The sequence below is a fragment of the Streptomyces sp. NPDC111802 genome (genome assembly GCF_055634335.1).
The window spans coordinates 183803-238553 of record NZ_JBVKCZ010000006.1; the positions used below are offsets into that span (position 1 = coordinate 183803).

Sequence of the window (54751 nt, forward strand, 5' to 3'; positions counted from 1 at the left end):
TTTCGCGCTCAGGCAGCCAGTCCCTCCCGTACGCAAGGGGCTGTTCTCGTGTTTGGCCGGATACCCTCTGGCCATGGCAGCGCGTGACCTGCAGGAGCGGATCAAGAAGCTCATCATCGACCGCCGGCTGGCCTCCGGGGCCCCGCTGCCGACGGAGCCCGAGCTGATGGCTCATCTGGGTGCCAGCCGCAACTCCGTGCGCGAGGCGCTCAAGGGGTTGCAGGCGATGGGCATCGTGGAGATCCGGCACGGCTTCGGGACCTACGTCGGCACGATGTCCCTCGCCCCGATGGTCGAGGGCCTCGCCTTCCGCACGGTCGCCGGGCACTACCGGGGCGAGGACACCCTGCTCCAGCTCCTGCAGCTGCGGGAGGCCGTGGAGACGGGGCTGGTGTCACGGCTCGCGGGGCGGCTGCCCGACGCCGACCTCGTTGAACTGGACGCGCTCGTCGGCCGTATGGAAGAGCAGGCGGCGCAGGGCGGCGACGGCATCGCCGAGACCGACCGGGCGTTTCACGCCACCCTCTACCGGGGGCTGGACAACGCGCTGCTCGGCGAGGTCATGGAGGCGTTCTGGGACGCCTTCCACCGCGTCCACACCGATCTCGGGGGCGGGCCGCAGGATCCCCTGGTCACCTGCCGGCAGCACCGGGAGATCGTGGACGCGGTGAAGTCGGGCGACGCGATACGGGCAGAGGAGGCCATACGAGAGCACTTCGGCAACATCCGCGCCCGCGTGTCCACAACGGGTACACAACACCCCCACAGCTGCCACAATGAGCGCGTATGACCGGTAAACACCTCGTTTCGCATCTTGCGATCATGTGGAACGCCGTAGAACCCTGGGGATGGGTTTACCAAGATGCTGCGGATACGCGGCAGTTGGGGGGCAAGGAGCCGGTTGCCGGTTTTTGCGGGGAGTAGGGGGCCCCGTTCATGACCGCATGCCGAGGGGGGCATGATGCAACCGGAAGGTCGCGTTTCCATGTCTAAGGTGTGGAAGATGTGGTGACTGCGGCCCACCACTGATACGCCTGTGAAGGTCGAGGGGGACCGACACAGTCGTAAAGGAACCGACAGACACGCGGATGACCTGCGTGTGGGGGGATGACTCATGACGTCGACGCCGACGGGCGCCCGGCAGAACTTCGACCCGTCTCAAACCACCCAGCTAAGGGTGCCTTCGCAAACTCGGACCGGCGCGTTCCGCCGGATCAAGAAGACGTTGCCGAAGTACGACTACGAGCACTACAGCCGGCTCGCCGGTCCCCTCACCCAGCCCGACCCGAACAAGCCGTACCGGGTCCAGTACCGCTCGCTGATCTCGCAGGAGCCGCACCGGATCAGGGTCGCCCTGATGCTGGCCGCGGCCCCGGTGCTCTCGCTCGTCCTGCTGTTCTGGCTGCTGCAGCCCGAGCACTGGACCGAACGGGACTACCCCGCCTTCGACTTCCTGCCGGCGCTCGACATCGTGATGCTCGTCTCGATCGGTCTGATCGAGTTCTTCCGCTGCATGAACGTGCTGTCCAACGCTCACGCCACCCTGGTCGCCCGCGACCCGATCCCGGTGGTGCCGGAGACCGGTACGAGAGTGGCCTTCCTCACCTCCTTCGTGCCCGGCAAGGAGCCGCTGGAGATGGTGACCAAGACCCTGGAGGCGGCCGTCAAGCTGCGCCACCGGGGCCTTATGCACGTCTGGCTGCTCGACGAGGGCGACGACCCGGCGGTGAAGGAGGTCTGCGCCCGGCTCGGCGTGCACCACTTCACGCGCAAGGGCGTCGCCAAGTGGAACCAGGCCAAGGGCCCGCACCGCGCCAAGACCAAGCACGGCAACTACAACGCCTGGCTCGACGCGCACGGCGACGACTACGACTTCTTCGCCTCGGTCGACACCGACCATGTGCCGCTGCCCAACTACCTGGAGCGGATGCTCGGCTTCTTCCGCGACCCGAACGTCGGCTTCGTCATCGGCCCGCAGGTGTACGGCAACTACGACAACTTCGTCACCAAGGCCGCCGAGTCGCAGCAGTTCCTCTTCCACGCCCTCATCCAGCGCGCCGGCAACAAGTACGGCGCCCCGATGTTCGTGGGTACGTCGAACGCCGTACGCATCAAGGCGCTCAAGCAGATCGGCGGCCTGTACGACTCGATCACCGAGGACATGGCGACCGGCTTCGAGATCCACCGCCACAAGAACCCGGCGACGGGCAAGAAGTGGCGGTCCGTGTACACGCCGGACGTCCTGGCCGTCGGTGAGGGGCCGAGCGCCTGGACGGACTTCTTCACCCAGCAGATGCGCTGGTCGCGAGGGACGTACGAGACGATCCTCAAGCAGTACTGGAAGGGCTGGTACTCGCTGCCGCCGAGCAAGCTCTTCAACTACACGATGATGATCATCTTCTACCCGATGTCCGCCCTCAACTGGATCCTGGCGGCGCTGAGCTGTGCGCTGTTCCTGGGCCTGGGCGCCTCGGGTGTGAACATCGACCCCACGATCTGGCTGATGCTCTACGGCAACGCCTCCGCGCTCCAGATCGGCCTGTACGTCTGGAACCGCCGCCACAACGTCTCGCCGCACGAGCCCGAGGGCTCCGGCGGTGTGGCCGGCATGGTGATGTCCGCGCTGTCGGCGCCGCTGTACGCGAAGGCGCTGTTCGACGCGGCGCTGCGCAAGAAGAGCAAGTTCGTGGTGACACCCAAGGGCGATTCCGCGAGCCCCGACCGGTGGTTCGGAACCTTCCGCTACCACTGGTACTTCATCGCGATCTTCGGCGCCTCGATCGCCGCCGGGTTCGTCTACGGGCACTCGCACCCCGCGATGATCATCTGGGCGATCTTTGCCATGCTGATCACGGCGACGCCGATCTTCGCCTGGCGCTACATGCTGCGACAGGAGAAGAAGAAGCCCGCCGCGACCGTGCCGGCCCAGACCGGGCCGCAGGACGCGGTGGCGGCGGGCGGCGCGACCGCGGTGCCGTACCAGCCGCAGCCGCAGCCCGCGCACGCCGCGACGCCGCACGCGCCGCACGCACCCCACGGCCAGCACAAGCCGAGCTGGGCCGCGTCGGGCAGTGGCAGTGGTGGCAATGACCAGACGATGCAGATCGCCCTTGGTGGACTTGGGGGACGTAAGGAATGAACGACCGTGCAGGCCGCCGCCGCGCCCGTCGACTCGCGATAGGTACGGCGGTGGTACTCGCGCTGGCCGGAATGAACGGGCCGTGGCTCTATCGCGTCGGCACCGAGAAATACCACCAGTACCAGATCAACAAACCCGAGTACAAAGCCGAGAACGGCAAATGGGAGATCGTCGAATTTCCCGAGGAGTACCGCCTGAACACGATTCACGCGGCGCTCCTGCACACCGGCAAGGTGCTGCTGATCGCGGGTTCGGGCAACAACCAGGACAACTTCGACGCGAAGAAGTACGACACCCGTATCTGGGACCCGGTCAAGGGCACGATCAAGAAGGTGCCGACGCCGAACGACCTGTTCTGCACCGGCCACACCCAGCTGTCCAACGGCAACCTGCTGATCGCGGGCGGTACGAAGCGGTACGAGAAGCTCAAGGGTGACGTCACCAAGGCCGGCGGCCTGATGATCGTCCACAACGAGAACCCGGACCAGCCGATCACGCTGCCCGCGGGCACCAAGTTCACCGGCAAGGAGAACGGCAAGACCTTCGTCTCCAAGGACCCGGTGCTGGTGCCGCGTGCGAAGAAGGTCTTCGACAAGGCGACCGGCGAGTTCCTGCGCAACGACCCGGGCCTCGGCCGGATCTATGTCGAGGCGCAGAAGAAGGGCGCCAAGTACGAGACCGGCACCCAGGACAACTACCGCATCCAGGGCCTGTCCGGCGCCGACGCCCGCAACACGTACGGCATCGCGCAGAAGCTCGCCCTCGACAAGAAGGACTTCCAGGGCATCCGGGACGCCTATGAGTTCGACCCGGTCGCCGAGAAGTACATCAAGGTCGACCCGATGCACGAGGCCCGCTGGTACCCGACGCTCACCACCCTGGGCGACGGGAAGATCCTCAGCGTCTCCGGCCTCGACGACATCGGCCAGCTGGTGCCGGGCAAGAACGAGGTGTACGACCCGAAGACCAAGAAGTGGACGTATCTGCAGAAGCTGCGGCAGTTCCCGACGTACCCGGCGCTGTTCCCGCTGGAGAACGGCAAGGTCTTCTACTCGGGTTCGAACGCGGGCTACGGCCCCGACAACGTGGGCCGCGAACCGGGCGTCTGGGACGTGGCCACCAACAAGTTCAGCAAGCTGCCCGGGCTCAGTGACTCCAAGCTGATGGAGACCTCGGGCACGGTGCTGCTGCCGCCGGCGCAGGACGAGAAGTACATGGTGATCGGCGGCGGTGGCGTCGGCGAGTCCAAGGAGTCCAGCGAGAAGACACGGATCATCGACCTGAAGGCGAACGACCCGAAGTTCGTGGACGGGCCTTCGCTGGAGAAGGGCACGCGCTATCCGCAGGCGTCGGTGCTGCCGGACGACAGCGTGCTGGTGTCGGGTGGTTCCGAGGACTACCGGGGCCGCGGCGACTCCAACATCCTCCAGGCGCACCTGTACCACCCGGACAGCAACGACCTCGACCGGGTCGCCGACCCGCTGGTGGGCCGTAACTACCACTCCGGTTCGATCCTGCTGCCCGACGGCCGCGTGATGTTCTTCGGCTCGGACTCGCTCTACTCCGACGCGGCCAACACCAAGCCGGGCAAGTTCGAGCAGCGCATCGAGATCTACACACCGCCGTATCTCTACCGGGACGCGCAGCCGTCGCTCTCGGGCGGCCCGCAGACCATCAAGCGGGGCGGGACGGGCACGTTCACCTCGCAGCACGCCTCGTCCATCGAGAACGTACGGCTGATGCGGCCGAGCGCGTCCACGCATGTGACGGACGTGGACCAGCGGTCTGTGGCGCTGGACTTCGAGAAGTCCGACGACAAGATCAAGGTGACCGTGCCGACGAACCGCAATCTGGTTCCGTCGGGGTGGTACATGCTGTTCGTGACGGACGACCAGGGGACACCGAGCAAGGCCCAGTGGGTCAAGGTCCCCTAGCCGGAACGCACTTGGGGGCGCCCTCCGTGACGGAGGGCGCCCCCAGTGTGTCCGCGGACTACTTGGTTGCCTTCGCGAGGTTCAGGGCGTACTGCGCCCACCACTCGCCCGCCTTCGGTCCGCCCTTGCACTCGCCGTCCGACTCGCCGGGCCGCTTGACCCACACATACGCGTCGACCAGCGGGTCCGACGTCTTGGTCGTCGGGGTCTCGCCCAGCGCGCGGCCGGGCGGGTTGCACCAGCGCTCGCCCGGATCGCCCTGGGTGTAGGGGCCGTTGCCGTTGCGGCTGGTGTCGATCACGAACGGCTTGTTGCCCACCTTGCCGGAGAGCTGCTTGCCGTACGCGATCGAGTCCTTGGTCGTGTAGAAGTTGGAGACGTTGACCGAGAAGCCGTCGGCCTGGTCGATGCCGGCCCACTTCAGGGGCTCGAAGATCTGGTCGGGATGACCCCAGCCGGCGTTGCCCGCGTCCACGTAGACCTTGGTGTTCTTCAGCGACTTCAGCTTGCCGATGGCGCCCTTGAGGAGGTCGTAGCGCTCCTCGTGGAACTCGTCCGGGGTGCAGCCGTCCACCAGGTGCAACAGCGCGTCCGGCTCCAGGATCACCGTCGCGGCGCGGTCCTCGATGCCCTTGGCCACGCCGTCGATCCAGTCCCGGTAGGCGTCGCCGTCGGCGGCGCCGCCCTGGGAGTACTGGCCGCAGTCGCGGTGCGGGATGTTGTAGAGGACCAGCAGGGCCGTACGGCCCGCCTTGTCGGCGGCCTCGGTGTAGCCGCGCGCCTCCTGCTCCGGGTTCTCCGGGCCGATCCACTCGCCCGTCGGCTGCTGCGCTATCTTGCGGATCTCCTCGGCGTCCTCCTTCTTGCCGTCCTTCACGTAGGCGGCCACCTGCTGTGCCGCGTTCCCGTCCGGGTTCACCCAGAACGGGTCGGTGTCCTTGGGCTGTTGACTGATACCGGCCCCGGCGCTGTCGTCGGGCTCGTCGCCGTCCCCGGAGGACGAACAGCCCGCGATCAGCAGTGCCGCCCCCAGCACCATCGCGGACGTCCGCGCGCGAACGCCCCTCCAGGCCCCCCTCTTCAGGTACATCCAGCTCCCCCTCGGGTGCTTCGTTCCAAGGCTCAATCCTGACATACCTGTCGTGAGGCACACGAGGTCGCCGAGCGTGGAGTCGAGCGCCGGCCGGAGTTCACCGAGCGGGCGCTCCGCGGACGACGAGAGATGCCCGTAGTGGACCGTTGCCCGTTCCACTAGGCCCCGGCCGTCTTCCGTTCTAGAGTCTTCCCCGGACGACCGCAGCCCCGGTCGGACCGTCTCCACCGCGGTCACACAGGCCTCCCGCGCCGGACGCCGGGTTACTCCCGCAACCCGTGCGCCCGCGGTTGAGGACCAGCCCGGTCGGCGGCTTCGGGGGAGCGGGTCGTCGACCGGGCCAGGTGGGCCCTGCTGGCGGCCTACGGCCCGGTGCCGGTGAGATACGCCGAGACGATCAGGTTCGCCGTGTAGCTGCCGGTCGCCCGGTCGAAGGTGCCGGCGCAGGTGATCAGGCGCAGTTCGGCGCGGCCCGTGCGGTGGGCCCCGTAGGCCTGGTGGGCGTCGAAGCGGTCGCGGGGGACGACCCGGACGTCGTCCACGGTGAACTCGGCGACTTTTCCGTCGTCGCGGAGCACCCGTACCGTCGCACCCGGCCTGAGCGTGCCGAGACGGTGGAACACGGCGGCCCTGCTCCTGGTGTCGACGTGGCCCGCCATCAGCGCCGCCCCGGGCGCTCCGGGCTTCACCCCGGCCCCGTACCAGCCGACGACACCGGCCTGCGAGTAGGGCGGCGGATCGATCGCGCCGTGCGCGTCGAGTCCCCGCGCGGCGACCGGTGCCCGCAGGTCGAGCGCCGGGATGTCGAGGCGCAGCGGCAGGGCGTCGCCCAGCGGCCGTGCGGCGGGCGGCAGTCGCGGCGCCGCCGGCCGTCCGACCGCCGCGATGTCACCGGAGACCGGCGCGGACACGCCCTGCCGTACATCGGTGATCTCCCACCCCCACAGCCACAGCCCGAGCAGCAGCACGGTCCAGGCGACACCCGTCAGGAGGCGGCCGCCGTGGGCGGGGTGTTCGTGATCGGTCATGGTCAGCGCTGCCGTCTGCTCCTGCGGGCGCTGCGCAGGGCCACGGCCGTGGCGGCGACGCCCGCCAGGATCAGGCCGGTCACGGTGTGCGCCGTGCCGGGCCCGGCCGCGCGGGCGTCCACCATGGCGAGCTGTGACGCGCCACCGCCGCCGGCCCGGACGGGGGCCACGGGAGAGGCGGGGGCGGCAGGCTCAGGCCCGTGCCGTACGGAGCGCTCCGCGCCCTTCACTGCGACGGTGACGGCGCCCGTGCGGGACGTCTCCCCGCAGGCGACCTTCACGTCGTAGGTGCCCGTCTTGGCCGTGGACCGGATGCGGCTCTCGCCGGCGAGGGTGCCGTCGGCACCGACGGTGAGGCGGGCATCGGTGACGAACGCCTCGGAGACGGCCGTGGCGGTCCGCTGCGGGCATCCGCTGACCCGCAGCGTGATGTCGCCGCCGGGGCGCGGGGACGACGGGCCGATCTCGAAGCCCCCGTCCGCCGCGTGTGTCGCCGGGGTGACGGCGACCGCGCCCAGGGCGACGATCGCGCAGAGAGTGACCCGCAGTGATCCCATCGTGAACCTCCAGTTATCTGGAGACTCCCCCCGAAGTACGGGCCGCGCATCCTCAGCGGGGCCCGTACTGCTCCGTATGGGTCGTGTTGCGGGTGTACCGGGTTTCAGACCCGGTCGACGAGGTCCGCGATCGAGTCGACGACCTTGGACGGCCGGTACGGGAAGTTCTCCACGTGCTCGGGCCGGGTCAGCCCGGTGAGCACCAGGAAGGTCTGCATCCCGGCCTCCATGCCGGCCAGCACGTCGGTGTCCATCCGGTCGCCGATCATGGCGCTGGTCTCGGAGTGGGCACCGATGGCGTTCAGGCCGGTGCGCATCATCAGCGGGTTGGGCTTGCCGGCGAAGTAGGGCTGCTTGCCGGTGGCCTTGGTGATCAGTGCGGCCACCGCACCGGTCGCCGGGAGCGGGCCCTCGGCGGAGGGGCCGGTCTCGTCGGGGTTGGTGCAGATGAAGCGGGCGCCGTCGTTGATCAGCCGGACCGCCTTGGTCATGGCCTCGAAGGAGTAGGTGCGGGTCTCGCCGAGGACGACGTAGTCCGGGTCGTGGTCGGTGAGGATGTAGCCGATGTCGTGCAGCGCGGTGGTCAGGCCCGCCTCGCCGATGACGTACGCCGAGCCGCTGGGGCGCTGGTCGCCGAGGAACTGGGCGGTGGCCAGTGCCGAGGTCCAGATGTTCTCGATCGGCACCTCCAGGCCCATGCGGTTCAGCCGGGCGTGCAGGTCGCGCGGGGTGTAGATCGAGTTGTTGGTGAGGACGAGGAAGGGCTTGCCGGACTCGCGGAGCTTCTTGATGAAGGCGTCGGCGCCGGGAATCGGTACGCCCTCGTGGATGAGCACACCGTCCATGTCGGTGAGCCAGGACTCGATGGGCTTGCGGTCTGCCATGGTGCTGTGACTCTCCTGGCCTGCGTACGAGACGAGCTGGGGCGCCGGAACCACGCCGTACCGACGCCCCCAGCGTAGTCAGGACTGGCTGATCCTGACCCCGTCGATCACCCAGTACCAGTTGTTGGACCCGGTGTAGCGAAACCGGAAGTTGACGCTGGAGGCCCCGGAGGGGACGTCGACGGCCAGCGACTGGGGCTGCGAGACGACGTCGGAGGTGTAGCTCCTGACGACGGTGGGGGTGCCGCCGTTGAAGGAGACCAGGATCTGGGCCGTCTGGGGGCCCTCGTGCCGATAGAGGGTCGTGAAGTCGAGCCGCACCCTGCTCTTGCCGGTGACGTCGTACGCGGGGGTGACCAGGGTCGAGTCGTAGGTGCCGGAGAGGCTCTTGTCGGACCACTCGTCGGAGTCGGCCACCGCGAAGACGCCGCGTGCGCGGACGTTGAGTTCACGCCACTGGTCGCGCTGGGTGCGGGACCAGAACTCGTCGGTGGCGAAGGTCCAGCCCCGCCACTCGGTCGTCCCGCCGGTGCCCATGGCGTTGTTGATGACGGACCAGCCGGTGGGGGCGGTGTGCGTGAAGCCGAGCACGCCGGTGGGGATGCCGGTCTCGTCGACCCGCCCGGTCAGGGCGGGCCGCAGGGCCTCGAAGGGGTCGGTGGACCGCTCCTGGACCGGCTTGCCGTCCAGGCCCCAGGCGGGGTCGAGGGGGATGCCGAGTTGCCCCAGGACGGTGGGTACGACGTCGACGAGCCGGGTGTCGATGGGGCGGGCGCCCGCGGCGATGCCGGGGCCGGTGGCGAGGACGAAGGTGCGCCGCTCCTCGATCGAGGACCCGCCGTGGCCGCCCGCGTCGAGGTGGCCGTGGTCGGTGGCGACGATGACGGTCCAGCGCTCGGCGGCGTAGCCGGGCCGGGCCTTGATCGCGGCGCGCAGCCGGCCGAGGTAGGTGTCCTGGACGGCGATCTGGTCGAGGTAGGCCTGGCTGCCCGCGCCCTGGTTGTGGCCGACGATGTCGGACTGGCCGAAGTAGACGAACAGGACGTCCGGGTTCTGGTCCCGGATGATCGCCTCTGCCTCGCCGGCGATGGTGGCGTCGTGCCCGGTGTAGACGTCGGCGTCGCCGTCGAGGACCAGCTTGGCGTCCGCGCCGGGGGTGACGGTGCCCTGGGTGTCCAGGGCCTTCCAGTCGACGGCCGCGTACGTGGACAGCGCCGGGCGGACCTGGGCGAGGCGGGCCAGGAAGCCGGGGTACTGGGTGTACTTCTTGCCGGCGAAGGTGTTGTCCTTGACGCCGTGTTTGTCGGGCCACACTCCGGTGGAGATGGTGGACCAGCCGGGGCCGGAGGAGGTGGCGGCCATCGGGCCGGCGTAGAGCAGCGAGGTGCCGTAGGTGCCCTCGCTCATCATGGCTTTCAGGTGCGGGGCGTCGGCCGCGTCGATGCGGTCGTGGCGCAGCCCGTCCATGCCGATGACGAGCACCTTGTCCGTGCTGGTGCCGTTCGGGAGCGTGGGGACGGCGTGGGCCTGGGAAGCGCTGGCGGTGCCGAGTGCCAGGGTGGCGGCCGTCGCCGCGGTGGTGGTGAGGACGGTGCGGCGGGACAGATGTGACGTCACGTGATCCTCCTGGGGCGGGTGGGTGCGGGCATGGCGACGCCCCCGGTGGTGGTGCCAGGGGCGTTGCGGTGATGCGGCTTTGCAGGTGTGGCCTTGGTGATATGGCCCTGCTGTGTGGCCTTGAGGAGGCGGCTCAGCTGCCGGTGGCCGACTTCCAGGCGTCGACGTACGACGTCAGGTTCTTGTCGATGTCGTCCCAGTCGGGCTCGAAGACCTCGACGCCCTCCACGATCTTGGCCAGCGCGATCGCGTTGGCGTCGGTGGCCTTGACGTCCTGGCGGGCGCTGAAGCCGCCGCCGATCTCGCTGACCTGCTGCTGGGCGTCCTGGCTCAGCATGAAGTCGAGGAGCCTCTTGCCGTTCTCGGTGTGCGGGGCGTCGGTGACGAGGCCCGCGGCGTAGGGCAGGGCGAAGGTGGTGGGCTTGCCGCCTTCCTTCGCCGGGAACCAGATGCCGAGGTTCGGCATGGTCTTGGACTGGGCGAAGTTCATCTGGACATCACCGTTGGCGACGACCAGTTCGCCCTTGTCGACCTTGGGGGCGAGCTTGCCGGTGGAGGCGGACGGGCCGACGTTGTTGGACTGGAGCTTGCCGAGGTAGTCCAGGGCGGGCTGCCGGCCGCCGAAGTCGTGCATCGCCTTGATGAGGACGGCGGTTCCGTCGCCGGCGACACCCGGGGTGGAGTACTGGAGCTTGTTCTTGTACTTGCCGTCCAGCAGCTCCTCCCACGTGGTGGGGGGCTGCTTCAGCTCCTTCTTGTTGTAGACGAACCCGAAGTAGTTGTTGACGACCGAGGTCCAGGTGGCGTCGGCTCCCTTGTCGGCGCCGTTGACCTGGTCGGAGCCCTTGGGGGCGTACTTCTGGAGCAGGCCCTTGCCGTCGGCCTGCTGGATGAAGGGCGGGAGGGTGACGAGCACGTCGGCCTGCGGGTTGCTCTTCTCGCGGGCGGCGCGCTGCACCATCTCGCCCGAGCCGCCCTCGACGTACTCGACCTTGATGCCGGTCTGCTTCTCGAAGTCCTTGAAGATCCGGTCGTACCAGCCGTCGCCGTTCTCGCCCTTGAGGCCGTCGGCGCTGTAGACGGTGACGACCTTCTCGTCGGAGGCGGCCGACTTGCCGCCGCAGGCGGTCAGCAGCGGGGTGGCGGCGAGTGACACCGCGAGGGCGATCTTGAGGGTGTTTCTGGGCATGACGAGGTGAACTCCTTGCACGGGAGGGGGGATTGATCAGCGGGTGTCGGTCAGCGGTACGAGGCTTTGGTGCGGACGCGGGAGACGGCGAACAGCGCGAGCAGGGTCGCCGTCATCAGGACCACCGCGAGGGCGGAGCCGGCGAAGAGGGCACCGCGGTCGGTGGCCGCGTAGATCAGGACCGGAAGCGGGGTCCAGTCGGGCGGGTAGAGCATCATCGTGGCGCTCAACTCGCCCATGGACAGGGCGAAGCAGAGGCCGGCGGCGGCGGTGAGGGAGGGCAGCAGCAGGGGGAGCCTGACCCGCCACAGGACATAGCCGGGCCGGGCGCCGAGGGAGGCGGCGGCCTGTTCGTACGCCGGGTCGAGGCGGGCGAGGGCGGCGGACACGGACTGGTGGGCGAAGGCGGTGACCAGGACGGTGTGGGCGAGGATCACGATCTCGCGGGTGCCGTTGAGCAGGAACGGCGGCTTGGAGAAGGCGACCAGGATCGCGAGGCCCACGACCACGGACGGCACGGCGACCGGGAGGACGAAGAGCGCGTCCATGATTCTGCGGTGCCGCCTCCTGAGTCCGGCCGCGGCGAGCGCGGCCCACGTTCCGGCGATGAGGGCGAGCAGGCTCGCGGCGGCGGCCGTGAGGAGGCTGGTGGTGAGGGCCTGGAGGGCCTCGCCGCGGGTGGCGGCCGAGTAGTGCCCGGTGGTGAAGCCGGAGGGCAGCACGCTCGACCAGTTGGTGGCGAAGGACGCGCCGAGCACGACGAGGAGCGGCAGGGCGAACAGCGGCAGGAACAGGACGAGGAACAGGAGCCATACGGCCCACTTCGCCCCGCGGCTATGCACCAGCACGGCGGCTCACCACCCGGTAGAGGCCGTACAGGCCCACGGAGATCAGGACGTTGACGACGGCGACCACACAGGCGCCCGGGTAGTCGGACTCCAGGATCGCCTTGCTGTAGACGAGCATCGGCAGGGTCGTGACGCCTTTCACGCCGGTGAACAGGACGATCCCGAACTCGTTGAGGCACAGCACCAGCACCAGGCTGCCGCCCGCGGCGAGAGCGGGCACCGCCTCGGGGAGGATCACCCGGCGGACGATGCGCAGCGGGCGCGCGCCGAGCGAACCGGCCGCCTCCAGCTGGGCGGTGTCCAGTTGGGAGAAGGCCGCGAGCAGCGGTCGTACGACGAAGGGCGTGAAGTAGGTGATCTCGGCCAGCAGCACGCCCCAGGGAGTGGTGAGGAACTGGAAGGGGCCGTCCTGGGCGCCGGTGACATCGGTCCACAGGCCGTTGGCCATGCCGACGGTGCCGTAGACGAAGAGCAGGGCCAGCGTGATCAGGAAGGACGGGAAGGACAGGAAGACGTCGATGAAGCGGGCCACCGCCCGTGCCCCGGGGAAGGGCACGAAGGCGATGACGAGCGCGATCACGAAGCCGAGGACCAGGCATCCGACGGTCGAGCCGGCCGCCAGCCAGACGGTGGTCCACAGGGCCTCGCGGAAGGAGTCGGAGGCGAAGACGTCGGCGTACGGCTGGAAGGACGTGCCGCCGGTGTCGGGCTGGAGGGACTGCTGGACGACGAGGGCGAGGGGGTAGAGGAAGACCAGCGCGAGGAGGGCGACGGGCGGGCAGGCCCACAGCAGCCTTCTAGTCATGGGTGACTCCGGCCGTCAGCAGCACCGCGTCCTCCGGCGCGAAGTGCAAGGTCACCTCGTCGCCGTGCTCCGGCGGGTCCTTGAGTTCCCGCAGGTCGGCGATGACCCGGTGGCCGTCGACCTCGACGTACAGCCGATGGGTGGACCCGCGCCACTGGATCTCCGTCACGGTCCCGGCGAGCCGGTTGGGTCCGTCGCCGAGGCCGACGAGGTGGGGCCGTACGCACAGCGTCGCCTTCGCGCCCCGCGCCGCGCCCTCCGTGTCCACCTTCAGCTCGCCGCCGCCGAAGACGACGCCGCCCGAACCGACCGTCACCGGCAGCAGGTTGGCGTTGCCGACGAAGGAGGCCGTGAACGCGTTGGCCGGCGCCCGGTACAGCTCCCGCGGGGTGCCGCAGGACTGGAGGCGGGCGCTGTCCATCACCGCGATTCGGTCGGCGAGGGTGAGCGCCTCGACCTGGTCGTGGGTTACGTACAGGATCGTCACTTCCGGCAACTTGCGGTGCAGCCGGGCCAGTTCGGCCAGCATGCCGGAGCGCAGGCGGGCGTCGAGGGCGGACAGCGGCTCGTCGAGGAGGAGGACGCCGGGGCGGATGGCGAGCGCGCGGGCGATGGCGACGCGCTGCTGCTGGCCGCCGGACAGCTCACGCGGGTAGCGGCGGGCGTAGGCGGCCATGCCTGTCATCTCCAGGGCCTCGGCGACCCGGGTGCGGATCTCGGCCTTGGAGACCTTCGGGTTCTTCTGGGCCTTCAGTCCGAAGGCGACGTTCTCCTCGACCCGCATGTGCGGGAACAGGGCGTACTGCTGGACGACCATCCCGATGCCGCGCCGGTACGGCGGCAGGTCCGTCACGTCCTGGCCGCCGAGGAACACCCGCCCGGAGGCGGGCCGTACGAACCCGGCGACCGCCCGCAGCGCGGTGGTCTTGCCGGATCCGGACGGTCCGAGCAGCGCCATGACCTCGCCGGGCTCGACGGTGAGGTCGAGGGAGTCGAGGACGACGTTGCCGTCGTAGGCGACGCTGACGGACTCGAAGCGGATGCCGCTCATGTCAGCACCCCTGGCAACTCCGCGACCGAGCCGAGGACATGGGTGGCCCCGGCCTTCCGCAGTGCGTCGGCGTCGTGCGCGCCGGTCAGGACGCCGGCGACCAGGCCCGCGCCCGCGCGGACCCCGCTGAGCATGTCGTAGGAGGTGTCGCCGACGACGGCGATCTCCCGGACGTCGTCGGCGGCCGCCGTCCGCAGCAGCGCGGTGAGGACCATGTCCGGGTACGGCCGCCCCCGGCCCCCGGCGTCGGCCGGGCACAGGGTGAGGGGGACGAGGTCCTGCCAGCCGAGCGCGTCGAGGATCGCGTCCTGGGTGACCCGGGCGAAACCGGTCGTCAGGACGACGCTGCGGCCGCCGGCCTGGAGTTCCTCGATGGTCTCGCGGGCGCCGGGGATCGGCGCGACGAGCCCGCCGTCGACGAGTGCGCCGTACGCCTTCTCGAAGGCCGCGTTGGCGCGCTGCGCCCGCTCCTCGTCGCCGAACAGGTGCCGGAAGACGGAGATCTTGGACTCGCCCATGGTGGCGCGGACGTAGGCCAGCTTGTCGGCGTGGTCCTGGGAGCCGGACTCGACGCCCAGTTCGGCGGCGGCCGCCGCGAAGGCCCGCTCGACGAGGCCGCCGTCGGCGACGGTCGTACCGGCCATGTCGAGCACGACCAGCCGGATGTCCTGATGGAGCGTCATGTCTGTCACCAACCCAGTTCGTTCGCGGTCGTCTCGGCTATCGCGGGCGAGCAGGTCATCCCGCGCCCGCCGGGCCCGGTCACCAGCCACACCCCGTCGCGCACCTGCTGCCGGTGCACCACCCGCCCCGGGTCGGTGCACTGGGCGTACACCCCCGCCCAGCGGCGCCGGACCTTCGGCAGCGGGCGGCCGAGGAAGGACTCGACGACTTCGGTGAGGTGGTCGTAGGGGTCCTCGACGGTGTCGAAGGCGAAGGGGTGCTCGTACTCGTGGGTGTCGCCGATGGTCAGGCCGCCGTCGGCGCGCTGCACCATCAGCAGTTGCATACGGTGGGCCGCGGCGGTCTCCGTCTGCGGCCGACCGGCGCTCAGCGCGTCCAGGGCGGCGGAGGCGTACGCCGGGTAGTAGCGGAAGCTGGCGGCGTCGGCGACCGAGGTGGTCAGCGGTTCGCCGAGCGGGTCGGTCTGCATCATCTGCAGACGTACGCGGCGCACGGGCAGGTCGGGTCCGGCCAGCTCGCGGACCAGGCCGCCGAGCCAGGCGCCCGTGCACAGGACGACGACATCGCCGCTGTGCACGTCCCCGTGGTCGTCGCGGACAGCGCTGCCGCCGATGCCCTCGCGGACCTCCCGGCCGGGCTTGAAGGTGTAGTTCGGGGACTTCAGCAGCTCCGCGCGCAGGGCGAGCTGTGCGGTGCGCGGCTCGACGGCCGCGTCCCGCTCGCAGTACAGGGCGGCGGTGAACTCACCGCGCAGGGCGGGGTTCAGGGCGCGCGCCTCGTCGGGGGTCAGCAGCTTGTGACCGCGGGCGGCGGCGTCCTCGCGGGCCACGGCGGCCTCGGCGACGGCGAGTTCGAGGTCGCCGCGGACGGGGGTCAGGGAGCCGTTGGGCCGGAAGCCGAGGCCCGGCACACGGCCCCCGATCTCCTCCCACAACTCCCGGGCCCGCAGGGCGGTTTCGAGCTCCTCACCGCCCGCGCGTCCGCTCACCCAGATCTGGCCGAAGTTGCGCAACGACGCGCCGCGAGCCTCCGCCTCGCGCTCGATCTGTACGACCTCATGGCCGCGTTCCACTGCTTGCCAGGCGTGCATGGTGCCCACCACGCCGGCTCCGACGACTATCACTCTCACGACGGCCACGCTCCTCGGGATCGGGGAACCGGAAAGGTCCGGCTGCCAACGAGAGCGTGAACTGGCTATCACGTTTGGACTAGACCCGTTATCTGTTCGTGATATTCGAGAGGTCGCGGAACAGGGTCATTTCCGGACGTTTCAGCCGCGCAGATGTGCCGAGAAGGAGAAGCGGTCCCCCCGGTACAGCGTCCGCACCCGCTCCAGCGGCAGGCCATCGGTGTCCCGTGAGACGCGGTGGATCAGCAGCATCGGGAGGGCCGGCGGCGTGCCGATGAGCAGCGCCTCGCGCGGGGTGGCCAGCACGGTCTCGATGCGCTCGTCGGCGTCGCCGAAGCCGATGCCCTGCCGGTCGAGGAAGGCGTAGAAGGAGGAGTCGGGGTCGAAGTCGGCGTCGAGGCGCGGCACCCGGGCCACGGCGACGTAGGTGCTCTCCAGGCCGACCCGCTCGTCGTCGGCGAGCAGGACACGCTCCAGGTGCCAGACGGGCTCGCCGCGTTCGAGGCCGGTCTCGGCGGCGAGGGCGGCGGGGCAGGGGAAGCGGTCGAGGGTGACGAGGGTACGGCCGGGGGTGCGGCCCTGGCGCCGTACGCCCTCGGTGTAGCTGGCGAGGGAGAGGGGCTGTTCCAGCTTGGGGCCGGCGACGACGGTGCCCCGCCCCTGCCGCCGCAGCTTCCCTTCCAGCACCAGCTCGCGGATCGCCTGCCGGACGGTCTCGCGGGCGACCTCGTAACTCTCGGAGAGGTCGCGTTCGGTGGGCAGCGGGTCGCCCTCGCCGAGTTCGCCGATGAGCCGGTCGAGCCGGGCCTTCACCGCGTAGTACTTCGGGATGCGGCCGTGCTCCGGGATGCCGTGGCGCACGGGGGCGCCGGGGGCCTGGTCGTTCGGGTAGTCCACGCAGGGATCGTCGCAGACGGGGCGGGCCGCTTCGGCGGCGGCCTCAGCGGCGCTTTCGGGCCAGGAGGAACCCGACGCCGATCAGGAGGAGGGCGGCCGCGGCGGCGACGGTGGCCCGCGGGTTCGAGGTGAGGCCGGTGCGGGCCAGTTCGTCGGCGAGGGTGAGCTCGCGGCGGGTCGAGTCGGTGCCGGGGGGCGGTGAGGCGTCCGGGTCGGACGGGTGGGCCGGGTTCGCCGAGGCGTCACGGTCGGCGGGGTCGGTCGGGGCGGCCGTACCGGACGGGTCGTCCGCCGCGCCGGCAGGGTTGGCCTTGATCCTGAAGCGGTACTCGTTGGACTGCCCCACCCAGTCGCCGTCGCCCTCGTGGCGCTGTACGACGGCCGCGTTGGCGGTGACGACGTTCGCCACGGCGTCCGCGGTGACCGCCATCCGGACCTTCACGGTGAGGGTCTTGCGGGGGCCGACGGTGAAACCGGGGAAGCCGTCGAAGGCGCCGACGAGTTCGTCCTCGTCGGTGGTCTCGAAGCGGACGGGGTGGGGGCGGGTGCCGTCCGGGGTTCCGTCCGGGGCACCATCCCGGGCTCCGTCCGGGGTGCCGTAGAACTCCAGGCGGGGCTGGGACGGCTTGAGGGCGCGTTTGGCGTCGACCAGGACGACTACGGGGTGGATGCCGGTGCAGGTCCGGCCGGTGGTGTTGGTGAGGTCCAGGTACCAGGTACCGAATCCGCCGCCGGCCGGGTAGGAGGCGGGGCCGCCGTGGAGGCGGGTGGTGAGGGGGAAGGCGCCGTCGTCGGTGGCACAACCGGGCAGTTCGGGAGACTCCGCGCGCACCGGCGGCGCTGCGGCCAGGAGGGCGGCTGCTGCGAGGCAGAAGGGGACAGATGTGTGCAGTCGCATGGTCACATGATCATGCCGGGCGGGAGCGGCTACGGGTGGAGCCATTCCGTACGACGCCGCAAGTCCCCTCGTTCAGCGCACCCCGATCAGCTCACACGCCCGCCCTCACCCCTCCGCCCGCCCGAACAACGGCGCCAGCAGCAGCTGCGCCGCGCCCTCGGCGACCCCCCGCCCCCCGTCGGAGGCGACCCGTACCGGTACCGCGTCCTCACCCGCGCGCCCGGCGCGTTCCTCCAGGACGGCGGTGACCCCGCGCCGGAAGGTCTCGGGCGCCGCGGCGATCGTGCGGCCGCCCAGCAGGACGAGGTCGACGTCGAGCAGGGCGACCAGGTTGCCGGCCGCGGTGCCGAGCACCCGCGCCGCCTCCGCCAGGTCGCCCCGCGCCACCGCGGCCAGGCACAGCGCCTCCACACAGCCGCGGTTGCCGCACCCGCAGGGCGGCCCGTCCAGCTGGACGACCTGGTGCCCGAACTCCCCGGCCCCGGTACGGGCGCCCCGGTGCACCGCTCCGCCGATCACGAGCCCCCCGCCGAGCCCCGCCCCGAAGTGCAGATACGCGAACGACGCGAAGGCCCCGGCCGCTCCCCCGACCGCGAGCCCGAGGGCGGCGGCGTTGGTGTCCTTGTCGACGACGACTGGCAGCGACAGCCGCCGCGCGAGGACGTCCCGCAGCGGGAAGCCGTTCCACTCCGGGAACCCGGTGACCCGGTGCAGCACCCCGCGCCGATGGTCCAGCGGTCCGGGCAGCGCCACACCGACCCCGAGCACCGGCGCCGGTCGCGCGATTCCCTGCGCGCCGTCAGAGCGACGGTCGCTCAAACCTGCTGGGTGCGCGGCCGGCCCCCCACCCCCGGCACCCGGTCGGCCGCCGTCGCCCGCCAGTGCCGCCACTTCGCGCACCGTCCGCTCGACGACCGTCTCCGCACCGGCCCCCAGATCCAGTGCGGCGCTGCGCCGGGCCACCACGGTGCCCGTCAGATCACAGAGCACGGCCGTCAGCTCGTCCCGGTCCAGATGCACCCCCACCGCATGCCCGGCCTCCGGCACCAGCCGCAGCACCGTGCGCGGCTTGCCCCCGGTCGACGCCCGCCGCCCCGCCTCCGCCGCGAGCCCCTCCTCGCGCAGCCGGGCGGTGATCTTGCTGACCGCCTGCGGGGTGAGCCCGGTCCGCTCGGCGAGTTCGAGCCGGCTGATGCCCTCGGGGCCGGCCGTGCGCAGCAGATCGAGCACGAGCGCGGCGTTGTGACTGCGCAGGGCGCCCAGATTCACGCCCACGACGCCACCGGCCGGCGCCCCCACGACAGCGCCGCCCGGGCCGCTCACCCCGCCCCCGGTCACAGCGCCCGCCGGCCCGCCGCCGCCCGCGGCACCGGCATCAGCACCGCCGCCCCCGTCCTTCGCCCTCTCCAAGCCACCCGTCACCCGACCATTCTCCCCCGCGCTTGCACTTTGGCAACAGCGTTGCGAAAGTAGACGGCATGACTGGCACTCCCGGCACGACCGCTACTCCCCTGCGCGTGGGCCTCGTCGGCTACGGCCTGGCCGGCTCCGTCTTCCACGCTCCGCTGATCGCCACCACCGAGGGGCTCGCCCTGGACACGGTGGTCACCTCGAACCCCGAGCGGCAGAAGCAGGCCCGCACCGAGCACCCGGACGTACGCGTCGCCGCCACGCCCGACGAGCTGCTCGCCCACGCCACCGACCTCGACCTGCTCGTCGTCGCGTCTCCCAACAAGACGCACGTCCCGCTCGCGACCGCCGCCCTCAAGGCGGGCCTCCCGGTCGTCGTCGACAAGCCGATCGCCGGCACCGCGGCCGAGGCACGCGAGCTCGCGGCGCTCGCCGGGGAACGCGGCCTGCTGCTCTCCGTCTTCCAGAACCGCCGCTGGGACAACGACTTCCTCACCCTCCGCCGTCTCCTGGCCGAGGGCGAGCTGGGCGACGTATGGCGCTTCGAGTCCCGCTTCGAACGCTGGCGTCCACAACTGAAGGGCGGCTGGCGGGAGTCCGGCGACCCAGCAGAGATCGGAGGTCTGCTGTACGACCTCGGCAGCCATGTCGTCGACCAGGCGCTGGTCCTCTTCGGCCCCGTCACGCACGTGTACGCCGAGGCCGCCGTCCGCCGCCCCGGCGCCGAGACGGACGACGACACCTTCATCGCGCTCACGCACGCCAACGGCGTCCGCTCCCATCTGTACGCCTCCGCCACCACGGCCCAACTCGGCCCGCGTTTCCGGGTGCTGGGCTCCAAGGCGGGCTACGTCAAGTACGGCCTGGACCCCCAGGAGGCGGCGCTGCGCGAGGGCCTGCGCCCCGGCGCCGGTACGGACTGGGGCGTCGAACCCGAGTCGCTGTGGGGCCGCGTGGGCGCCGGCGACTCCCCCCTGACCGGCGGCGGCCGCGCCGAACCCACCCTCCCCGGCGACTACCCCGCCTACTATGCGGCCGTGGCCCACGCCCTGCGCGACGGCGGCCCCAACCCGGTGACCGCCCTGGAGGCGGCCGCCACCCTGGACGTACTGGAGGCGGCGAGCCGCTCGGCCCGCGACGGAGTGACGGTGACGCTGTGACACACAAGACGCACAACCCGGAGATCACCCCGAAGTTCCACCCGGAGATCACCCCGCCCCTGGAGGAGCTGGAGGCCCAGGAACGGCGCCTGGTCTTCCGGCAGTTCACCCACGACGACGCCTGGGCGCTGGGCTCCCTGCTGGTCGAGCTGGCCCGGGAGCGCCAGGCCCCGGTCGCCATCGACATCCACCGGGCCGGCCAGCAGCTCTTCCACGCCGCCCTGCCCGGCTCCACCCCGGACAACGACGCCTGGATCGCCCGCAAGCGCCGGGTGGTGGAACGCTACGGCACCTCCTCCTACATCGTCGGCGCCCGCTTCCGCGCCAAGGGCACGACGTTCGAGGACTCCTCCCGCCTGGACCCCGACACCTACGCGGCCCACGGCGGCTCGGTCCCGATCAACGTCGAGGGCGTGGGCGTGATCGGCTCGGTGACGGTGAGCGGGCTGCCGCAGCTGGAGGACCACCGGATGGTGATGGAGGCGCTGGAGCGGTTCCTGGACCTGTAGCCGTCACACCAGGTCGGACGTGTCCAAGTCGAACCCGAAGGGCTCGGGCAGCCGGAGCTTCGCTCCGAAGACCGCCTTCTCCGAGTGCTGGTAGCGGCCGCCCTCAGGACCCCAGTGCACGACCACCTCGCCGCGGTGCCGGTCGACCAGCAGGTAGACCGGCAGCACGGCCTGGGCGTAGGCGTCACGCTTGTCGACACGGTCGACGTCTGCGTCCCTCTCGCTGCCTGACGTCACCTCGACGACAAGGAGGACTCCGACAGGGTCTGCCCAGGACGGCTGTCCACGGAAGTAGCCGAGCGGGGCGACCGCACCGTCGACCCGGGCACGCCCTGCCCGGTACGCGGGAACGGCCAGCCCGCGCTCGTGGTACAGGACGAGTTCCGGATCATGAGACTCGAACTGCTTCCTGAGGAACACCACGTTCTCGTCGTGGTCACCGTCCGGAGCCGGAGTCACGAGGACCCTCCCGTTGATCAGCTCGACGTGGAGGCCTTCCGGTGCCGCGGCATCGAACGCCTCGAACTCCTCGAGCGTCACCTCGGTCTGCGCGATGGTCATAGGGTCCTCCTTTCTCACATCAGGCTACGCACCTTTCAGCTCCTGACGCTGCCTACCCAAGCCTTCGATCTCCAGTTCTACGACATCCCCAGCCCTGAGGAAAGGCTTGGGCTCGGGCGCCCCCATGGCCACCCCCGCCGGCGTCCCCGTGTTGATGACGTCACCGGGATACAGCGTCATGAACTGGCTGACGTACCGCACGACCTCCCCCACCGGGAAGATCTGCTCGGCCGTCGTCCCGTCCTGCTTCAGCTCACCGTTGACCCACAGCCTGAGCGACAGCTTCTGCGGATCCGGCACGTCGTCCGTCGTCACCAGCCACGGCCCCAGCGGATTGAACGTCTCGCAGTTCTTCCCCTTGTCCCATGTACCGCCGCGCTCGATCTGGAACTCCCGCTCGGACACGTCATGCGCGACCGCATACCCGGCGACATGCGAGAGCGCCTGCTCGGCGGACTCCACATAGCGAGCCGTACGGCCGATGACGACCGCGAGCTCGACCTCCCAGTCGGTCTTGGTCGACCCCCTCGGGACCAGCACCGTGTCGTTCGGACCCACGACCGTGTCCGCGGCCTTGAAGAAGATGACCGGCTCGGCGGGCGGCTCCGCGCCGGTCTCCCGGGCGTGGTCGTGGTAGTTCAGCCCGATGCACACGATCTTGCCGATGCGCGCGAGCGGCGGTCCCACGCGCAGGCCGGTGGCGTCCAGCGCGGGCAGCTCCCCGGCGTCCGCGGCCGTGCGGATCCGTCCCAGAGCCGCGTCATCGCCGAGCAACGCTCCGTCGATGTCCGGGACGACCCCGGAGAGGTCCCGCAGAACCCCCTCGGCGTCGAGCAGCGCAGGCGTCTCCGCACCCGCCGTACCGACTCGCAGCAGCTTCATGATCACAATCTCCCTCGATCGCGGGCGCCCGCCGATGGGTGCAGCCATCGGAGGACTGGTCGATCCTCCAAGGTCCACGGCCAGTCCGCAATACCCGGTTCACGTACTGGACCGTAGGCCTCCGCGGTTCACCGGAGCTCAGCGATAGAGCACGGCCCGCTCCACCGCGCTCCACGCCGTACTGGTCACCACGTACAGAGCGGCGGCCAGCGGTACGACCGCCACGGTGACCAGGGTGAAGAAGGACATGAACGGCATGACCTTGGTCACCGCCCCCATCCCCGGCACCGGCGCACCATCGGCCACCGGCACCGCCGGATTGGCGGCCATCATCCGCTTCGTACGGCGGTAGTTGAACGCGGCGACGCAGGCGACGACCACGAACAGCCCGACGTACACGAGCCCCGCGCCGCCGAACGGTCCACCGCCGTCGAGCGCGTCCGCCCATCGGTCGCCGAGGGGCGCGGCGAACAGCTGGTGGGTGAGCAGTTCGTTCGCCCCGCCGCCGATCGTGGTGTTCGAGAACAGGTGGTACAGCAGGAAGAACGCGGGCAGCTGGCACAGGCTGGGCAGGATCCCGGACAGCGGCGACACCTTCTCCTCGGCGTGCAGTTCCAGTACGGCCCGCTGGAGCTTCTCGGGGTTCTTGCCGTGCTTCTTCCGCAACTCGGCGATCTTCGGCTGAAGCTCGGCCCGCGCCTTCTGCCCGCGCGCGGCGGCCCGGGACAGCGGATGCACCAGCAGCCGTACGAACGCGGTGAACAGGACGATCGCGGCGGCGGCCGCGGAGGCGCCGAACAGCGGCGCGAGCAGATCGGCCAGCTGCTGAACAAGGTCGGCGAAAACGGACATGGGTGAGCCCTCCGTGGGTCTCGTCGTGCCGGGGTGATCGGGGATGCCGGAATTCGGCATGGCGGCATGACGACCCGCGTCGGGTCACACTTCTGGGATCAGAGGTCGGTGCGTGCCCTACGCGACGGTCGCCGGGAGGGCGTGTCCGGGCGCCCTGGGCCGTGGCCGGCCCGAGGCGTCGGGGTCGCGTTGGGGCAGAAAGGCCGTACGGCGGGCCCGGTCACGGATGGCCGTACGCACCCGGGTGGGCGCCACGGTGGGCGCGGCGCGCGAGGCGAGCAGGGAGCAGACGGCGAACGCGGAGCTCGCGGCGGCGGTGGCCGCGAGCGCGACGGTCGCGGAGAGGCTGCCGGTGTCGAGCAGCGCGATCTCCAGGAAGAGCAGCACCAGCGCGGCGGCGGGACGCGGATTGACCCAGCTGCGGATCATCACCGGCCCCTCCCCTCGCGCGTGTGTGGCGTACGCCGTTTGTCCTGACGTTCGTTATACAGGATCCGTCACGTCGACTCGGCCTCGATGGGCCGCAACAGCCGCCGGGGCTCAAGCAGCGCCCGGCTGACCGGATCCGCCGGGTCCGGATCGAGTCCGGGTCCCGGCTCCATAAGGACGTCCTCGACCGGTACGACGGTTGCGCAGGCCGGGCATTCGCCGTACGGCCCGAGTTCCGTGCCGCACTGCGCGTGCCGGAAGTAGCGCAGCCGGACCTCGTCGAAGTGCTCGCGCCCCCACAGGCCGAGCGAGCGCAGGGTGGGCCACAGGGCGATGCCGCGCTCGGTGAGGACGTACTCGTCCCTCGGCGGCGACTGCTGGTACCGGCGCTTTTCGAGGATCCCCTGCGCGGTGAGCGTCTGGAGGCGGGAGGCCAGGACGGCGCGCGGGATGCCGAGGTGGACGAGGAAGTCGTTGTAGCGCCGGACGCCGTAGAGGGCGTCGCGGATGACGAGCAGCGTCCACCGCTCGCCGACGATCTCGAGCGCCCGGGCGATCGAGCACTGCTGTGTCGCGTAGTCCTTGCCCAGTGCCATGCCGTCCACTGTAACCGTTTTTCACCTTCATGGTTCAGTGAATGAACCTTGGATGCTACGGTGGGGCGCATGTCAAGGTTCAATGACCGAACTCTCGCCGAGGCCGCCGCCGCGCCGACCGCTCCCCAGCCCGCCCCGCCCGTCGCGGAGCACCCCCCGAACCGGCGCGCCACCCTCGCCCTGACCAGCGCCGCCACCGTCGTGGCGCTGATGACGTACACGGCACCGATCGCCACGCTCCCCCAGACCGCCGCCGCCCTGCACACCCCGCTCTCCACCCAGGCCTGGCTCCTCAACGGCACCCCGCTCGGCCTCGCCGCCCTCCTCCTGGTGGCCGGCAGCCTCGCCGACGACTACGGCCGCCGCCGGATCTTCGTCGCCGGCACCTTCGCCCTGGGCCTCACCACGGCGCTGGGCGCGCTGACGACCACCACCTGGCTCTTCACGCTCGCCCGCATCGCCCAGGGCGCGGCGAGCGCGGCGATCCTCGCCAGCAGCCTCGGCCTGATCGTCCACGCCTTTCCCGACCCACGCGGCCGGCTGCACGCGACCGGCGTATGGGGTGCCTTCGTCAGCGGCGGCATCGCACTGGGCCCGGTCCTCGCCGGCGCGATACCGAGCTGGCGGATCTCCTACGCCGTCCTCGGCGCCGCCGCGCTGATCGTGGCGACCCTCTCCACGCGCGCGCTGTCGGAGTCCCGCGCCCCACGCGGTGGCCGCCCCGACCTGGCCGGCGCGCTGACCTTCGGACTGGCCCTGGTCTCCCTGGTGGCGGCGCTGACCCTGGGCCGGGACGGCTGGCTGAGAGCGCCCGTGGGCCTGCTGCTCCTGGCCGCCGTGGCCCTGCTGGGGCTCTTCGCCGCGGTGGAGCGCCGCACGCCGACACCGATGATCGACCTGTCCCTGCTCCGCCACCGCCGCTTCCTCGCGTCCTCCGCGGGCGGCCTGTTCACGGGCCTCGCGGTGATCGGCCTGTTCAGCTTCCTGCCCGCACTGCTCCAGCGGACGCTCGGCCTGTCCGCGATGGAAACCGCGTGGCTGTTCCTGCTGTGGTCCGGCCTGTCCTTCGCGGTGGCCCTCCAGGCCCGCAGACTGTCGGGCCGGGTGTCGCCGCGCATCCAGCTCGCCCTCGGCTTCGTCCTCCACGCGGGCGGCGCCCTGGCGATGCTGGGCGCGCTCGACGCGGGCTCCTGGCCCCGGCTGCTGCCCGGCCTGCTGCTGGCCGGCATCGGCAGCGGCCTGCTCAACGCCGCGCTGCCCCTGCTCGCGGTGGAGTCGGTACCGGCCCAGCGAGCCGCGATGGGCTCCGGCGCCCAGCAGACCCTCCGTTACATCGGCTCCTGCGCCGGGGTGGCCCTGACCATCGCCCTCGCCACGTCCTTCGGGGACGGTCTCGCACGGGGCGCGGACCTCGCGATGACGGTCTCGGCCGGGCTGGCGCTGCTGGCGGCGGTGAGCGTGGTCGCGCTGCGGGAACGGGCGGCCTGAGGCTCGCCTCAGCGCGGACGCATCGAGACGAGCTTGCCCCACACCACCAGCCGGTACTTCGACGTGTACTCGGGTGTGCAGGTGGTGAGGGTGAGGTAGTAGCCGGGTTCCGTGTACCCGTGGCCCGGCTTGACGGTGGAGCGCGGGATCGGCCGGATGACGCTGCCGTCGTGGGCGGCGGTCCGCGACAGGATCCGGTCGACCGCGTACGTGTAGGTCGCGCTCCGCGTCTCGACCCGAACGGTGTCCTCGGGCACCAGCCGGTTGATGTACCGGAAGGGCTCGCCGTGGGTGTTGCGGTGCCCGGCGAGAGCGAAGTTGCCCGCCTGGCCCGGCTGTTGGGTGCCGGGGTAGTGGCCGACGTAGCCCTTGTTGAGGACGTCGCCCTTGCTGACGCCCTCGGCAACCGGGACGCGCAGGTGGAGGCGGGGGATGGTGAGGATGGCGTAGGCCTGGGACCAGTCCGGCACGGGCGCGGCGGCCGTCCGGCGCCGGGTGCCGGCGGACCGCTCGGTCGAGCCGCCGGGGGCCCCGGGCGAGGGCACCGGCTCGGCCGTCGGCGCCGGTACGGCCGTACGGGAGTCGCCGCTTCCGTCGTCCCAGGCCCGCTCCAGCGCCAGGACCTCCCGCTCGGCCCCCTCCCTCGCCTCCCGGTTGGTCCACCACATCTGATGGACGACCAGCAGCAGAAGCACCACCCCGACGGTGACGAGCGCCTCCCCGCCGCCCCACAGCACCCGCCGCCGCAGGGCACGCCGCCGAAGCCCGCTGTGCTGCACGACGCGAACCCGCACCATCCGTGGGCCTCCTTCACCGTGGCCGCCCGCACGATAGGGGCCGGGGCGCGAGGTCTCCAGACCCGTGCGTGTCCGACCGCCCGAACACCCCCTCCCCCCCTTCCTCCACCGGTTTGAGAAAGGGCCGTCAGAACCCTCGACAACCCCACACGCCACACCCGATGCTTCCTGTCGGCATCAACGGGACAGGCCACGACGCCGGTTCGACGACGACCGGCCGTTGAACGAAGCGGAGAAGTCATGATCCGACGCAGAACTCTGCTGGCGGCGACAGGCGGCGCCCTCCTCGGCAGCGCCGTGGCGACGGGCACCGCACACGCGGACGCCACCATCGCCGTCAACCCCGGCACGTCGTACGGCACCTGGGAGGGCTGGGGCACCTCGCTGGCCTGGTGGGCGAACGTCTTCGGCAACCGGAACGACTTCGCCGACCTCTTCTTCACCACCAACTCGGTGACCTACAACGGCACGACGCTGCCGGGCCTCGGCCTGAACATCGCCCGCTACAACCTCGGCGCGTGCAGCTGGAACACCGTGAACGGCGAGACGATGGCCGAGTCGCCGAACATCCCCGCCTTCAAGCAGATCGAGGGCTTCTGGCAGGACTGGAACAACGAGGACCCCACCTCCTCGGCCTGGCGCTGGACGGCGGACGCGACCCAGCGCGCGATGCTGCTGAAAGCGACGGCACGCGGCGCCACCACCGAGCTCTTCGCCAACTCCCCCATGTGGTGGATGTGTTCCAACCACAACCCGTCCGGCGCGGCGGACGGCGGCAACAACCTCCAGACCTGGAACTACCGCCAGCACGCATCGCACTTGGCGGCGACGGCGTTGTACGCCAGGAACAACTGGGGCGTGAACTTCGCGACGGTCGACCCCTTCAACGAGCCGGCGTCGAACTGGTGGACCGCCACCGGGACCCAGGAGGGCTGCCACCTGGATCCGGCGGTCCAGGCGGCCGTACTCCCGTACATGCGCAGCGAGTTGGACAAGCGAGGCCTGACGTCCGTACGCATCGCGGCGTCGGACGAGACGAACTACGACACGGCCCGCTCGACCTGGGGATCCTTCGGTGCGGCGACGAAGGCCCTGGTGTCACAGGTCAACGTGCACGGCTACCAGGGCTCGGGCGGCCGCAGGGACCTCCTCTACACGGACGTGGTGACGACGTCCGGCAAGAAGCTGTGGAACTCGGAGACCGGCGACGGCGACGGCACCGGCCTCACCCTGGCCTCCAACCTCTGCTACGACTTCCGCTGGCTGCACCCGACGGCTTGGTGCTACTGGCAGGTGATGGACCCGACGACGGGCTGGGCGATGATCGCGTACGACGCGAACACGCTCCAGCCCACCACAGTCCAGACGAAGTACTACGTAATGGCACAGTTCAGCCGCCACATCCGCCCGGGGATGAGAATCCTCGACACGGGCGTGAGCTACGCCGCAGCGGCCTACGACGCCTCGGCCCGCCGCCTGGTGATCGTCGCGGTGAACACATCGACATCGCCCCAGACCCTCACCTTCGACCTTTCCCGCTTCACGACGGTCACGGGCGGCTCGGGCGGCGTGGTCCCGCGCTGGAACACCGTGACGACGGGCGGCGACCAGTACCGGGCGTACTCGAACACGACGCTGAGCGGAAAGTCGGTGGCGGTGCCGTTCGCGGCGAAGGCGGTGCAGACGTTGCAGATCGACGGAGTGGTGATCTGACGTAGGGCTTCCGGAGCGCCGTACGGCACGTGACGGAACCAGATGAACGCGGGCGCCGACCGCCCGGGCACCGCCCGCCCTCGGGGTGCCCGCGATCATCCCCCTTCCCACCCCCTTCCCACCCTCTTCCCCCCTCTCTTCTCCGCTCCGCCATCCGTGGGCAGTACGGTGTCCCCCATGCGCCCCGACACGCCTGCCGAAAACGTCGACCACACCGCCGAAGCGGCACGCCTGGAGCGAACCGCCGGCCTCTACCCCGAGGACACCGAGGCCCTGCTGCTGCGGGCCGCGGCCCACCTGGAACTGTCCGGCGACCGCCCCGCCGCGACCGCGCTCTACGACCGCCTGCTGGCGTCGTCGGCGCCCCTGGACCACCCCCACCTGGTACGGGCCCTGAAGGCTTCGAACCTCTGGGAGTACGGCCACGAGGCAGAGGCCCGAGCGATCATCGACGGCGTCAGGGCAGCCTCCCCCCGGGACCCGGCCCCCTGGGTGATCATCGCGGAGGCGCTGGAGTCCCACGACGAGCTGGAGCAGGCGCAGGAGACGTTCACGGAGGGAGTACGCCTCCTCCTGACAGACGTACCGGAGCCCCCGTACTCCACCCACCCGCTCCTCTTCGGCCGCCACAGGGTCCGCAGGATGCTGGGCGCCCCCCACGACGAGTGGGACACCTTCGCGGACACCCTCCACTCGATGCCGATCTCCCTGGACGAACTCCACGACCCGAAGCGCGTGTGGTCCCTGGGCTCGGAAAACCCGGCGGAACTGGAGGCGGAGATCTCACGCCTGCGCGCGGAACTGGGCGCGTACAGGGAGGCCCTGTCCCGCCCGTTCCCGGTGGCGGTCCTCCACTGGACGGCGGACGAGCTGGCGGAACTGGTATCGGCGTATCCGTCCCTCGCCGTGGAGTACCCCTCCCACGAGGAACACCTGGCGACAATAGAGGCCTCCCTGAGAGAACTGTCGACCTCCGGCACCCCGAACCTGGGCATCGTGACAGGCACAGTCCCGTCCTACGAGGCCTTCGCCGCCTCAGAACTCTCGTCCCCGGACGACACGACCCTGCTACCCCAGTACGCGACAACGCTGGCGGCCCGGGGGCGGGCGGTGGCTTGGCCGCCACAGCGGGGGGCGGTTTGCTGGTGCGGGTCGGGGCGGGTCTATGGGGAGTGCCACGGGGCGCAGGCACCGGCCTGACGACCGCCCCCTCGACTAGCCACTCTCGGGCCACTCCACGCCCCACCGACCGCACGCCGCTCAGCTGACCCGGCGTGCCCCGAGCCGCCGATGCGCCCTCAACCCCGCCCAACCACCCAGCCGACCCCACGGCCCACCAACCTGGGCCACCCGCCTCTCCGGGCCGCCCGCTCGCTTCTCCCCCGTGCTGGAGCGGGCCGGGTCAAGGGTGGCCCGCAGGGCCATCGGCGCAGCCGACGCGGAACGCAGCGCAGCGGAGTGAAGCGCCCTTGACGCGGCCCGCGGAAGCACGACACTGCCAATGAAGCGGGCGGCCCCACGGCACCTATAGAGAAACCCAAGTCATCCCTGGGACTGACAGTGGCACCTGCTACAACAGTGCCCTTGCTGTGCGTGGGGATTGGGGAATCAGCGTGGCTCAGCCGAAGGATCTGTCACAGCCTGTCGCGGGTGTATACGAGGAACTCGTCACCCAACGCATGCAGGAGCAGATGGAGCAGTTGAAGGCAGCGGGCTGGAAAGCCATCGATGACGAGGTCAGCGAAGAATCGTCACCCCATGTACTCGCCCGACACATCAGTCAGGCCGTAAGCCGACGCCTCAGTCAGCTGCCGCATGACAAGCGCGTCGCGGTAGCCAACCAGATCATCGAGTCACTTGCATCCGACCCTGCGGACTTCGGAAACCCAGATGTTGTCGAGCGCATCGCCGATGGGCCTCGCCAACTCCTTGCCCTGGCCGAGAAGGAGGCCCCGGGCGTCTACGCAGTACGCCCGCTCACGCCCCTATCGGAGAGCGCGCTCATCACCAACTCTCCCGAGGATCCGAGCCTCGGGAGCGAGTTGCGCGCTGAGCTAGCAACAGCTGATCGCATTGATCTCCTCTGCGCCTTCGTGAAGTGGTACGGACTGCGCGTACTCGAAGACTCTCTCCGTGCCGCAGCGGAACGCGGCGTCCCTATCCGAGTCATCACAACCACGTACATCGGCGCTACCGACCGCCACGCACTCGACCGGCTCGTCCGCGACTTCGGCGCTCAGGTGAAGGTCAACTACGAGATACGCTCAACACGCCTCCACGCAAAGGCCTGGCTCTTTCGCCGCAGGAGCGGCTTCGACACGGCGTACGTCGGCAGCTCCAACCTCTCTAAGGCCGCGCTCCTCGACGGGCTCGAGTGGAACGTGCGTCTTTCCTCAGTGGCCACCCCGGCAGTGCTCAACAAGTTCGAGGCCACCTTCGACGCGTACTGGAACGACATCGCTTTTGAGTCCTACGACCCAGATCGCGACGCTCGCAAGCTGGACGAGGCCCTGCTTATGGCGGGCGGACCACCATCCAGCCAAGACTCCAAGATCAGCCTCTCCGGCCTCGAAGTTCGGCCGCACCCCCACCAGGCCGACATGCTGGAGCGGCTCCGCGTCGCGCGTGAGGTCCACGGTCACCAGCACAACCTGCTGGTTGCCGCCACCGGTACGGGCAAGACGGTCATGGCCGCCCTTGACTACCGCAACCTGCACAAGCAGTGGGGCGGCAAGCAGTACCCGCGGCTGCTTTTCGTGGCGCATCGAAAAGAGATCCTGAAGCAGTCGCTGCGCAAGTACCGCGAGGTACTCGATGACGCATCCTTCGGCGAAGCGCTCTTCACCAGCGAGCTACCCCGCGACTGGCGACAGGTCTTCGCGAGCGTCCAGTCACTCACCGACCAACGACTCGACCAGTTCGACCCGGAACACTTCGACATCATCGTCATCGACGAGTTCCATCACGCCACGGCTACGACATATCGCCGCGTTCTCAACCACTTCAAGCCGAAGCAACTACTCGGCCTGACTGCCACTCCCGAACGTGCCGACGGCCTGAACGTCCAGGACGAATTCTTCGAAGGACGGATCGCCGCCGAGATGCGGCTGTGGGAGGCCCTCGACAACGACCTACTCTGCCCATTCCACTACTTCGGTGTGCCCGACGGCACCGACCTCACTCGCCTCAACTGGCGTTCCGGGACATACGACCAGAGCCAACTCGGCGATCTATTCTCCGCCGACCACGCCCGGGCCCGCATCGTCATCAAGCAAGTGCGGGACAAAGTGTCCGACCCGATGAGCATGCGGGCGCTCGGCTTCTGTGTCAGTAGGAAGCACGCTCACTTCATGGCGAAGTGCTTCCGAGAGGCGGGCTTCAAGGCTGAGGCCCTGGACAGCGTGTCGAGGTCCGAAGTCCGTGACCAGGTTCTTTCTCAGCTCAAGGCCGGCGGCATCCAAGTCATCTTCTCCGTAGACCTCTTCAATGAGGGCTTGGACATCCCGGACGTCGATACGCTGCTCCTCCTGCGCCCCACGAGCAGCGCCACCGTCTTCCTTCAGCAGCTCGGTCGAGGTCTGCGCCGCACACCGGACAAGCCCGTGCTCACTGTGCTCGACTTCATTGGACAGCATCGTGCCGAGTTCCGCTTCGAGGAGCAGTTCCGCGCGATGACCAACCTGTCGCGTAACCGGCTTCTTGAGCACGCTGAGCACGACTTCCCTCTGCTTCCGTCCGGCTGTCAGATCATCCTTGAAGGCAAGTCCAAGGAACTCGTGCTGGACAACATCCGCACCCAGATCAAGGCGACCGTCCAGACCCTCGCCAAGGAAGTCAGAGCCTTCGATACGCCGCTCCTCGCCGACTATCTCAGGGAGAGTCGCCGCGAGATCAGGGAGTTGTACAAGTCAAGCAACTCGTGGACGTCGGTCCTGCGTCGAGCCGGCCTAGCCGACCTACCTGAACGGTCAGGCGAGGAAGACCTGTTGAAGCGCGTGCACGCATTTCTGCACGTCGACGACCTTGAACGTGCCGAGGCGTACACCCGCCTGGTCAGCGATGACGCACCGACGTACGAGTCGCTGAGCCCAAGGGGCAAAGCGTATGCGCGCATGCTCTTCTTTAACCTTTGGGACAAGGCCGGTGGGTTCAGCTCCTACACACAGGGGCTTGAATCACTCCGTGAGCAGCGAGCCTTCCGCGGCGAACTGCGGCAGGTACTCCACCATGCGATGGGCCAAGCCGACCACTTCCCCATCCCCTTGGAGGGCCCGCACGCACACATCCCCTTGAAAATCCACAGCGCATACAACCGCTCGGAGATCCTGGCCGCACTTGGCGTGGCTCGCTTCGGCGGCCAGATGCCCGGATCCTTTGCGCAGGGCGTCCTGTGGGACGAGCCGAACCAGACGGATGCGCTGCTGATCACCCTCGAGAAGAACGAGAAGGACTTCTCCCCGACCGTCCGGTACAAGGACTACGCATTGAGCCCTGCCCTCTTCCACTGGGAGTCACAGAGCACAACCGCAGACACCTCGCCCACAGGCCTGCGCTACCAGCAGCACGTCCAACGCGGGAGCCACGTGTTGCTGTTCATGCGGCGCTACAAGGACACCGACATCGGCAAGGCCCAACCCTGGATGCTGCTCGGCCCAGCGACCTACGTCGGGCACGAGGGCAGCAGGCCGATGGCCATCACCTGGCGACTGCATCATGAACTGCCTGCGGACGTGTGGTCGTACTCGGCCATCACAGCGGGCTGACCGGTCACCTTCACTGTCAGAGTGATCGACTAACGTCAGAGTATGGACATAGCTTCGATCAAGCCCGGTCAGCTGACCACACGCGCCGAGATGAAGGAGTTATTCGGCGGAGGGACGCAAGGGGGGATCATCCCTTCGGATACCACTCCAAACATCCTGATCTACGTCGATCACGACAGCGGCAAGAAGTTCGGCTACGAAGACGGTTGGCTAGTCGAAGAGGACGACCAGGGGCCTGTGTTCGAGTACACAGGCCAAGGCACCCAAGGTGATCAAACGTTTCTCGGGCAGAACGGTTCCCGCAATGCGGCAGTCCTGCGCCACGCTCAGATGGGAAGGACGCTTCGCGTCTTCATGGCAGCGGGCAAGGTCCCTAATAGCAAGTCTGCCGCCAAGCAGCAACGTTACGTCGGCGAATTCGAATTAGACTCAGAACAGCCCTACACTGTTCGCGAGGCAAACGACGAGAAGAATGAGCGACGCCGCATCATTGTCTTCCGAATGCGCCCCAAAGGCAAGTTCGAGCGCCTCGACAAGGACGCTATCACCCGCGCGGAGACCACCGATGCGCAGCAAATCTCAGTGAGCGTAGTCGCAATCGCGCCCGAAGAGCCCAAGGTAGTTGAACCAAAGAGGAAACGAACCTCAGAGAGCAGGCGTGCCGCTCAACCGAGCCTCATAGCCGACCTCCGTCAGTCCAACCTGCGGGCTCAGTACCTCAAGGAGCTCGGAGGAAAAGGACACAGAGTCTCTGCGTACCAAATCAAGATCGCAGGAACGACAACGATCCTGACTACCGACCTATACGACACCACCGAGCACGAATTGTATTCGGTGCGAGGCGAGAGCACGCGCGATGAAATACGCACGGCGATAGGGCAACTCAAGGACTACGTACGGCATGTCAGGCCGCGTAATCCAAAGTTGTCGGTGCTCCTGCCCGAGAGGCCGCAAGATGACTTGATAGACCTCCTTCACACAGAGGGTATTGACCTCGTATATCAGGACGGCGTCGGATACACGAGAAAAGTGGCCAAGTAGCGCTTCTCATACCCTCTTGGAGTCACCATGGCATCATCGCAAGAGCACGACTTCCTCTCAGATGCAGCTCTTCGCATCATGGAGAGCGCTTCGCGATCAAGGCTCTTCGGCTACACAGAAGGTCAGCGCAAACTCTTTGACTTCTCCTGCGATCTAAAGAGGGGCTGGTCGAAGGCAGTTGTCGGGCAGACCCTGTGGAAACATGGCGGGGACGGCATCGACAAGGACCTCCGGACGCTGCTCAACGAGCACGACGTCCATGCCGCCGTATACATCGCGCGCCACGAAAGCCGGCTCCGATCTCGATTCGCAGAAGTGACCCAATCCTATCTGGATGGTCCGTACCGGGATCGGCTTTCTCGCCTGCGCGTCTTCTGGGTTCCCGCAGACTTCGACGCGAAGAACAAGAAGGAAAAGGAAGCGGTCTACAACACGCTTCGGGACGAGCTAACTAAGGATCTCCTTCTGCACGTCGTTCTCGGAGGACTCACTCCTCAGGATGTACTCCGCTTCTCGTCCTCAAAGCGCCCAGGCCTCCCGATCTCCATCCTTTCGCACGTCAAAAAGTACGGGTACAGGAACCATAGACATACAGCTAAGGAGTTGAACGTCCCGCTAGACGCCATCCGGTTCGAGAGCGAGCGACTCTTCATCATCGGGTTTCTGGAGAGCGAAAGCCTGCAAGGCGGCTTGTATCAACTGACAGACAGCGGAAACGCCATGCTCGACATCTGCTCACGTCTCCGAGATTACCTCTGTGGAAACCTGGGCGAGGGAAACACAAATAAGGAGTTCGAGCACATAACCAGGCTGCTAGGAATCGACTATCCCTCGATACCTATCTCAACTCGCCTGACGATTGAGGATGCTGAGATAGATATACAAAACCCCACAGCGCTCCTGTTGCAGCACGTGACACAAGCCGATGCTGATGGTTCTGTAGAGTGGCCTGATCCTTACTTCGAGCTACCTTCAGCCTCGGAGATCTCCGCCTCAAAGTGAGTCTGCGCGAGGTCGAGTGCAGTATCGGCGTCGCAGCCATGCGCACTCAGCCAGTGGAGCAAGTCGGTGATGATGTCGATCGCCACCTCCTCTGCGAGTGCCACGCCTAGCGCGCCGGCTCGTGCTTGACGTGGTAGCTGAGCCCAGTCTTGCCTGTACAGGCTCATCAGAGCCTCGGCTCGATTCACTCTCCCACCTCCCAAGTGCTCATCAGTTGAGGGCAGCCCCGTCACCAGCTCACACCAAGTGGCCTTCTTCTCTGCGTGGAGTTGAACGCCCCATCTGTCAGCCACGGCATCAACGAGGGCCATGCCGCGCCCTGCTTCGGCGTCGTCCTCTGCGTTAACCAGACTGGGTAGAGCCCGCGTATCGGGGTCATGGACCTCGATACGCAGGCGGGTCCCCCTCATGGACACTGCGAGAGTCGCCGGAGTGCCGACTCCAACGTGGGTGATGACGTTCGCCACGAGTTCGCTGACGCAGAGCTGTGCGTCGGCGACGACCTCATGGAGACCCCACAGCTCCAAGTGCCTCCGCATGCTGCGGCGGAGACCCGCCACTCCCGCAGGCTCTGCTGCGAAGCGAAGGGTCCACGGCTTCCTCGACAGACCTGCGATGCAGCCCATCGCCCAACTCCTCTCATGCCAGGGCAAGTCGCCCTGCGCAGTTGATCACACACCCAGGGTTGCAGTGAGAGTCTCAAAATGGAACTCTCACGCCTGAGTAACAGGTGCACAGCCGCCTCATGCACGCCCCCAGCGCACACCACCTTGCAGCTATCTGGCGAAAGCACCACGATCTGACAGATCGACATGGAGGGCCTAGAAACATGGCAGTCGGACCCACTACTCGTAGGCGCCAGCTAGGCGCCGACCTGCGCCGTCTCCGGGAACGCAAAGGCTTGACCCTTGAGGAAGCAGGTGCACGAGTTGGTATCTCGAAGGCGACACTCAGTCGCTATGAGACGAAGGAAGGTACGGTCAAGTGGCCGGCTGTCGATGCCCTCTGCCGGGAGTACAGCGCTTCCGATGAAGAGCGTCTCGCCCTGGTAGAACTCGCGAAGGGCGCCAAGATCCAAGGCTGGTGGCGATCACTCGCCGACCCCATCCCTGAGTCCATGAACCTCATGCTCACCCTTGAGGACGAGGTCGTACGCGAAGACCACTACGCGAGCATGTATGTACCTGGGCTGCTTCAGACCCGCGCTTACGCCGAGGCGGTGCACCGAGCCTCCGAGGTGCAGTGCCCGGAGCGCGAAGTCCAACACATGGTGGACATCCGCATGAAGCGGCAAGAGCTCCTCGATCGCGACGAACCACCTCACATCTGGTGTGTGATCGATGAAGCGGCGCTCCGCCGCCAGGTAGGCGGCCGCGACGTCATGCAGGACCAGCTCCGGCATCTACACACCATCGCTCAACTGCCCCACATCACCGTCCAGGTGCTGCCGTTCTCAACAGGCGCCCATGCAGCCGCCGTTGGCAGCTTCGCGGTTCTGCGCGGCCCTACGCCCGAACTAGATGTGGTGTACGTGGACTTGCTCGGCGGTGGACTCTTCATGGAGAAGCCGCGAGAACTGGAGCGTTATAGGTTGGCGTTCGAATACCTCAGCGCACAGGCACTCGATCTTGAGTCTTCGGCAGACACCATCCACCGCATACATCAGGAGCTCTGATGACGGCACCCTCGATGCACCAATGGTTCAAGTCGTCCTACAGCGGTGGGAGCGGAACCGAGTGCGTGGAGTGCGCGCGTGCCGACGACGGCATAGTCGTACGCGATTCGAAACATGCCGATGGGCTGATGGTGGCGGTCCAAGGGCGAGCTTGGCGAGTATTCATAGATGCCTTGAGCCAGCAACGCTGGGGCAGACGTTCGTGAGCGACACTGTGCCCGCGGCGCTGCCGTTGAAGAACATCGGCGAAATTCGAGCCGCTCTTCGGTCTGGACACGGCTTTCCGGGCGACCGGGAGTTCTTGGAAGCAGATCTTCAGCGTGCGTTGGAGGCGTCGTCGGAGACGGACCTCAACGCTGTCGCCGCGGTGATCGTCGACTACCGGGGCAGGGTCCGGCTCTACCAGGACCCCGACTTTGACATCGCCGTGCAGGAGGGCATTGACCTCGCGGCGCGGCTGAAGCATGAGGGCGAGAGCCGGTGAGAGGCGTGATCGCGGCCGTGACCGCGCGTGCGGCCGATCGGGCGAAGGCTCTCGGAGCCGGGCAGGCGCTGGAGACACTTCGACAGGAACTGGACCAGGTCCCCAGGCTCAGGGTCCTGCTCGGGGGCCCGTCAGGACGCCACCGAAGTCCGCAAGACGAAGATCGAACCCCGGGCCGAAGTGCCAGGGGTTGCAGTGGCGTACGTGTACACGCCGGCACCGCAACCTCCCACTGTGGCCATCGTCGCGGTGACCCCGGACGATGGCGTTCTCGCCGAGTAGTTCTTCGCCGTGTCTCCCAAGAGCCTCGTACTCGACGTCGCGGGACCGTCACGCGGGACGACAACTAGTGTCACTCGTTGGCGGATGACTCGACATCCACCACCACAGCCTCTCCACCTTCGTCTGAGCCGCATCGCTCAGAGCCGCGGCAACCCCGACGCCGAACACCTCACTCACTCCGGCATCAACGTGGCGGCTAGAGACTCAGTGGACTCCCCGATCTCAGCCGTGCGTTGGGCTGGCGCGTCGCTGTCCGGATCGAGGATCAGCACGCGCAGACCGTGACCAGTAGTTACGGGATGACCACTTAACGTGAGGGCGTGGGATAGAGCCACAGTCGCAGCAGTCGGCTGAGGCGCGGCATCAGCACATAGGTCAGCGTGGGCAGCAGTACCGCCGGGAAGACGACCGCGCGCAGCGGTAGCGGCCAGCCGGTCGTGTGGGGCACGAGCAGCCACTGGACCAGCAGAACGAGCGGATACGCCGCGAGGAACGTGGTCAGCACCATCTTCCAGCGGGGCGGGGACTGCACCGTCGTACCGGGCAGGCTGAACCAGGTCTCCATCCCGGTGGTCGACTGCCGCTCGCCGCTGACCTCGGTGGCGATGTCCTCGATCCGTGCGTGCCAGTCCGCCCGCTCCCGGGACGTCAGCCACTGCGACAGCCGCTCCGGGTCGGAGAAGTGCACCACCGCGTGGAAGCGATGCCCGTCCTCGGGGCGCAGCCAGGCGACCCCCTGGTTGCCGGGGAACCGCGACGCGCTACGGGTGATGCCATGCGTCCACCGCTCGAACTCGGCTTCCTTACCGGGGCGGACCTTCCAGGTGAAGACGGCTGTAACCGGTTCGGTGCACTGGGTGCTGTGGTCCGTACGGAGTGCTCTGTGGTTCATACGGAACCGCGTGCCACGGACCGCGCCACTCATGCCCCGCGCAGGGCACAGTAAGGCTCCCGCGGGTCTGTGTAAGCGGCCCGGCCCGGACGCGGTCGTGACAATTGGGGATTTCTCCACTGGTCGCGCTGGCTGCGTCACCGCAGGGCCTCGATAGCCTGGAGGATGAGGGCCCGTGCCTCCGCCCCGTACACAGCCATACTGCGAAGTCGCTCAAAGGCCTTGATGTACAAGGCGATCTCGGTCGGCTGGGTGATGTTCACCTCGGCGGAGATCAGCTCTACGGACACGAGCGTGTCGTCGTGCACGTCGAACGTCTCCTGTGGCCACAGTGCACGCTCACGCGTCGCCATCGGGATGATGCCGAACGACACGGCTGGCAGTGCTCCCGCGGTGAGCAGGTAGCCCAGCTGTGCGGCCATCGCCTCCGAGTCGCCGAGTTGGTAGTAGAGCACTGCCTCCTCGACGACCATCACGAATCGGTGCCCTGGTTCGTGGATGACCTGTGAGCGCTGCAGGCGTGCTGCGGCGGCATCGGCTGCATCATCGGGGACACCGAGGAAGCGGGCGTTGGTGCTGAGCAAGGCCTGTGCATATCCCTCGGTCTGCAGCAGCCCGGGGACCAGGACCGGGGAGTACACCCGTAGCAGGCTCGTCGACTTGTACAGCTCCACGTAGCTGTCCTGCAGCTTCCGCAGGCCTGTACGAACACGCTGGCGCCACTCCCTGTAGAGGGATTCCGCATGCTGGGACGCTGCGATCAGGTCGGGGGCCTGGTCAGGGGTGCCAGTGGCTCGGCACCATAGGCGGATATCCGTGGGCGATGGCGGTGTCCTTGCGTTCTCGATGCGGGAAGTCTTGGCATGATGCCAGCCGCATTGAGAGGCCAGCTCAGTGACCGTCAGGCCGGCGTCTTTCCTCAGATCACGTAGCTGCCGCGCCACCTTCTCGCGCGCGGTCTGGGCTGAAGAAGACGGGGAGATGGGCATGAGCTGGCCAATAGTGCTTTCTGTCAGTGGATCTCGTAGCTGTCATGCGGGACAGCGCGTTCCCATACTGCCTCGAACGCATCCGAGCACTGCTTGACGATGCTGGGCTCCGTTCGTAGTTCCATGGGCGGATCGCCCCAGTTGCCGTCCCCTGTGAAGTGGTTGAAGAGGACCTGAGTGCCATCGAAGATCCACAGGTCGGCGCCCGGCAGCATTAGGTCGGCTGCCCGATGACGGGGCAGCCACCGCACCCGTTCGCCTGCGTGCACGTTGACGGCTGTTCCGGCGTGCTCGTATCGGATGTAGTCGGTGACGGGTTCGGACACGATGCGAGCACGCCGTACGGCGACGCCACGGGCAACCGCGCGGGAGATCATGTCAACCCAGGGCGCCCAGTACTCGGAGTTCGGGTCGGCGTCGCGCTGCCCGTTGCGGAGCCAGGTGTTGAAGTCGTCCGCCTCGTCGCCGACTGCGTACTGGTCACGCATTTCGAGGTGCACGGCCGAGCACTGCGCGGCCTCCATGAGCTCGTCAAAGCTGGGTACGTTCTGCGACATCGCAGGCCTCCCTGAGTACAGGCACCAGGCGGGCGGGGATGCGGATCACCGTTTCGTGGGCGGGGATGTCCTTGGTGTGCCCTGGTGCCGTGTTCTCCACGCACTGGGTCTGTGTCTCTTTGTCGGCCGTGTAGCTCTGGATCACGATGTCCGCGTTCTCCAGGTCCACCCACGCGGTTGGTGACCCGTTCTTGCCTGTATCCGGGTCGATCCCGATGAACTGCAGGTCCATGGCTGCCTTCCGTTCGGTGCGCCGATGTGCAACAAACTCAGGCCAAATCCACTTGTGGTCAAGAGCATGAAGTAGCCAATCAGCTCTTCAGTGAGTTGTGCGCACATTGGTGCACATCGCTGGCCGCGCTGCATCTCACGCTCATAGCGTCGCGCTTGCACAAGGGCCCGGTGAGGCCGTGCGACCTCCCGAGGCATGGCCGACGTCAAGGAGCGCCAACATGAGACAAACTGCAGCACGTCCCCCAAGCAGCGAGGGCCAGGATCAGTTGCCGCCTGATCTTGAAGTGATGCGGGATAGCGCCCGTCAGTTACTCGACCTGGATTCCGCGCCGGACGTCCTCCCCCAGAGCCCTCCCGAATTGGACACGTTCATCCTCAAGGTCCGCGGGCACGTGGAGCTCCTCGCCCTCGACGTCGAGGAGGCCGCCCGGAGACTCCCCAAGCACGAGGTGCTGCGCTACTGCGCCCTTGCCTGCATCGGCGAGGCGCGGGGGATTCTGCGCATCAGCCCACGTGCCAGGCTCAGCTCTGACGTCGCCTACGCACGCCGCATCGCCCGTGTCCTGAACGCCCTGTGCGATCACTACGAAAACCTGACCAGTCACGACAAGCGATGACGACCTTGCGGGTCTCTCGCTGCTGCGACCGCCTGGCCATCCGCTCTCCGCCTGCTACTGCCGTCTCTCTCTACAGGCAGCCACGGCGTACGCCCTGATGAAACCCGCGCTGTCGGCCCGCAGGTCCATGCAGCGGGATGGAGAGTCCCTCTCCCGGCCACCCACGGCCGGCATTCGGCACTCCGGGAGAGAGCTACCCGAAAGTCCTCTCACTGTGAGGTGAATCTGTGCTCAGCACCACCGACAGGCCGTCCGTGCCAGTCCCTCCCAGCGGCAACGCGAGCGTGAAGGAGGGCGAGCGATGACTACCCCAGTCGCCGCCAAACCGCGCACCGGCCGATCCCTCGTCACCAATGGCGACTTCGACATGCTCGCCGCCTTCTGCGCCGACGAATACGGCCTGGAACGCAGCGGCGCCGACCGCGTCATCGACCAAGCCCTCGCCCTCGTCTTCGTCATGGGCTCCACCGGCGCAGGCGCCACCATGGCTCCCTCCCAGCTGGTCGACCCCGGCTGGCACACGCTCATCCTGCACACCGGGTGGTACGCCGACTGGTGTCAGCGGCAGTTCGGCTACTTCCTGCATCACCAGCCCAACTCCAAGGTCCGCACGCGCGGGCTGATGGCGGACGTCGTCACCAGGATCCGGGCTGCCGGCTTCGAGGTCGACGAGCGGCTGTGGGGCACGGCTGCCGACTGCAACCCGCCTGCCTGTTGTGGCGACGGCCCTTGCTGCTGAGCCAGCCCTGCGACCCGCCCTTCCGCGAGAGGGCGGACCTGTCCGGCACCGGCCCCAAGGTCCGCCCATCTCGTCATCCCAGAAGGATCCGTCCGTGTCCCTCACCACTCTGACCGCGGCCAGCCGCGTGACCGTCTTCCCTCTCGAAGACCTCTCCGTCGCCTACACCACCCAGTCCAGCGATCAGCGCAGCCTGGGCGACATCGGCCTTGTCGCCATCGTGGATGAAGGCAGCGACGGGGAGGAACTGTGGCGGCTGGCCCGTGACGTGGGTGGGCGTACCACTGAGGGGGACCAAGCCCGCTGGATCCTCACCCAGGCCAGTCGGGCGCGCATGATCGGCACGTACGGCAACCTGCCCGATGCGAGATGGACGGCGTACATCCGTCGTCGTCTTGAGCTCGACGCACTTTTCGCCAATCACGACGTACTGATGACGGGCCGGATTGCCCTGTACGGCCCGCGGGCAGTGACGGCCGAGAAGAAGCCGGCTTGGAGGGGGAGAGCGTGACCAGTCTGATTCCATGGCAACAGCGACTGTCCACCGGTACCGAAGACATCCAGAGTGAAGTCATCGACTGGTATCGCCGGACCCCGCACGGCAAGGCATACGTCCCCACCATGATCTGGGGCACGCTCCAGACCGAGGCGTACGCGACAGTGATCCTTCGTCGGGTCGTCGAGTTTCTCGGTGTTCCTGATGACGTTCCCGCGGGCGTGGCCAAGCGGATGGAACGTCAGCAGGTGCTGTACGACGGTGAGCATCACTACGACGTGATCCTCGGCGAACAGGCCCTGTACACGAACGTCGGCGGGCCCCATGTCATGCGCCAGCAGATGGAACGCCTCCTGCGCGACATCGACTTGCCCTCTCTCACTCTCGGAGTGCTTCCCACCACCGCCGAGGTGAGCGTGGTCCCCTTGCCCGGCTTCAACATGCACGGCGATGACCGGGCGCACTACGAGCTCGTCTCCACGGGGGTGGACATCACCGACCCGGACGAACTCGCCCTTCACGACAAGGCGTTCAACGCCCTCAGCGCTGCCGCTGGTTATGGGGATCCCGCCAAGGAACTGATCGGCAAGGCCCTGCACTTCTGGAGCAGGAGAGCGGCATGAGGACGATCAACGGTGAAGTCGCGGTCGGGTTCGAAGCCGTGCGAGAGGCCTTCGCGGCGAACTTCGAGCAGCGTGGGGACATCGGCGCGGTCGTCTGCGTGTATCGGGATGGACGGGCGGTTGTGGATCTGTGGGGTGGGGTGGGGGGTGGCCGACACGTGGGCCGCCGGGCGGGCGTGGGGGGGCGGGATACGTTGCAGTTCGTAGTTCGGCGCCCCGGTGCCGCGTAGCTGATGGGGCCTCATGGGCTCCCTCTCCACCTGATGGGACCTCAGTGCTCCGCCAAGCTGACTGCCCCTCATGGCCGTGGCCCGTATGGCAGTCCCGATGAGCGTCTCCAGGCATATCGGATTAGCCTCCCAAATGAGCGCTAAGTGGATCTTTAATGACGCGCTCCACTCGAACCAAGGAGGAGACATGCGCAAGCTTCAGAAGGCCGCTGTTGCGGCCGCGATGGTCGGGACCCTCTGCCTCATAGCCACCGGCACTGCCACCGCTCAGCCCGCGTACGACGGGCATGGCCACAAGAGTTGCAAGTCGCACGACCTGAACATCGACATTCTTGGTCAGGTCGGGGTGCTCCCCGGTCTTGCGGGCAACTTGGGCAACGGTGAGGGCAACCCGGGCGCGATGTACACCGACGTCGGCTCCGACTGCTGAGTGGGAGCGACTCCCTCACCTGGTTCGCTGAAAGGGGCCCTGGCGCCCGGGCACAAGCCCGGCGCCGGGCCCCTGCGTCACGTCCTGCTCGTGCGACGGTCGCTCACACCGTCCAGTGATCCCGCTCCGGCAGCTCCACCCACCTGTCCGGCGGGCCCGTCACAGCTCGTGCGTCCGTCAGGCGCAGGCCCGCCCAGGCGCACGAATACGCCACCGCGTTGTGGCGGTAGAGGTAGGACGCCAGGACCTCCTCGGGTGTGGCGTCCGGGTCGGGGGCGCCGGCCGGGTGGAGGTCCGAGGCCTCCAGCACCCCGTTCCGGGTGATGCTGCCCTGGTTGCCGCTCTTGGGGTTGGCGTAGAGGCCGTAGCTGATGGTGCCGGTGGACAGGCGGGTCAGTACGCCGGGCATGGACGGTGCGTATCCCCAGGGCTGGGTGACGACGCAGCCGCCCGGGACCGTCGTCACGCCGACGATGCGCAGGGTCTCGTCCAGGTCGTAGGCGTACGGGTCGTCCAGGATCTCGGCCGCCTCCGAGGCGTCCGCCGGTGTCGCCTCCAGGCGGCGTATCGCCTCGTCGGCGTCGATATCGGCCACGCAGGCCAGGCCCAGGCCGTCGTATTCGATGTCGGTCAGTGTCTCGACCAGGCGTCTGCCCTCCTGTGCCGCCTTGCGCTCCTGCTCGGTCAGGCCTGGTTCGCCGTGCGGGAGAGGGAAGAGGTCCGGGACGGGGCCGGCCAGGCTCAGGCGTCCTGGGGACCAGCCGCCCATCAGGGGACGCCAAGGGTCGGCTCCGGCGGCGGCCAGGGCTCGGGCGTTGTCGGGGCGGTCGTACATGACCGCTTCCCACAGGGCCGTCGTGCCGTACTCCAGCGCATCCACGTCGGTCACGCGCCGGGCCAGTTCAGCCACCACCTCCGGTGAGCCCCAGGCCGCAGCTCTGTGCAGGGGGCGGCTCTCTCCGCGGCCCCATCGTTCCGGGTCGGCGCCCTGATCCAGGCGGTGCCTCACGTCGTCGTAGTCCTGCCAGCCCTCCCAGGTCATTCCTGTCCAGCCGTGCCCGTCCTCACGAGCCGTCACCATGCCTCCTCCAGCCGCGGTTCACGCTCCCCCTCCACGCACACCATCGCAGGCGGGTCTGACATCCGGTCGACCAAAGTCGCAGGGCTGTAGACCATCGGCCGATGGCAGGCGGTACGAGGTCTCGTCAGACTCGGCGACACCAACAGCAGTCGAAGCCGACAGAAGCAGACGAGGCGGGGGACATGGCGCGTACGGGGGACGTCTGGAGTGTGGGTCGCGTGAAGGGGCGCGGGGGCGGCGGCGGTCCTGTTCTCGGCAAGGACACCGTCCTCGCCGAGTCGGCTTGGGTTCTGACGCTCTTTTGTACGGCGTGCGGGGCCGGTGCCGGCTGGCTCGTCACCCTTCTTGCCGACTGGCTCGTGACGTTGTCGTGGGCGCCGTTGCAGGGGCCGGCCGAGTTGGTGACGCCCGTGCCGGAGCCGTGGCTGACCATCGGTGGTGTCGCGGTGGGTGCGGTGCTGGGGCTGGGGGTCGGGTTCATCGCGGTGCATGAGTCGCTTTCGGTGCGTGTCTCGGCCGGCCGTGTGGTCCTCGGTGTTCGGGACTCCTCGCAGGAGTTCGGGCGGGAGGAGATTGACCTGGTGGTGCGGGACGGCAAGCAGCTCGTGCTGCTCGGGGCGGACGGTATGGAGATCGCTCGGGAGGACTGCGGGTTGCCCTGGGCTCGGGTGGCCGAGGCGTTCGGCGCGCACGGTTACCGGTGGGCGGACGTGGATCCGTATCGGGGGGAGTTCAGGCGGTGGGTGCCCGGGATGCCCGGGCTGCCGGATGGGGCGGACGCGTTGCTGCGGGCCCGTGCGGCGGCTCGGGAGAAGGACGGGGGCGCGGAGGACGCGCGGGAGCTGCGCCGGGAGTTGTTGCGGCTCGGCGTCGTCGTGCGGGATGAGGAGAAGCGGCAGTACTGGCGTCTGCCGGGGTGAGGGAGTCATGTGGGGTGGGTCGGCTCTGCGGGCCGTACGACGGAGGCGGAGGCACCCTGACGACCTGACATCGCCTGCAAGCGAGTCTCGGTAGTTGAGCCGCGCCGTTCGCGTCCGAGCCGCCCTCGCTCGACGACACGAAGCAGCCGGCCGCGCGGCCCGGGTGAGCGCGGGCCTGACGGAGGTGGCCTCGACGCTTCCGGCCGTTCTCGCCGGGCTGCTGACCACGGCGGTGACCGGGCCGTCGGTGTGGGGTGCGGCGCTCGCGGTGTGCCTGGCCGGCTGGACTCCGTACGCCGCCCAGGCCGCGGCGCTGCTCGAAGAGGAACGGGCGAGTGGTCATATGCTCGCGTCGATCTCGTTCGGGGCCGGCCCGCTGTACCTGCTGCGCCACCACTACCTGCCCGCGGTCCTGCCCGCCGTACTGCGCAACGCCCTGCTGCGGCTGCCCACCTGCGTCCTGGTGCTGGCCTCCCTCGGCTTCCTCGGCCTGGGCGAGCAGCCGCCGACGCCTGAGTGGGGGCGGCTGCTGTCGGAGAACCAGCCGTATGTGGAGTTGGCGCCGTGGACCGTGCTCGGGCCCGCGGGCGCGCTGGCGTTGCTTTCCGTTCTCGCCGTGTCCGGTACGGCGTCGGGGCGCGGTGAGGGGCGCGTGCAGGTTCGGCGTCGAGTGCGTACTGCGGTTCGAGGGCCTGTTGTGCGGGCTGAGAGGATTACGCGGACCGTAAAGCAAGGAGGGGGATGAGCTTGTACGAAATCGTCGTCTTGTCCGGCGTCCTCGCACTCGTCATCGGCGGGTGCGTCTGCGTCGTGTGGGCGGAGCGGGGCGGCCCGCGCTGGGTGCGTGGAGTGGCCTTTGTGACCCTGGGGTTGAGCCGGTTGGTGCGCGCCTTGGCGCGTTCGAGTGGGAAATCGAGGTCGGGGTCGAGCTCGGACGGGGGCGACTGACGGCTCGACCGACGACTGAAGTCGTAGGGCTCGCGGTCGGTGGCGCACGGCTGTTTCGCCCGGCCGTGAGGCTGACGCGGGCCGCGCCGAGGGGGTAGCGGTCGGCGCGGCCCGCGTGAGGTCAGCCGGTGGCCTCCGCCGGCGGGGCGGCTGTCGCCGCAACCTTGCCCTCCGTCAGGAGCCATTCGCGGTGCAGGGCGCCCAGCGGGATCTTCGTCTGGAAGACCGGCGTGCCGAAGATGGTCAGTTGGAACTGGAGCGAACCGGTCAGGTCCACGCCGCCGTAGAGGGCATAGGCGCCGGTTGCCGAGCCCGTGCCGTCCGCGGAGCCCTCGGCCGAGGCGTCGGCGTGGGCGCGGACGTACGGGGCCAGGTCGGCGGTGACGCCCACGGTGCCGTAGAGGCCGACCGTGGCCTCGGCGCCGAGAGCTGCCTTGACGTCGCCCGCCGCCGTCACGGTGGCCTTCAGGGGCTCGCCTGTCATCTCGGACTCGCTGACCGGGGTCCAGCCCTTGGCCCAGGAGAAGGAGCCGCCGACGCGGAAGTCGCCCTTGAGGTCCTGTTCGACGTCGACGGTGACCCTGCCGTCCGCGTTCACCTGGATGTAGCAGGTCAGGTCGAGGTTCACGACCACGGGGATCGGGCCTACCTGGATCACCGGGTCGGAGTGGAGTTCCGCGAACGGGATGCGGATCGGCTTTCCGTTGGTCGAGCCGACCGCGCGGCCCTTCAGGGACCACTGGGAGGCCCAGTCGCCGGACAGGCCCAGGAAGGCGGCGCCCGGCGAGGAGCCGGTGCCGGAATCGGCCGTGCCGGAATCGGCCGTAGCGGAATCGGTCCTACCGGAATTGGCTGTACCCGCATCGCCCGTGCCACCGGAGCCGTCGTACGAGAACGCGACCTCCGGGGCGAGTTGGACGAAGCCCTCCACCGACGCTGCCGCCGACGCCGGGGCGCCCTCCGCCGTGGCGACCGCCGCGCCCACGTCGATCCGCAGGCTGCCCAGCGGGAGCTTCGCGCCCTCGGGGCCGAAGTGGAGGTCACCGGTCTTCGCCCAGGAGACCTTCACGCCCTGGACCAGCGGCTCGACCTCGACGGCCGACGGGTCCACCGGGACTTCACCGTCGGCCTTGCTCTCGCCGAGCACGGAGTTGAGCTTCGCCGGTTCCGTCTCGACCGTCGTACCGCCGCTCTGAGCGGCGCCCACGACCTTCGTGACCTCGGCCAGTACGCCGTCGGGGGCGCCGGGGGCCGGGGCGCTGGCGATGATGTCGCCGACGCCGACCGGGGGTTGGGCCGCGGGACTGGAGGTCGGGGCGGCCGAGGGATCGGCCGACGGGGTGGCCGTCGGTTTCGTGGCGGACGGCGCCGAGATGACGGCCCGTCCGGTCTTCCGGTCGTACGAGGCGACCTTGAGGGAGGACTTCTTCGCCCTGCCTCCGTCACCGCCGTCGGCCACGGCGGTGGGAGTGGCCGTACCGGACGGGGCCGATACGACGGCGAGTTGTTCCTGGGCCGCGGCGGCCTCGGGGCGCTCGGACGCCGTCGCGGCCGCCGCGTCCGTGGTGGTCGGGGAGTTCGTGGAGCAGCCGGTGGTCAGTACGGCCGCCAGGGCGATCGCCGACAGTAAGGCATGGCTCTTGAGCCTGGGTCTGTGCATGCGTGTTCCTCGGGAGCGGTGTATGGGGGTGCGCTGCAGGAGGTGACGCATGGGGGGTCGGTGGCGGGCCGGTCATCGAGGCACGCCGAAGAGGCCGGTCCGGCGCTGTGCGCCGACGTTGGTTACCCCCCAGTAGTCATGCATGAGCATGCCAGTACGGCGGGCGTGGCATCCGCTTTCTTTTCAGGGGGGACCGGTGACGTGGGTCACACCTGGTCAAGGTGATCTGCGGTCAGTTCCCGCAGCCGCTTCCGGGGTTCTCCGGGTTCGCTGGGTTCTCGGGGTTTTCCGGGGTCGGCTGCGGGTCGGGGGTGGGGGCGGTCGCCCCCGGCGGGGTGTCGGTCTCCGGAGGCTCCGCAGGCTCCGGTGGCTCCTGCGGCTCCGGATTCTCGGGCGTGCTGGGAGTTTCCGGGTACTGCGGGGGGCTCGGCGGCTCCGGCACCTCCGGCTGCTCCTCCACCGGATCGGCCGGCTCGGGGTCGACCGGCTCGGGGTCGGCCGGCGCCGGAGGGGCAGGCGGCGCGGGGTCGGCCGGCGCGGGGTCGGCTGGCTCGGGGTCGACCGGCGCCGGAGGGGCAGGCGGCGCAGGAGGGGCAGGCGGCGCCGGAGGGGCAGGCGGCGGTACGGGCACATCGACGTCCGGCTCATCCGCCGGCGCCGGCTCGGCCACGGTCACCGGCTCAGCCGCCGCCCCCGAACCATCGACGGAATCAGAAGCACCTCCGGCGCCGACCGCACCGACGACATCCACGGCCACCGCCTCGGCCTCACCGTCGGCCGGCTCCCGCTCCTCCACCGGCTTCACCTCAGGCACCCGCACCGGCCCGACGGGGTCCCCCGGCGTCCCCGGCACATCCACCCCCGCCCCCTCCGACGGCCGAGCCCCCACCGGCGCCTCCGCCAACGGCACTCGCGGTGCGGACGGCGTCGAAGCGGGCCCGCCCGTGCCCAGGGCGAGCATCATCGCGAGGGCCGCGCCGGCCACCGTCGCCCCGGCCGCGACAGCCGCCGGCACCTTCGCACCGCCGCCGCCGACCACCGCTTGCCGGGTCGCGTGCAGCACACCGCCGATCTGGCCGCCGAGCGCGGCCGTCGCACCGGCCGACCCCGCCGCCAGCGGCAACAGGAACTTCCCCGCGCTGCCCACCGCGAAGACCAGCAGGGCCGGGCCGACCAGCGCGGGCAGGCGGTCGTTGGCGCGCATGAGCACCGCGAGCCGGCCGCGGCAGTCGTCGCAGGCGTCCACATGGGCGAGCAGGCGCTGCGACTGGCGGGGGGTCGCGTTGCCGCGTACGTACGCCGGCATGCGCACCCAGTGGACCTCGCAGGCGGGGTCGTCGGGGGCGCCGGTCTGGGAGCGCAGGAACGCCTGGCGCATGCCCTCGCGGGCGCGGTGCAGCAGTACGGCCGTCGCTCCCTGCTTGGCGCCGATGCGCTGCCCGACCGTCTCCAGCGGCTGGCCCTCGGCCTCCGCCAGCCACAGCGCCCGCACCCAGCGTTCGGGCAGCTGGCCCAGCACGCGCACCAACAGGTCGACGGACGAGACCTGTTCGGCGGGGTCGGCCATGTCCTCCGCGTGCACGGCGATCTCCGCGCGCTCGGTGGCGCGCGGGTCGTGCGGGGTCTCGCGGGCATCGCCCACGGCCGTCGCCGCCAGGTGCCGCACCGTCGTCATCAGGTACGCCGGCACGTTCTCGATCTCGTGGCCCTGCGACAGCCGGCGCCAGACGCGGAAGTGCGCCTCGGCGACCAGGTCCTCGGCCACCCAGGGGTTGTTGCGGGTCAGTGAGCGCGCGAAGGCGACCAGACGCGGCTGCTGTTCCTCGTAGATACGGGCGTAGGAGGCGGTGGCGGACGGGGGAGGTGACGCCTGGGCGGGCACCTTGGGGAAGCCGTCGGACATGGCGGGAACGCTCCGGTTGCCTGCTGAGCTGAAGGGCGCGAACGGGTTTGTCAGCGTAGATGACTAAAATCTCAAGTAAATGGTTCGCGTGACTTAGATCACAGGCGAGGGGTTCCGGTTCGGCGTAATCAACGGGCCCGCCGGGCGGTCGAGAAGGCGCACGTGCACTGACAAGAGGCACCGACAACAGGAACCGACAACGGAGAAGACCGACCATGCGCCACACCCTTGAGCAGCCCGTCCGCGCCCGCCTCGTCACCCCCGACTTCCCGGATCTGCCGATACGCCCGACCCTGCGCTACTCCGCCGCCGAACCCTTCGCCGTGCGCATCGACTTCCCCGCCCATGTCTCGGACGACGAGCGCGGGGTCACCTGGGCGTTCGCCCGCTCGCTGCTGGAGGAGGGGCTCGACTCGGCGGCCGGGCTCGGGGACGTCCGCATCGTGCCGTGCGGCAGGTCCCGTACGGTCATCGAGTTCCACGCCCCGCACGGCATGGCCGCCGTCCGATTCGGTACGGCACCCCTGCGGCGGTTCCTGCACCGCTCGTACGCCGTCGTCGAGCCGGGGAGAGAGGAGCTCGGGCCGGAACTCGACCATGGGCTGCTGTCCCTGCTCGACGGGGTATGAGGGTCGGTCGGTCAGTCGGTCTCGATGGGCGTCAGGACGCGCGTGCTCGTCTGCCGGTAGATCACCGAGCTGCGAAAGCTCACCACCTCACGGCGGGCGCTGAAGCGGTCCATGAGGAAGGCGTGCAGGTGCTCGATGTCCGGGACGGCCACATGGACGAGGAAGTCGTCGTCGCCGGAGACGACGAAGACCGAGACGACCTCCGAGAGTTGGCCGAGGTAGCTCTCGAAGTCCTGGATCACCTCGCGGCTCAGGGGACGAAGCCGGGCGAAGACCAGCGCCTGGAGCGAGCGGCCCAGCAGGCGTGGCTGTACGGCCGCGTGGTAGCCGGTGATCACCCCGCGGGCGCGCAGGGCGCGGACCCGTTCCAGGCAGGTGGAGGGTGCGATGCCGACTCTGCGGGCGAGTTCGCGGTTGGTGAGCCGTGCATCGCGCTGGAGATGGGTGAGGATCGCCGAATCAGTGTCGTCCATGGCCGTCATTCTTCCCGGGACACCGAATTTGGTTCGGCCGAGCCGCTCAACTCCCGCACCGCGCCGTACATTTCACCTGCCTGTCCGGACCGGAGGGAGCCCTCGCCCATGACGACCGCCGCCGCCCGACCCGTCGATTGGTCCGAGGAACGCCGCCTCGACGAGGAACGCCCCCTCGACGGGGAACGCCCCGGCGGGGTACGCCCGCTCGGCCAGGCCGTCGACCACTACGACCGCTTCCTCGCCGAGCACTACACCTGGATGCTCGGCGGCGATCTCGACGCGCTCGCGGCGGGGCAGCGGGCGGCTCTCTCGGCGTGGGGTGTGACGCCCGGTTCGGCGATCGGTTCGGTGGCCGGGGCGCTGGCCGTGGATCTGGGGTGCGGTCCGGGGCAGGCGAGCCTCGCGCTCGCCGGTCTGGGCTTCGACTCCGTCCTCGCGGTCGATCTGAGCCGGCCGCTGCTGGACGAACTCGCCGCGCACGCCGCGCACTTGCCGACGGTGCGGGTGGTGCGGGCGGATGTGCGGACCGCGTTGCGGGAGCTGGTGCGACCGGGGTCGGCGGGGGCCGTCGTATGCCTGGGTGACACGTTGACGCAGCTGCCGACCCGTGGGGATGTGGCCGCCCTCTTCGCCGATGTCGCCGCCGCGCTCGCGCCCGAGGGGACGGCCGTGTTCGCCTACCGCGATCTGACGGTCCCGCTCACCGGGACCGACCGCTTCCTGCCGGTGCGGGCCACCGAGAACCGGATCATGACCTGCTTCCTGGAGTACCCGGCCGACTTCGACGACTACACGGTCGTCGTGCACGACCTGGTGCACACCCGGGACGACCCCGACGCCGACTGGACGCTCACCGCCCGCAGTTACCGCAAACTGCGGCTCCCCCACGACTGGGTGCTGGAGCAGCTGCGCGCGGCCGGGCTGCGGGTGCGGCACGAGGAGCGCGGGGCGGGGGGCATGCGGACGGTCGTGCTGGAGCGCGGTGGTTCGCGGACGGGTCCGTAGCGCCTCCCCTTCCCCCCGGATTCCCCCCGGAAAATGGTTTGTCCCGCGAAGTCGGCCCGCCCTACGGTGAGTTGACTTCGACGAGACGTTCCCCTGAAACAGGCCGCAGCGCGGGAGCGTCCCACCTCGCTGAGGTGCCGGAGGGGCGGCAGCTCACTTTGTCGACCCCTCGTTTCGGAGGTCCCGTTCATGATGAACGTCGGTATCGGCCTGCCCATCGGCGACCCGGCCGCCCTGCTCACCTGGGCCCGGCGCGCCGACGCCGGTCCCTTCCATACCCTCGGTCTGCTCGACCGCCTGGTCTACGACAACCCCGAGCCGCTGGTGGCCCTCGCCGTCCTCGCGGGCGCCACCACCCGCGTCCGCGTCCAGACCGAGGTGCTGCTCGCCCCGCTGCGGGACACCGCCCTGCTGGCCAAGCAGGCCGCCACGCTGGACCTGATGACCGGTGGCCGCCTCGTGCTCGGGCTGGGCATCGGCGGCCGGGACGACGACCACCGCGTCGCGGGCACCGATCCGCGCACCCGGGGCCGTCGCCTGGACGAGCAGATGGCGTTGATGTGCCGCCTGTGGCACGGCGAGCCCTACGGCGACGGCATCGGCCCCGTCGGCCCGGTGCCCGCCCGCATCGGCGGCCCGGAGATTCTCTTCGGCGGCTTCAAGCCCGCCGCCCTCGAACGCGTCGCCCGCTGGGGCGACGGCTTCCTCGCGGCGGCGGCACCCTCCTGGGCGGGCGGCCTGTTCGACACCGTGCGCGGGTTCTGGAAGGAGTACGGCCGCGACGGCGCACCCCGCCTGGTGGCCCAGGTGAACGTCGCGCTCGGCCCGCAGCAGGTGCTCGACGACGCCCGTGACCGTATGCACGCGTACTACGCCTTCACGGGCACGCCCGACCGTATGGTCGCCGGACTGCTCACCACCCCCGCCGAGATCCGCGACGCGCTCACCGCCTACGCCGACCTGGGCGCCGACGAGGTCATGCTCTACTGCTACGGCCTCGACCCGGACCAGGTGGACCGCCTGGCCGGCGTGGTCTGACGAGTTCCTGCCCCTGGGAGGCCAAGTGTTGCTGCTGCTCCTGCTGTTGGTCCTCGTCGCGGTGATCACCGCGGTGGCTCTGGCCGGACACGGCAGCCGCACCCTGGCCGACCGACGGGTACGTCGTACCGGCGCCCCCGGCGTCCTGCGCGGGCTCGCGGCCCTCGCGGGCGCCGGGGCGTGCGCCCTGTACGCGTGGGGGCTGCTCGCCGTCTGCGGCGCGGTCCTGACGGCGGAGGACGGCGGCACCGACTCGGCTCCGCCCCAGTCCTGCCGGACTGCGGGCTGGTGGGAGCGGCATCAGCGGGGCATCGAGATCGCCGACCACACGGTGACGTACCTCCCGCTCGGGTTCGTGTGCGAGACGAGCGACGGCGGGAGTTACGACACCGGTGACGTGCCCGGGTACGTCAATCCGGCCGTACTGGTGCTCGCCCTGAGCGCCGCCGGGTGTGCCATCGGCGCGGGGTACGCGTCGGAGCTGCGGGCCCGGGCGGAGTCGCGTCGGGCCGCGGGCGGTTAGCCTCGGTTCCGCAAAGCGCGGCAGTAGTGGTTGGAGGCAGCATGGCGAAGGTTCCCAGCGGGGTGGTCGCCGCGGGTGGGCTGGTCGGTGGGTACGGCGTGGCCCGCTGGACGAGGCAGCGGCCACTCGGCGGGGCCGTACTGGCCGTCGCGGGGGCCGCCGCCGCACAGCGGTGGAAGCAGCAGGCGGGTGGCAGGGCCGCGGGGGCGCTGACCGCCGCGTATGTCGCCGCCTTCGCCGGATCGCATCCGCTGGCCAAGAAGGTGGGCGCGTGGCCCGCCGTGTTCGGGGTGGCGGGCGCGATGGCCCTGGCGTCCTGGGCGGTCGCGGACCGACGCGGCTGACCCCCGCTGCGGCCGCGGGACGCCGCTGGGCCGTGTCCGCAAAGTCCCGCCTGCCCCACGACGCCTGGCACGCTCCCCCACTGCCTTAGGGGCGTGGGAGGTGCCCCCACTCGCCGCACCGGGCAAAGCCCCGAGTACATCCAGTACAAGGGGCTCCGCCCGGCACGCCGAGAGCACGCACCAGACGCCGCGGGGCCCGCCCTCCGGGCGGACGACGGGACTTTGCGGACACGACCTGGGCCCCGCGACGCCGGCATGATCCAAACGACAGGCCTAGGCCTGGTGGCTCAGCACATTCACCACCCGCCCGGCCGGATCCCGTACGAAGAACCGCCGTACCCCCCACTCCTCGTCCCGGATCTCCCGCACGATCTCCGCCCCCGACGCCACCACCTGCGTGTACACGGCGTCGACGTCCTCGACCTCCACGCTCAGGTCGGAGACGACGGGGGCGGTGCGTTCCTCGGTGAGGAAGCTGATCTGGGCGGTGGGGTTGGCGGGGGACGCCATCGTCGACACCCAGCCCATGTCCATCACCTCCTCGAAGCCGAGCAGGCCGTAGAAGTCCCGGCTCGTCGCCATCTGCCCCTCGGACTCGACCTGGATGTTGGGGACGATCCTGCGGATGGTCATCGGTGCGGCTCCTGATCGGCGTCCGGAGTTTTTGTTATCCCCGGCAGTGTCCCCCCGTCTCCTCCTCGTCCCCAGCCGTAGGCACGCGAGGAATGAGCCACGTGACACGACAGATCAGCCGCCGGAGCATGCTCAAGGCCGCGGGCGCGACCGCCGGAGCCGTCGGTATCGGTACGGCCGTGATCCCCACGCCCGCCGTGGCGGCCGGCACCTACGCGCACCCCGGCCTCCTGCACACCCGCGCCGACCTCGACCGTATGGCCGCCAAGGTGAAGGCCGGCGCCGCCCCCTACACGGCCGGGTTCGCCAGGCTGACCGCCAACCGGCATGCGCAGAGCGGCTGGACGGCCAACCCGCAGGCGACCGTGTACCGGGGCGCGGGCTCGC

Annotated in this window: 57 protein-coding genes (1 of these 57 only partly in view); 27 read left to right on the forward strand and 30 right to left on the reverse strand. The window is 69.2% G+C overall.

What is annotated here, in order from left to right; all coding sequences use genetic code 11:
• Nucleotides 1-73: 73 nt before the first annotated feature.
• The 3 genes from ACZ7NC_RS08530 (at nt 74) to glxA (ending at nt 5073) form a co-directional block, all read left to right on the forward strand.
• On the forward strand, nt 74-790 hold the full coding sequence (locus ACZ7NC_RS08530; RefSeq protein ID WP_471486110.1) for a FadR/GntR family transcriptional regulator: 717 nt from the start codon (nt 74-76) through the stop codon (nt 788-790).
• A gap of 324 nt (nt 791-1114) precedes the next feature.
• The gene (locus tag ACZ7NC_RS08535) at nt 1115-3139 is read left to right on the forward strand and encodes a glycosyltransferase family 2 protein (RefSeq protein ID WP_471486111.1); all 2025 of its coding nucleotides are present in this window, start codon (nt 1115-1117) and stop codon (nt 3137-3139) included.
• Entirely contained in the window at nt 3136-5073 is a 1938-nt protein-coding gene (gene glxA / locus ACZ7NC_RS08540; protein WP_471486113.1) for a radical copper oxidase GlxA, read from the forward strand. Before ACZ7NC_RS08535 ends, glxA begins: the two co-directional genes overlap by 4 nt.
• Nucleotides 5074-5131: 58 nt before the next feature.
• Here the strand turns inward: glxA and ACZ7NC_RS08545 are convergent, their stop codons facing one another.
• From ACZ7NC_RS08545 to ACZ7NC_RS08610, 14 genes are all read right to left on the reverse strand, one after another.
• Entirely contained in the window at nt 5132-6163 is a 1032-nt protein-coding gene (locus ACZ7NC_RS08545) for a glycoside hydrolase family 6 protein (protein ID WP_471486114.1), read from the reverse strand.
• A gap of 365 nt (nt 6164-6528) precedes the next feature.
• Entirely contained in the window at nt 6529-7194 is a 666-nt protein-coding gene (locus ACZ7NC_RS08550) for a class F sortase (RefSeq protein ID WP_471486116.1), read from the reverse strand.
• 2 nt (nt 7195-7196) lie between these two features.
• Nucleotides 7197-7751: a hypothetical protein gene (locus ACZ7NC_RS08555; protein WP_471486117.1), complete on the reverse strand. Its 555-nt coding sequence runs from the start codon at nt 7749-7751 to the stop codon at nt 7197-7199.
• A 104-nt stretch (nt 7752-7855) separates the two neighbouring features.
• Entirely contained in the window at nt 7856-8635 is a 780-nt protein-coding gene (locus ACZ7NC_RS08560) for an HAD-IIA family hydrolase (protein ID WP_471486119.1), read from the reverse strand.
• A 78-nt stretch (nt 8636-8713) separates the two neighbouring features.
• Nucleotides 8714-10252: an alkaline phosphatase family protein gene (locus ACZ7NC_RS08565; protein WP_471486121.1), complete on the reverse strand. Its 1539-nt coding sequence runs from the start codon at nt 10250-10252 to the stop codon at nt 8714-8716.
• Nucleotides 10253-10385: 133 nt separating this feature from the next.
• On the reverse strand, nt 10386-11441 hold the full coding sequence (locus tag ACZ7NC_RS08570) for a 2-aminoethylphosphonate ABC transporter substrate-binding protein (RefSeq protein ID WP_471486123.1): 1056 nt from the start codon (nt 11439-11441) through the stop codon (nt 10386-10388).
• 50 nt (nt 11442-11491) lie between these two features.
• Complete coding sequence (locus ACZ7NC_RS08575; protein WP_471486125.1) at nt 11492-12289, reverse strand: ABC transporter permease; 798 nt, start codon at nt 12287-12289, stop codon at nt 11492-11494.
• Nucleotides 12276-13094, reverse strand: coding sequence for a 2-aminoethylphosphonate ABC transporter permease subunit (locus ACZ7NC_RS08580; RefSeq protein ID WP_471486127.1), 819 nt, complete (start codon nt 13092-13094; stop codon nt 12276-12278). The genes ACZ7NC_RS08575 and ACZ7NC_RS08580 overlap by 14 nt, the downstream gene beginning before the upstream one ends.
• A complete protein-coding gene (locus tag ACZ7NC_RS08585; RefSeq protein ID WP_471486128.1) occupies nt 13087-14145 on the reverse strand; it encodes an ABC transporter ATP-binding protein in 1059 nt (352 codons plus the stop codon). Before ACZ7NC_RS08585 ends, ACZ7NC_RS08580 begins: the two co-directional genes overlap by 8 nt.
• Nucleotides 14142-14828, reverse strand: a complete 687-nt coding sequence (locus ACZ7NC_RS08590; protein ID WP_471486129.1) for a phosphonatase-like hydrolase — start codon at nt 14826-14828, stop codon at nt 14142-14144. The genes ACZ7NC_RS08585 and ACZ7NC_RS08590 overlap by 4 nt, the downstream gene beginning before the upstream one ends.
• Before the next feature lie 5 nt (nt 14829-14833).
• Nucleotides 14834-15958, reverse strand: a complete 1125-nt coding sequence (locus ACZ7NC_RS08595) for a TIGR03364 family FAD-dependent oxidoreductase (protein ID WP_471486130.1) — start codon at nt 15956-15958, stop codon at nt 14834-14836.
• 141 nt (nt 15959-16099) lie between these two features.
• Entirely contained in the window at nt 16100-16855 is a 756-nt protein-coding gene (locus tag ACZ7NC_RS08600; protein ID WP_471486131.1) for a GntR family transcriptional regulator, read from the reverse strand.
• Between the two features lie 43 nt (nt 16856-16898).
• On the reverse strand, nt 16899-17753 hold the full coding sequence (locus tag ACZ7NC_RS08605; protein ID WP_471486132.1) for an LPXTG cell wall anchor domain-containing protein: 855 nt from the start codon (nt 17751-17753) through the stop codon (nt 16899-16901).
• Nucleotides 17754-17858: 105 nt separating this feature from the next.
• On the reverse strand, nt 17859-19076 hold the full coding sequence (locus ACZ7NC_RS08610; RefSeq protein ID WP_471486281.1) for an ROK family transcriptional regulator: 1218 nt from the start codon (nt 19074-19076) through the stop codon (nt 17859-17861).
• A gap of 155 nt (nt 19077-19231) precedes the next feature.
• On the opposite strand from ACZ7NC_RS08610, the gene ACZ7NC_RS08615 reads away from it, so the two are divergent.
• Nucleotides 19232-20323 carry a Gfo/Idh/MocA family protein gene (locus ACZ7NC_RS08615; RefSeq protein ID WP_471486134.1) on the forward strand — a complete coding sequence of 364 codons (1092 nt, stop codon included), beginning with the start codon at nt 19232-19234 and terminating at the stop codon, nt 20321-20323.
• Nucleotides 20320-20832 carry a heme-degrading domain-containing protein gene (locus tag ACZ7NC_RS08620; RefSeq protein ID WP_471486135.1) on the forward strand — a complete coding sequence of 171 codons (513 nt, stop codon included), beginning with the start codon at nt 20320-20322 and terminating at the stop codon, nt 20830-20832. Before ACZ7NC_RS08615 ends, ACZ7NC_RS08620 begins: the two co-directional genes overlap by 4 nt.
• A 3-nt stretch (nt 20833-20835) precedes the next feature.
• Here the strand turns inward: ACZ7NC_RS08620 and ACZ7NC_RS08625 are convergent, their stop codons facing one another.
• From ACZ7NC_RS08625 to ACZ7NC_RS08645, 5 genes are all read right to left on the reverse strand, one after another.
• On the reverse strand, nt 20836-21393 hold the full coding sequence (locus tag ACZ7NC_RS08625; protein ID WP_471486136.1) for a Uma2 family endonuclease: 558 nt from the start codon (nt 21391-21393) through the stop codon (nt 20836-20838).
• A 24-nt stretch (nt 21394-21417) separates the two neighbouring features.
• Nucleotides 21418-22275, reverse strand: a complete 858-nt coding sequence (locus ACZ7NC_RS08630; protein ID WP_471486138.1) for a fumarylacetoacetate hydrolase family protein — start codon at nt 22273-22275, stop codon at nt 21418-21420.
• A 138-nt stretch (nt 22276-22413) separates the two neighbouring features.
• Nucleotides 22414-23127, reverse strand: coding sequence for a YidC/Oxa1 family membrane protein insertase (locus ACZ7NC_RS08635; protein WP_471486139.1), 714 nt, complete (start codon nt 23125-23127; stop codon nt 22414-22416).
• Between the two features lie 117 nt (nt 23128-23244).
• Entirely contained in the window at nt 23245-23556 is a 312-nt protein-coding gene (locus tag ACZ7NC_RS08640; protein WP_471486140.1) for a DUF6412 domain-containing protein, read from the reverse strand.
• Nucleotides 23557-23624: 68 nt separating this feature from the next.
• On the reverse strand, nt 23625-24152 hold the full coding sequence (locus ACZ7NC_RS08645; RefSeq protein ID WP_471486141.1) for a winged helix-turn-helix transcriptional regulator: 528 nt from the start codon (nt 24150-24152) through the stop codon (nt 23625-23627).
• 69 nt (nt 24153-24221) lie between these two features.
• On the opposite strand from ACZ7NC_RS08645, the gene ACZ7NC_RS08650 reads away from it, so the two are divergent.
• Nucleotides 24222-25640, forward strand: a complete 1419-nt coding sequence (locus ACZ7NC_RS08650) for an MFS transporter (protein WP_471486142.1) — start codon at nt 24222-24224, stop codon at nt 25638-25640.
• Between the two features lie 8 nt (nt 25641-25648).
• Here the strand turns inward: ACZ7NC_RS08650 and ACZ7NC_RS08655 are convergent, their stop codons facing one another.
• Nucleotides 25649-26437, reverse strand: coding sequence for a class E sortase (locus tag ACZ7NC_RS08655; RefSeq protein WP_471486144.1), 789 nt, complete (start codon nt 26435-26437; stop codon nt 25649-25651).
• Between the two features lie 240 nt (nt 26438-26677).
• Between ACZ7NC_RS08655 and ACZ7NC_RS08660 the strand changes: the two genes are divergently transcribed.
• The 5 genes from ACZ7NC_RS08660 (at nt 26678) to ACZ7NC_RS08680 (ending at nt 34956) form a co-directional block, all read left to right on the forward strand.
• Nucleotides 26678-28150: a glycoside hydrolase gene (locus ACZ7NC_RS08660; protein ID WP_471486146.1), complete on the forward strand. Its 1473-nt coding sequence runs from the start codon at nt 26678-26680 to the stop codon at nt 28148-28150.
• 177 nt (nt 28151-28327) lie between these two features.
• Nucleotides 28328-29350 (forward strand): SEC-C domain-containing protein, encoded by a 1023-nt coding sequence (locus tag ACZ7NC_RS08665; RefSeq protein WP_471486148.1) that lies wholly within the window; start codon nt 28328-28330, stop codon nt 29348-29350.
• Nucleotides 29351-29829: 479 nt separating this feature from the next.
• On the forward strand, nt 29830-32913 hold the full coding sequence (locus ACZ7NC_RS08670) for a DEAD/DEAH box helicase (protein ID WP_471486283.1): 3084 nt from the start codon (nt 29830-29832) through the stop codon (nt 32911-32913).
• Nucleotides 32914-32955: 42 nt separating this feature from the next.
• The gene (locus tag ACZ7NC_RS08675; RefSeq protein ID WP_471486149.1) at nt 32956-33954 is read left to right on the forward strand and encodes an SRA domain-containing endonuclease; all 999 of its coding nucleotides are present in this window, start codon (nt 32956-32958) and stop codon (nt 33952-33954) included.
• A gap of 27 nt (nt 33955-33981) precedes the next feature.
• Nucleotides 33982-34956, forward strand: coding sequence for a hypothetical protein (locus tag ACZ7NC_RS08680; RefSeq protein WP_471486151.1), 975 nt, complete (start codon nt 33982-33984; stop codon nt 34954-34956).
• Here ACZ7NC_RS08680 and ACZ7NC_RS08685 read toward each other — a convergent pair.
• On the reverse strand, nt 34911-35582 hold the full coding sequence (locus ACZ7NC_RS08685) for an ATP-binding protein (RefSeq protein WP_471486153.1): 672 nt from the start codon (nt 35580-35582) through the stop codon (nt 34911-34913). The genes ACZ7NC_RS08680 and ACZ7NC_RS08685 overlap by 46 nt on opposite strands.
• Before the next feature lie 203 nt (nt 35583-35785).
• Here ACZ7NC_RS08685 and ACZ7NC_RS08690 point away from each other — a divergent pair, with 203 nt between their 5' ends.
• The 3 genes from ACZ7NC_RS08690 to ACZ7NC_RS08700 are packed head-to-tail and all read left to right on the forward strand — an operon-like array spanning nt 35786 to nt 37115.
• Nucleotides 35786-36631 (forward strand): helix-turn-helix domain-containing protein, encoded by an 846-nt coding sequence (locus ACZ7NC_RS08690; RefSeq protein WP_471486154.1) that lies wholly within the window; start codon nt 35786-35788, stop codon nt 36629-36631.
• A gap of 14 nt (nt 36632-36645) precedes the next feature.
• Nucleotides 36646-36837, forward strand: coding sequence for a DUF397 domain-containing protein (locus ACZ7NC_RS08695; RefSeq protein ID WP_471486285.1), 192 nt, complete (start codon nt 36646-36648; stop codon nt 36835-36837).
• Nucleotides 36834-37115, forward strand: coding sequence for a hypothetical protein (locus ACZ7NC_RS08700; RefSeq protein ID WP_471486155.1), 282 nt, complete (start codon nt 36834-36836; stop codon nt 37113-37115). The genes ACZ7NC_RS08695 and ACZ7NC_RS08700 overlap by 4 nt, the downstream gene beginning before the upstream one ends.
• A 589-nt stretch (nt 37116-37704) precedes the next feature.
• Here the strand turns inward: ACZ7NC_RS08700 and ACZ7NC_RS08705 are convergent.
• The 4 genes from ACZ7NC_RS08705 to ACZ7NC_RS08720 all read right to left on the reverse strand — a co-directional run bounded on the left by ACZ7NC_RS08705 (nt 37705) and on the right by ACZ7NC_RS08720 (nt 40067).
• Nucleotides 37705-38289: an antibiotic biosynthesis monooxygenase gene (locus ACZ7NC_RS08705; protein ID WP_471486156.1), complete on the reverse strand. Its 585-nt coding sequence runs from the start codon at nt 38287-38289 to the stop codon at nt 37705-37707.
• Between the two features lie 137 nt (nt 38290-38426).
• The gene (locus ACZ7NC_RS08710) at nt 38427-39278 is read right to left on the reverse strand and encodes a helix-turn-helix domain-containing protein (protein WP_471486157.1); all 852 of its coding nucleotides are present in this window, start codon (nt 39276-39278) and stop codon (nt 38427-38429) included.
• A 23-nt stretch (nt 39279-39301) separates the two neighbouring features.
• Nucleotides 39302-39835 carry a DUF6879 family protein gene (locus ACZ7NC_RS08715; protein ID WP_471486158.1) on the reverse strand — a complete coding sequence of 178 codons (534 nt, stop codon included), beginning with the start codon at nt 39833-39835 and terminating at the stop codon, nt 39302-39304.
• Nucleotides 39810-40067 (reverse strand): hypothetical protein, encoded by a 258-nt coding sequence (locus ACZ7NC_RS08720; protein ID WP_471486159.1) that lies wholly within the window; start codon nt 40065-40067, stop codon nt 39810-39812. Before ACZ7NC_RS08720 ends, ACZ7NC_RS08715 begins: the two co-directional genes overlap by 26 nt.
• A gap of 289 nt (nt 40068-40356) precedes the next feature.
• On the opposite strand from ACZ7NC_RS08720, the gene ACZ7NC_RS08725 reads away from it, so the two are divergent.
• The 5 genes from ACZ7NC_RS08725 to ACZ7NC_RS08745 all read left to right on the forward strand — a co-directional run bounded on the left by ACZ7NC_RS08725 (nt 40357) and on the right by ACZ7NC_RS08745 (nt 43204).
• Complete coding sequence (locus tag ACZ7NC_RS08725; protein WP_471486161.1) at nt 40357-40686, forward strand: DUF6415 family natural product biosynthesis protein; 330 nt, start codon at nt 40357-40359, stop codon at nt 40684-40686.
• A gap of 301 nt (nt 40687-40987) precedes the next feature.
• Complete coding sequence (locus tag ACZ7NC_RS08730; protein ID WP_471486162.1) at nt 40988-41425, forward strand: glycine-rich domain-containing protein; 438 nt, start codon at nt 40988-40990, stop codon at nt 41423-41425.
• A gap of 94 nt (nt 41426-41519) precedes the next feature.
• Nucleotides 41520-41936 (forward strand): hypothetical protein, encoded by a 417-nt coding sequence (locus ACZ7NC_RS08735; RefSeq protein ID WP_471486163.1) that lies wholly within the window; start codon nt 41520-41522, stop codon nt 41934-41936.
• Complete coding sequence (locus tag ACZ7NC_RS08740; RefSeq protein ID WP_471486165.1) at nt 41933-42544, forward strand: DUF5753 domain-containing protein; 612 nt, start codon at nt 41933-41935, stop codon at nt 42542-42544. The genes ACZ7NC_RS08735 and ACZ7NC_RS08740 overlap by 4 nt, the downstream gene beginning before the upstream one ends.
• Nucleotides 42545-42961: 417 nt before the next feature.
• Nucleotides 42962-43204 carry a hypothetical protein gene (locus ACZ7NC_RS08745; protein WP_471486167.1) on the forward strand — a complete coding sequence of 81 codons (243 nt, stop codon included), beginning with the start codon at nt 42962-42964 and terminating at the stop codon, nt 43202-43204.
• A gap of 103 nt (nt 43205-43307) precedes the next feature.
• Here the strand turns inward: ACZ7NC_RS08745 and ACZ7NC_RS08750 are convergent, their stop codons facing one another.
• Nucleotides 43308-44285, reverse strand: a complete 978-nt coding sequence (locus tag ACZ7NC_RS08750) for an ankyrin repeat domain-containing protein (RefSeq protein ID WP_471486169.1) — start codon at nt 44283-44285, stop codon at nt 43308-43310.
• 182 nt (nt 44286-44467) lie between these two features.
• Here ACZ7NC_RS08750 and ACZ7NC_RS08755 point away from each other — a divergent pair, with 182 nt between their 5' ends.
• Together ACZ7NC_RS08755 and ACZ7NC_RS08760 are read left to right on the forward strand one after the other, a co-directional pair.
• Nucleotides 44468-45205: a YqeB family protein gene (locus ACZ7NC_RS08755; RefSeq protein ID WP_471486170.1), complete on the forward strand. Its 738-nt coding sequence runs from the start codon at nt 44468-44470 to the stop codon at nt 45203-45205.
• A gap of 94 nt (nt 45206-45299) precedes the next feature.
• Nucleotides 45300-45950, forward strand: a complete 651-nt coding sequence (locus ACZ7NC_RS08760) for an ABC transporter permease (protein WP_471486171.1) — start codon at nt 45300-45302, stop codon at nt 45948-45950.
• A gap of 324 nt (nt 45951-46274) precedes the next feature.
• Here the strand turns inward: ACZ7NC_RS08760 and ACZ7NC_RS08765 are convergent, their stop codons facing one another.
• Together ACZ7NC_RS08765 and ACZ7NC_RS08770 are read right to left on the reverse strand one after the other, a co-directional pair.
• Nucleotides 46275-47813 carry a hypothetical protein gene (locus tag ACZ7NC_RS08765; protein WP_471486173.1) on the reverse strand — a complete coding sequence of 513 codons (1539 nt, stop codon included), beginning with the start codon at nt 47811-47813 and terminating at the stop codon, nt 46275-46277.
• A 232-nt stretch (nt 47814-48045) separates the two neighbouring features.
• On the reverse strand, nt 48046-49716 hold the full coding sequence (locus tag ACZ7NC_RS08770) for a sigma-70 family RNA polymerase sigma factor (protein WP_471486174.1): 1671 nt from the start codon (nt 49714-49716) through the stop codon (nt 48046-48048).
• Nucleotides 49717-49931: 215 nt separating this feature from the next.
• Here ACZ7NC_RS08770 and ACZ7NC_RS08775 point away from each other — a divergent pair, with 215 nt between their 5' ends.
• Entirely contained in the window at nt 49932-50345 is a 414-nt protein-coding gene (locus ACZ7NC_RS08775; RefSeq protein WP_471486175.1) for an SsgA family sporulation/cell division regulator, read from the forward strand.
• 11 nt (nt 50346-50356) lie between these two features.
• On the opposite strand, the gene ACZ7NC_RS08780 is transcribed toward ACZ7NC_RS08775, so the two are convergent.
• Nucleotides 50357-50818 (reverse strand): Lrp/AsnC family transcriptional regulator, encoded by a 462-nt coding sequence (locus ACZ7NC_RS08780; protein WP_471486177.1) that lies wholly within the window; start codon nt 50816-50818, stop codon nt 50357-50359.
• 108 nt (nt 50819-50926) lie between these two features.
• Here ACZ7NC_RS08780 and ACZ7NC_RS08785 point away from each other — a divergent pair, with 108 nt between their 5' ends.
• From ACZ7NC_RS08785 to ACZ7NC_RS08800, 4 genes are all read left to right on the forward strand, one after another.
• Nucleotides 50927-51826, forward strand: a complete 900-nt coding sequence (locus tag ACZ7NC_RS08785; protein WP_471486178.1) for a methyltransferase domain-containing protein — start codon at nt 50927-50929, stop codon at nt 51824-51826.
• Nucleotides 51827-52018: 192 nt separating this feature from the next.
• Nucleotides 52019-52864 carry an LLM class flavin-dependent oxidoreductase gene (locus ACZ7NC_RS08790; RefSeq protein ID WP_471486287.1) on the forward strand — a complete coding sequence of 282 codons (846 nt, stop codon included), beginning with the start codon at nt 52019-52021 and terminating at the stop codon, nt 52862-52864.
• A gap of 25 nt (nt 52865-52889) precedes the next feature.
• Nucleotides 52890-53387 (forward strand): hypothetical protein, encoded by a 498-nt coding sequence (locus tag ACZ7NC_RS08795; RefSeq protein WP_471486179.1) that lies wholly within the window; start codon nt 52890-52892, stop codon nt 53385-53387.
• 41 nt (nt 53388-53428) lie between these two features.
• The gene (locus ACZ7NC_RS08800; protein WP_471486180.1) at nt 53429-53731 is read left to right on the forward strand and encodes a hypothetical protein; all 303 of its coding nucleotides are present in this window, start codon (nt 53429-53431) and stop codon (nt 53729-53731) included.
• Between the two features lie 273 nt (nt 53732-54004).
• Here the strand turns inward: ACZ7NC_RS08800 and ACZ7NC_RS08805 are convergent, their stop codons facing one another.
• Complete coding sequence (locus ACZ7NC_RS08805; protein ID WP_471486182.1) at nt 54005-54364, reverse strand: VOC family protein; 360 nt, start codon at nt 54362-54364, stop codon at nt 54005-54007.
• Nucleotides 54365-54492: 128 nt separating this feature from the next.
• Between ACZ7NC_RS08805 and ACZ7NC_RS08810 the strand changes: the two genes are divergently transcribed.
• Nucleotides 54493-54751 carry the 5' end (the start) of an alginate lyase family protein gene (locus ACZ7NC_RS08810; protein ID WP_471486289.1) on the forward strand. It continues 1196 nt past the right edge of the window, so the window shows 259 of its 1455 coding nt (coding positions 1-259); the start codon lies at nt 54493-54495; its stop codon lies off the right edge, out of view.

Excerpts from the sequence above, each read along its gene's own strand:
- ACZ7NC_RS08530 (WP_471486110.1), top strand. The coding sequence starts at position 74 with ATGGCAGCGCGTGACCTGCAGGAGCGGATCAAGAAGCTCATCATCGAC.
- ACZ7NC_RS08535 (WP_471486111.1), top strand. The coding sequence starts at position 1,115 with ATGACGTCGACGCCGACGGGCGCCCGGCAGAACTTCGACCCGTCTCAA.
- glxA (WP_471486113.1), top strand. The coding sequence starts at position 3,136 with ATGAACGACCGTGCAGGCCGCCGCCGCGCCCGTCGACTCGCGATAGGT.
- ACZ7NC_RS08545 (WP_471486114.1), bottom strand. The coding sequence starts at position 6,163 with ATGTACCTGAAGAGGGGGGCCTGGAGGGGCGTTCGCGCGCGGACGTCC.
- ACZ7NC_RS08550 (WP_471486116.1), bottom strand. The coding sequence starts at position 7,194 with ATGACCGATCACGAACACCCCGCCCACGGCGGCCGCCTCCTGACGGGT.
- ACZ7NC_RS08555 (WP_471486117.1), bottom strand. The coding sequence starts at position 7,751 with ATGGGATCACTGCGGGTCACTCTCTGCGCGATCGTCGCCCTGGGCGCG.
- ACZ7NC_RS08560 (WP_471486119.1), bottom strand. The coding sequence starts at position 8,635 with ATGGCAGACCGCAAGCCCATCGAGTCCTGGCTCACCGACATGGACGGT.
- ACZ7NC_RS08570 (WP_471486123.1), bottom strand. The coding sequence starts at position 11,441 with ATGCCCAGAAACACCCTCAAGATCGCCCTCGCGGTGTCACTCGCCGCC.
- ACZ7NC_RS08580 (WP_471486127.1), bottom strand. The coding sequence starts at position 13,094 with ATGACTAGAAGGCTGCTGTGGGCCTGCCCGCCCGTCGCCCTCCTCGCG.
- ACZ7NC_RS08585 (WP_471486128.1), bottom strand. The coding sequence starts at position 14,145 with ATGAGCGGCATCCGCTTCGAGTCCGTCAGCGTCGCCTACGACGGCAAC.
- ACZ7NC_RS08590 (WP_471486129.1), bottom strand. The coding sequence starts at position 14,828 with ATGACGCTCCATCAGGACATCCGGCTGGTCGTGCTCGACATGGCCGGT.
- ACZ7NC_RS08605 (WP_471486132.1), bottom strand. The coding sequence starts at position 17,753 with ATGCGACTGCACACATCTGTCCCCTTCTGCCTCGCAGCAGCCGCCCTC.
- ACZ7NC_RS08615 (WP_471486134.1), top strand. The coding sequence starts at position 19,232 with ATGACTGGCACTCCCGGCACGACCGCTACTCCCCTGCGCGTGGGCCTC.
- ACZ7NC_RS08625 (WP_471486136.1), bottom strand. The coding sequence starts at position 21,393 with ATGACCATCGCGCAGACCGAGGTGACGCTCGAGGAGTTCGAGGCGTTC.
- ACZ7NC_RS08630 (WP_471486138.1), bottom strand. The coding sequence starts at position 22,275 with ATGAAGCTGCTGCGAGTCGGTACGGCGGGTGCGGAGACGCCTGCGCTG.
- ACZ7NC_RS08635 (WP_471486139.1), bottom strand. The coding sequence starts at position 23,127 with ATGTCCGTTTTCGCCGACCTTGTTCAGCAGCTGGCCGATCTGCTCGCG.
- ACZ7NC_RS08640 (WP_471486140.1), bottom strand. The coding sequence starts at position 23,556 with ATGATCCGCAGCTGGGTCAATCCGCGTCCCGCCGCCGCGCTGGTGCTG.
- ACZ7NC_RS08645 (WP_471486141.1), bottom strand. The coding sequence starts at position 24,152 with ATGGCACTGGGCAAGGACTACGCGACACAGCAGTGCTCGATCGCCCGG.
- ACZ7NC_RS08650 (WP_471486142.1), top strand. The coding sequence starts at position 24,222 with ATGTCAAGGTTCAATGACCGAACTCTCGCCGAGGCCGCCGCCGCGCCG.
- ACZ7NC_RS08655 (WP_471486144.1), bottom strand. The coding sequence starts at position 26,437 with ATGGTGCGGGTTCGCGTCGTGCAGCACAGCGGGCTTCGGCGGCGTGCC.
- ACZ7NC_RS08660 (WP_471486146.1), top strand. The coding sequence starts at position 26,678 with ATGATCCGACGCAGAACTCTGCTGGCGGCGACAGGCGGCGCCCTCCTC.
- ACZ7NC_RS08665 (WP_471486148.1), top strand. The coding sequence starts at position 28,328 with ATGCGCCCCGACACGCCTGCCGAAAACGTCGACCACACCGCCGAAGCG.
- ACZ7NC_RS08670 (WP_471486283.1), top strand. The coding sequence starts at position 29,830 with ATGCAGGAGCAGATGGAGCAGTTGAAGGCAGCGGGCTGGAAAGCCATC.
- ACZ7NC_RS08675 (WP_471486149.1), top strand. The coding sequence starts at position 32,956 with ATGGACATAGCTTCGATCAAGCCCGGTCAGCTGACCACACGCGCCGAG.
- ACZ7NC_RS08680 (WP_471486151.1), top strand. The coding sequence starts at position 33,982 with ATGGCATCATCGCAAGAGCACGACTTCCTCTCAGATGCAGCTCTTCGC.
- ACZ7NC_RS08685 (WP_471486153.1), bottom strand. The coding sequence starts at position 35,582 with ATGGGCTGCATCGCAGGTCTGTCGAGGAAGCCGTGGACCCTTCGCTTC.
- ACZ7NC_RS08690 (WP_471486154.1), top strand. The coding sequence starts at position 35,786 with ATGGCAGTCGGACCCACTACTCGTAGGCGCCAGCTAGGCGCCGACCTG.
- ACZ7NC_RS08695 (WP_471486285.1), top strand. The coding sequence starts at position 36,646 with ATGCACCAATGGTTCAAGTCGTCCTACAGCGGTGGGAGCGGAACCGAG.
- ACZ7NC_RS08705 (WP_471486156.1), bottom strand. The coding sequence starts at position 38,289 with ATGAACCACAGAGCACTCCGTACGGACCACAGCACCCAGTGCACCGAA.
- ACZ7NC_RS08710 (WP_471486157.1), bottom strand. The coding sequence starts at position 39,278 with ATGCCCATCTCCCCGTCTTCTTCAGCCCAGACCGCGCGCGAGAAGGTG.
- ACZ7NC_RS08715 (WP_471486158.1), bottom strand. The coding sequence starts at position 39,835 with ATGTCGCAGAACGTACCCAGCTTTGACGAGCTCATGGAGGCCGCGCAG.
- ACZ7NC_RS08720 (WP_471486159.1), bottom strand. The coding sequence starts at position 40,067 with ATGGACCTGCAGTTCATCGGGATCGACCCGGATACAGGCAAGAACGGG.
- ACZ7NC_RS08725 (WP_471486161.1), top strand. The coding sequence starts at position 40,357 with ATGCGGGATAGCGCCCGTCAGTTACTCGACCTGGATTCCGCGCCGGAC.
- ACZ7NC_RS08730 (WP_471486162.1), top strand. The coding sequence starts at position 40,988 with ATGACTACCCCAGTCGCCGCCAAACCGCGCACCGGCCGATCCCTCGTC.
- ACZ7NC_RS08745 (WP_471486167.1), top strand. The coding sequence starts at position 42,962 with ATGCGCAAGCTTCAGAAGGCCGCTGTTGCGGCCGCGATGGTCGGGACC.
- ACZ7NC_RS08750 (WP_471486169.1), bottom strand. The coding sequence starts at position 44,285 with ATGGTGACGGCTCGTGAGGACGGGCACGGCTGGACAGGAATGACCTGG.
- ACZ7NC_RS08755 (WP_471486170.1), top strand. The coding sequence starts at position 44,468 with ATGGCGCGTACGGGGGACGTCTGGAGTGTGGGTCGCGTGAAGGGGCGC.
- ACZ7NC_RS08765 (WP_471486173.1), bottom strand. The coding sequence starts at position 47,813 with ATGCACAGACCCAGGCTCAAGAGCCATGCCTTACTGTCGGCGATCGCC.
- ACZ7NC_RS08770 (WP_471486174.1), bottom strand. The coding sequence starts at position 49,716 with ATGTCCGACGGCTTCCCCAAGGTGCCCGCCCAGGCGTCACCTCCCCCG.
- ACZ7NC_RS08775 (WP_471486175.1), top strand. The coding sequence starts at position 49,932 with ATGCGCCACACCCTTGAGCAGCCCGTCCGCGCCCGCCTCGTCACCCCC.
- ACZ7NC_RS08780 (WP_471486177.1), bottom strand. The coding sequence starts at position 50,818 with ATGGACGACACTGATTCGGCGATCCTCACCCATCTCCAGCGCGATGCA.
- ACZ7NC_RS08785 (WP_471486178.1), top strand. The coding sequence starts at position 50,927 with ATGACGACCGCCGCCGCCCGACCCGTCGATTGGTCCGAGGAACGCCGC.
- ACZ7NC_RS08790 (WP_471486287.1), top strand. The coding sequence starts at position 52,019 with ATGAACGTCGGTATCGGCCTGCCCATCGGCGACCCGGCCGCCCTGCTC.
- ACZ7NC_RS08800 (WP_471486180.1), top strand. The coding sequence starts at position 53,429 with ATGGCGAAGGTTCCCAGCGGGGTGGTCGCCGCGGGTGGGCTGGTCGGT.
- ACZ7NC_RS08805 (WP_471486182.1), bottom strand. The coding sequence starts at position 54,364 with ATGACCATCCGCAGGATCGTCCCCAACATCCAGGTCGAGTCCGAGGGG.